This window comes from Saccharibacillus sp. CPCC 101409 (assembly GCF_030518235.1).
Classification (GTDB): Bacteria; Bacillota; Bacilli; order Paenibacillales; family Paenibacillaceae; genus Saccharibacillus.
This window is the reverse complement of record NZ_JAULSA010000015.1, coordinates 1-57,671: the sequence shown is the minus strand read 5'-3', so window position 1 is coordinate 57,671 and position 57,671 is coordinate 1. Positions and strand designations below refer to the sequence as shown.

42 protein-coding genes and 1 pseudogene (1 of these 43 running past the window's edge) are annotated in these 57,671 nt (G+C 58.1%); 9 read left to right on the top strand and 34 right to left on the bottom strand.

Annotated features, from left to right (window positions below):
• A protein-coding gene (locus QWJ34_RS22695) for an amino acid permease (RefSeq protein ID WP_302731383.1) crosses the window boundary here: on the bottom strand, positions 1–1,135 show its 5' portion. It extends 302 nt beyond the left edge of the window; 1,135 of the gene's 1,437 nt are visible here — the first part of the coding sequence; its start codon is at positions 1,133–1,135; its stop codon lies beyond the left edge, outside the window.
• Between the two features lie 483 nt (positions 1,136–1,618).
• Between QWJ34_RS22695 and QWJ34_RS22690 the strand changes: the two genes are divergently transcribed.
• A complete protein-coding gene (locus QWJ34_RS22690; RefSeq protein ID WP_302731382.1) occupies positions 1,619–2,479 on the top strand; it encodes a Cof-type HAD-IIB family hydrolase in 861 nt (286 codons plus the stop codon).
• Positions 2,480–2,767: 288 nt separating this feature from the next.
• Here the strand turns inward: QWJ34_RS22690 and QWJ34_RS22685 are convergent, their stop codons facing one another.
• The gene (locus QWJ34_RS22685; protein ID WP_302731381.1) at positions 2,768–3,190 is read right to left on the bottom strand and encodes a VOC family protein; all 423 of its coding nucleotides are present in this window, start codon (positions 3,188–3,190) and stop codon (positions 2,768–2,770) included.
• Positions 3,191–3,239: 49 nt separating this feature from the next.
• Positions 3,240–4,457, bottom strand: coding sequence for a Bcr/CflA family efflux MFS transporter (locus tag QWJ34_RS22680; RefSeq protein WP_302731380.1), 1,218 nt, complete (start codon positions 4,455–4,457; stop codon positions 3,240–3,242).
• Positions 4,458–4,711: 254 nt separating this feature from the next.
• On the opposite strand from QWJ34_RS22680, the gene QWJ34_RS22675 reads away from it, so the two are divergent.
• Positions 4,712–4,918, top strand: a complete 207-nt coding sequence (locus tag QWJ34_RS22675) for a DUF2536 family protein (RefSeq protein WP_302731379.1) — start codon at positions 4,712–4,714, stop codon at positions 4,916–4,918.
• A 14-nt stretch (positions 4,919–4,932) separates the two neighbouring features.
• Here the strand turns inward: QWJ34_RS22675 and QWJ34_RS22670 are convergent, their stop codons facing one another.
• The 4 genes from QWJ34_RS22670 to QWJ34_RS22655 form a co-directional block, all read right to left on the bottom strand.
• The gene (locus tag QWJ34_RS22670; protein ID WP_302731378.1) at positions 4,933–5,697 is read right to left on the bottom strand and encodes an ABC transporter permease subunit; all 765 of its coding nucleotides are present in this window, start codon (positions 5,695–5,697) and stop codon (positions 4,933–4,935) included.
• Positions 5,684–6,613: an ABC transporter ATP-binding protein gene (locus QWJ34_RS22665; protein WP_302731377.1), complete on the bottom strand. Its 930-nt coding sequence runs from the start codon at positions 6,611–6,613 to the stop codon at positions 5,684–5,686. Before QWJ34_RS22665 ends, QWJ34_RS22670 begins: the two co-directional genes overlap by 14 nt.
• Positions 6,610–7,263, bottom strand: a complete 654-nt coding sequence (locus QWJ34_RS22660) for an acyl-CoA-like ligand-binding transcription factor (RefSeq protein ID WP_302731376.1) — start codon at positions 7,261–7,263, stop codon at positions 6,610–6,612. Before QWJ34_RS22660 ends, QWJ34_RS22665 begins: the two co-directional genes overlap by 4 nt.
• A 186-nt stretch (positions 7,264–7,449) precedes the next feature.
• Positions 7,450–8,016 carry an SF0329 family protein gene (locus tag QWJ34_RS22655; protein ID WP_302731375.1) on the bottom strand — a complete coding sequence of 189 codons (567 nt, stop codon included), beginning with the start codon at positions 8,014–8,016 and terminating at the stop codon, positions 7,450–7,452.
• A 157-nt stretch (positions 8,017–8,173) separates the two neighbouring features.
• Here QWJ34_RS22655 and QWJ34_RS22650 point away from each other — a divergent pair, with 157 nt between their 5' ends.
• A complete protein-coding gene (locus QWJ34_RS22650) occupies positions 8,174–9,142 on the top strand; it encodes an RNA polymerase subunit sigma-70 (protein ID WP_302731374.1) in 969 nt (322 codons plus the stop codon).
• Positions 9,143–9,240: 98 nt separating this feature from the next.
• Positions 9,241–9,678 carry a VOC family protein gene (locus tag QWJ34_RS22645; protein WP_302731373.1) on the top strand — a complete coding sequence of 146 codons (438 nt, stop codon included), beginning with the start codon at positions 9,241–9,243 and terminating at the stop codon, positions 9,676–9,678.
• Between the two features lie 403 nt (positions 9,679–10,081).
• Here the strand turns inward: QWJ34_RS22645 and QWJ34_RS22640 are convergent, their stop codons facing one another.
• The 10 genes from QWJ34_RS22640 to corA all read right to left on the bottom strand — a co-directional run bounded on the left by QWJ34_RS22640 (position 10,082) and on the right by corA (position 20,589).
• Entirely contained in the window at positions 10,082–11,230 is a 1,149-nt protein-coding gene (locus QWJ34_RS22640) for a hypothetical protein (protein WP_302731372.1), read from the bottom strand.
• A gap of 72 nt (positions 11,231–11,302) precedes the next feature.
• Complete coding sequence (locus QWJ34_RS22635; RefSeq protein ID WP_302731371.1) at positions 11,303–12,409, bottom strand: FRG domain-containing protein; 1,107 nt, start codon at positions 12,407–12,409, stop codon at positions 11,303–11,305.
• A 102-nt stretch (positions 12,410–12,511) separates the two neighbouring features.
• Positions 12,512–14,125 carry a DUF2326 domain-containing protein gene (locus tag QWJ34_RS22630; protein ID WP_302731370.1) on the bottom strand — a complete coding sequence of 538 codons (1,614 nt, stop codon included), beginning with the start codon at positions 14,123–14,125 and terminating at the stop codon, positions 12,512–12,514.
• Positions 14,115–14,345 (bottom strand): ABC-three component system middle component 7, encoded by a 231-nt coding sequence (locus tag QWJ34_RS22625; protein WP_302731369.1) that lies wholly within the window; start codon positions 14,343–14,345, stop codon positions 14,115–14,117. Before QWJ34_RS22625 ends, QWJ34_RS22630 begins: the two co-directional genes overlap by 11 nt.
• Complete coding sequence (locus QWJ34_RS22620; RefSeq protein WP_302731368.1) at positions 14,329–15,126, bottom strand: ABC-three component system protein; 798 nt, start codon at positions 15,124–15,126, stop codon at positions 14,329–14,331. Before QWJ34_RS22620 ends, QWJ34_RS22625 begins: the two co-directional genes overlap by 17 nt.
• Positions 15,127–15,373: 247 nt before the next feature.
• A complete protein-coding gene (gene rlmD, locus QWJ34_RS22615; protein ID WP_302731367.1) occupies positions 15,374–17,251 on the bottom strand; it encodes a 23S rRNA (uracil(1939)-C(5))-methyltransferase RlmD in 1,878 nt (625 codons plus the stop codon).
• Positions 17,252–17,398: 147 nt separating this feature from the next.
• Entirely contained in the window at positions 17,399–18,280 is an 882-nt protein-coding gene (locus QWJ34_RS22610) for a diacylglycerol kinase (protein WP_302731366.1), read from the bottom strand.
• 49 nt (positions 18,281–18,329) lie between these two features.
• Positions 18,330–19,100: a sirohydrochlorin chelatase gene (locus tag QWJ34_RS22605; RefSeq protein WP_302731365.1), complete on the bottom strand. Its 771-nt coding sequence runs from the start codon at positions 19,098–19,100 to the stop codon at positions 18,330–18,332.
• 4 nt (positions 19,101–19,104) lie between these two features.
• Complete coding sequence (locus QWJ34_RS22600) at positions 19,105–19,395, bottom strand: YerC/YecD family TrpR-related protein (protein ID WP_302731364.1); 291 nt, start codon at positions 19,393–19,395, stop codon at positions 19,105–19,107.
• A gap of 231 nt (positions 19,396–19,626) precedes the next feature.
• Entirely contained in the window at positions 19,627–20,589 is a 963-nt protein-coding gene (gene corA / locus QWJ34_RS22595; RefSeq protein ID WP_302731363.1) for a magnesium/cobalt transporter CorA, read from the bottom strand.
• 298 nt (positions 20,590–20,887) lie between these two features.
• On the opposite strand from corA, the gene QWJ34_RS22590 reads away from it, so the two are divergent.
• Both QWJ34_RS22590 and QWJ34_RS22585 read left to right on the top strand, forming a co-directional pair.
• Positions 20,888–22,063, top strand: a complete 1,176-nt coding sequence (locus QWJ34_RS22590) for a LacI family DNA-binding transcriptional regulator (RefSeq protein WP_302731362.1) — start codon at positions 20,888–20,890, stop codon at positions 22,061–22,063.
• Entirely contained in the window at positions 22,035–22,349 is a 315-nt protein-coding gene (locus tag QWJ34_RS22585; protein ID WP_302731406.1) for a hypothetical protein, read from the top strand. The genes QWJ34_RS22590 and QWJ34_RS22585 overlap by 29 nt, the downstream gene beginning before the upstream one ends.
• Before the next feature lie 237 nt (positions 22,350–22,586).
• Here the strand turns inward: QWJ34_RS22585 and QWJ34_RS22580 are convergent, their stop codons facing one another.
• Positions 22,587–23,906 (bottom strand): AGE family epimerase/isomerase, encoded by a 1,320-nt coding sequence (locus QWJ34_RS22580; RefSeq protein WP_302731361.1) that lies wholly within the window; start codon positions 23,904–23,906, stop codon positions 22,587–22,589.
• A 305-nt stretch (positions 23,907–24,211) separates the two neighbouring features.
• Positions 24,212–25,153, bottom strand: coding sequence for a hypothetical protein (locus tag QWJ34_RS22575; RefSeq protein WP_302731360.1), 942 nt, complete (start codon positions 25,151–25,153; stop codon positions 24,212–24,214).
• A gap of 298 nt (positions 25,154–25,451) precedes the next feature.
• Here QWJ34_RS22575 and QWJ34_RS22570 point away from each other — a divergent pair, with 298 nt between their 5' ends.
• Entirely contained in the window at positions 25,452–26,537 is a 1,086-nt protein-coding gene (locus QWJ34_RS22570) for a hypothetical protein (RefSeq protein WP_302731359.1), read from the top strand.
• A 91-nt stretch (positions 26,538–26,628) separates the two neighbouring features.
• Here the strand turns inward: QWJ34_RS22570 and QWJ34_RS22565 are convergent, their stop codons facing one another.
• The 3 genes from QWJ34_RS22565 to QWJ34_RS22555 all read right to left on the bottom strand — a co-directional run bounded on the left by QWJ34_RS22565 (position 26,629) and on the right by QWJ34_RS22555 (position 29,810).
• Positions 26,629–27,618, bottom strand: coding sequence for an inorganic phosphate transporter (locus QWJ34_RS22565; RefSeq protein WP_302731358.1), 990 nt, complete (start codon positions 27,616–27,618; stop codon positions 26,629–26,631).
• A 118-nt stretch (positions 27,619–27,736) separates the two neighbouring features.
• Positions 27,737–28,351 carry a DUF47 domain-containing protein gene (locus QWJ34_RS22560; protein WP_302731357.1) on the bottom strand — a complete coding sequence of 205 codons (615 nt, stop codon included), beginning with the start codon at positions 28,349–28,351 and terminating at the stop codon, positions 27,737–27,739.
• Positions 28,352–28,997: 646 nt separating this feature from the next.
• Positions 28,998–29,810, bottom strand: coding sequence for an alpha/beta hydrolase (locus QWJ34_RS22555; protein ID WP_302731356.1), 813 nt, complete (start codon positions 29,808–29,810; stop codon positions 28,998–29,000).
• 263 nt (positions 29,811–30,073) lie between these two features.
• Between QWJ34_RS22555 and QWJ34_RS22550 the strand changes: the two genes are divergently transcribed.
• Both QWJ34_RS22550 and QWJ34_RS22545 read left to right on the top strand, forming a co-directional pair.
• Complete coding sequence (locus tag QWJ34_RS22550) at positions 30,074–30,721, top strand: YukJ family protein (protein ID WP_302731355.1); 648 nt, start codon at positions 30,074–30,076, stop codon at positions 30,719–30,721.
• A gap of 73 nt (positions 30,722–30,794) precedes the next feature.
• Positions 30,795–31,436, top strand: a complete 642-nt coding sequence (locus QWJ34_RS22545; protein ID WP_302731354.1) for a DUF1129 family protein — start codon at positions 30,795–30,797, stop codon at positions 31,434–31,436.
• Positions 31,437–31,651: 215 nt separating this feature from the next.
• Here QWJ34_RS22545 and QWJ34_RS22540 read toward each other — a convergent pair whose 3' ends face one another.
• The 12 genes and pseudogenes from QWJ34_RS22540 to QWJ34_RS22485 form a co-directional block, all read right to left on the bottom strand.
• Positions 31,652–34,294 carry a GH36-type glycosyl hydrolase domain-containing protein gene (locus tag QWJ34_RS22540; protein WP_302731353.1) on the bottom strand — a complete coding sequence of 881 codons (2,643 nt, stop codon included), beginning with the start codon at positions 34,292–34,294 and terminating at the stop codon, positions 31,652–31,654.
• 325 nt (positions 34,295–34,619) lie between these two features.
• The gene (locus QWJ34_RS22535; RefSeq protein ID WP_302731352.1) at positions 34,620–39,425 is read right to left on the bottom strand and encodes a glycoside hydrolase family 2 TIM barrel-domain containing protein; all 4,806 of its coding nucleotides are present in this window, start codon (positions 39,423–39,425) and stop codon (positions 34,620–34,622) included.
• A 4-nt stretch (positions 39,426–39,429) separates the two neighbouring features.
• Entirely contained in the window at positions 39,430–40,191 is a 762-nt protein-coding gene (locus tag QWJ34_RS22530) for a hypothetical protein (RefSeq protein ID WP_302731351.1), read from the bottom strand.
• Between the two features lie 6 nt (positions 40,192–40,197).
• Entirely contained in the window at positions 40,198–42,465 is a 2,268-nt protein-coding gene (locus QWJ34_RS22525) for a helix-turn-helix domain-containing protein (protein ID WP_302731350.1), read from the bottom strand.
• Between the two features lie 143 nt (positions 42,466–42,608).
• Positions 42,609–47,018, bottom strand: a complete 4,410-nt coding sequence (locus tag QWJ34_RS22520) for an Ig-like domain-containing protein (RefSeq protein ID WP_302731349.1) — start codon at positions 47,016–47,018, stop codon at positions 42,609–42,611.
• Between the two features lie 359 nt (positions 47,019–47,377).
• On the bottom strand, positions 47,378–49,552 hold the full coding sequence (locus QWJ34_RS22515) for a hypothetical protein (protein WP_302731348.1): 2,175 nt from the start codon (positions 49,550–49,552) through the stop codon (positions 47,378–47,380).
• Between the two features lie 99 nt (positions 49,553–49,651).
• A complete protein-coding gene (locus tag QWJ34_RS22510; protein WP_302731347.1) occupies positions 49,652–51,337 on the bottom strand; it encodes an extracellular solute-binding protein in 1,686 nt (561 codons plus the stop codon).
• Positions 51,338–51,430: 93 nt separating this feature from the next.
• Positions 51,431–52,306 carry a carbohydrate ABC transporter permease gene (locus QWJ34_RS22505; RefSeq protein WP_302731346.1) on the bottom strand — a complete coding sequence of 292 codons (876 nt, stop codon included), beginning with the start codon at positions 52,304–52,306 and terminating at the stop codon, positions 51,431–51,433.
• Between the two features lie 45 nt (positions 52,307–52,351).
• Entirely contained in the window at positions 52,352–53,311 is a 960-nt protein-coding gene (locus tag QWJ34_RS22500; protein WP_483314298.1) for an ABC transporter permease, read from the bottom strand.
• A gap of 218 nt (positions 53,312–53,529) precedes the next feature.
• Complete coding sequence (locus QWJ34_RS22495; protein ID WP_302731345.1) at positions 53,530–54,651, bottom strand: SGNH/GDSL hydrolase family protein; 1,122 nt, start codon at positions 54,649–54,651, stop codon at positions 53,530–53,532.
• A complete protein-coding gene (bglB, locus tag QWJ34_RS22490) occupies positions 54,644–55,780 on the bottom strand; it encodes a beta-galactosidase BglB (RefSeq protein WP_302731344.1) in 1,137 nt (378 codons plus the stop codon). Before bglB ends, QWJ34_RS22495 begins: the two co-directional genes overlap by 8 nt.
• A gap of 249 nt (positions 55,781–56,029) precedes the next feature.
• Positions 56,030–57,671, bottom strand: a pseudogene (locus QWJ34_RS22485) (DUF5704 domain-containing protein); the annotation flags it as partial.

Genomic DNA, 57,671 nt, shown 5'->3' with positions numbered 1-57,671 from the left:
GGCCGATCGCCATCGCGAACCACGGGATCATGCCGGGCAGGATGCTCGCGCTGTAGATGTACAGGAACAGTTTGGAGTCCGGCATCAGGTAGTTCAGCAGCACACCGAACAGCAGCAGCGCGATCGTGGTCATGATACTATTGCGCGGAACGCCGCTTGCGGACACTTTGCCGAAGAACTTCGGCGCTTGTCCGTTCTGTGCCAGCGTGAACAGCATCCGGCCCGCGCCGTAGATGCCGCTGTTGCAGCCGGACATGGCCGCAGTCAGCACGACGAAGTTGATAACGCCGGCCGCCGCGACGATGCCGACTTTGGCGAACGTCAGCACGAACGGGCTGCCCGTCACGCCGACTTCGTTCCACGGATAGATGGTCACGATCACGAAGATCGCGCCGACGTAGAACACGAGAATGCGCCAGACGATATTTTTGATCGCGCGCTTCAGCGTCACTTTCGGATTCTCCGCTTCGCCCGCCGTGATCCCGATCATCTCGATGCCCTGGTAAGCGGCGGTGACGATGCAGAGCGCGAACAGGAAGCCTTTGAGCCCGCCCGCGAAAAAACCTCCGTGACTGTACAGATTCGACAGGCCGAGCGGCACGCCGCCGTTGCCCCAGCCGAAGAAGATCAGCGCCGTGCCCATAATCAGCATCGCCACGATCGTGACGACTTTGATCATCGAGAACCAGAATTCGAACTCGCCGTAGAACTTGACCGCCGCCAGGTTCGCCGCCGCGATAATGCCCACGCCGACCAGCGCCGGAATCCACTGCGGAACGTCCGGGTACCAGTAGCCGAAGTAAATCCCGATCGCCGTCACTTCCGACATGCCGACCGTCAGCCACAGGAACCAGTAGCTCCAGGCCGTCAGATACCCCGCGACCGGATGAATATATTTATGCGCGATATTGGCGAACGAGCCCGTTACCGGTTCGGCAATCAGCATCTCGCCCATGATCCGCATGACCAGAAACATGACGATCCCCGCCAGCATATAGGCCAGCAGCACGGACGGTCCGGCCCACTTGATCGTGCTCGACGAGCCCATGAACAGTCCGACCCCGATCGTTCCCCCGAGCGCGATCAATTCGATATGCCGGGCTTTCAGCCCCCGGCTCAGCTGCTTCTCTTCCACACCCTACGCCCCCAAATCGTTTATCGATACTTATGCGTTAATGCGACACAGAATCGCACCAGCAAATTCTATGACAAGTATTTTCAAAAAACAACAGGAAATATCACCGCCGCGGCAGGACTGTGGTACGTGCAATATCGCGACGTCCACCTGTAGAGGACAAACGTTCATTCCGAAAGAACCGTTATCAGCGTAGACCGAAAAACGTTCAATCTGTTTGTCTTTGAAGAAAAGACAGAAAATTTTTGTTTTTTGTGTGAACTAAGCGCTTGTCTCAGTTTAAATGGTAGGCTTTCGTTCAGTTGAATTGCACACGGTTTAGGTGCGATTCAACTGAACGAAACCGAACCTCTACTTGAGACAAGTCGCGGATAGCCCGGCATTCGCTCAGAACCCGGCACAAAGCCGTTGACATGGAACGCGTTTCAGACCTTACACTGATTTCAGCGGAAACCGGGAGTTTCAGGCGGGAGGAGACAAGCAATGAACACGGATATTTCACGCAGAATCATTTTTCTGGATATCGACGGCACGCTGGTCGGCGACGACGGACGGGTGCCGGAATCGGCTCGAGCCGCCTGCCAGGAAGCGCGCCGAAACGGCCACCGCATCTATCTGTGCACCGGGCGCTCCAAAGCGGAAGTTTACGATGCGATCTGGACAATCGGCTTCGACGGACTGATCGGGGCGGGCGGCGGCTACGTGGAGTGCGGCGGCGAAACGCTTTATCACAAAAAGGTTCCGCCGGAAGACGTGCGGTTTATGGTCGATTTCTTCAACGAGCACGGCGTGGACTTTTACCTGGAATCGAATTCCGCGCTCTACGCCAGCCGCAATCTGCGTCCCCATCTGGAGCGGCGCATTTACGGCGATCCGGCGGTCGATCCGTACGCACGCGCGCGGTTGAAAGGCGAACCGCATCCGTTTATCGCGGGGCTGACCTACGGCGAACAAGATCTGTACAAAGACGATGTGAACAAGGTCTGCTTTCTGGAAAGCGAAGTGCCGTTCGAGCGTATCCGCGCGGAGTTCGGCAGCCGATTCCAGGCCATTCCCTGCACCGTGCCGATCTTCGGCGAACAAAGCGGCGAGCTGATGCTGCCCGGCATCCACAAAGCGATTGCGATCGCCGATCTGCTGGAGCATCTGGGCGAGCCGCGCGGGCGGACGATCGCCATCGGCGACGGCATGAACGACGCGGAGATGCTGGAATACTGCGCGGTCGGGATTGCGATGGGCAATGCCAAGGAAAGCTTGAAAAAGCTGGCGGACGACGTCACGGAAACGCTGGAAAACGACGGGGTGCGCCGGAGCTTTGTGAAGTACGGATTGATCGCGGAGTGATCGTGTAACGGCAGGCTAAGGACGGGCCGGTTGGGCCGATCCCGGACTAATCGAGAAACGATCCATAGGCTGATGGCGGCACGGTCGCGAAACGGACTGCAAAAATCCACTTTATGCGCCCGTCCGGACTCCGAATAGATCATTGAAATGCAGAAATCCACTTTATTTTCCGGTAACGGCCTCCAAACGAGACTTATACGGAATTAAAGTGGATTTCTGCGCTTTATGGCTTGTTTGACGGATGTGTACGTAGAATTAAGTGGATTATTGCATTTGAGTCAAGAGCCGTCACCTGGTCCGCAGCGAAATCGGGTGATCGTCGTTCATTTGCAGCAGATCCCACAGATTGCCGTACAGGTCTTTGAACACGGCGACCGTGCCGTACGGCTGCTCCTGCGGTTCGCGGACGAATTCGATGCCTTTCTCCTTCATCTCGCGGTAATCCCTCCAGAAATCGTCCGTGTTCAGGAAAAGAAACACGCGGCCTCCGGCCTGGTTGCCGACAAACGGCTGCTGCTCGGGACGCGAAGCTCTGGCAAGCAGCAGCGTCGTGCCGACCGAGCCGGGCGGCGATAACACGACCCAGCGCTTATCCTGCTCCGGCTGATACGTATCCTCCAGCAGCGTGAAATGCAGCTTCTCCGTGTAAAAAGCGATCGCTTCGTCGTAATCGTCGACGACCAGTGCGATATGGATAATCGATTGAAGCATAGGTGTACTCCTTCCTGAATCGGCAGATTGAAAAAGATATCGTTAACCCTCAGCCCTGCCCCGCGTCTTCCGGGCGCTCCGGCCGCGTCAGCCCGAAGAATGCCGCGCCTCCGAGCAGCGCGGTGACAAACAGGATCGCGCCCATCGGGACGGGCGTGGTCTCGTCGATGCCGACGAGCGGCGAGACGGCGGCGCCGATCAGCAGCGGGAACAGCCCCAGCACGGCGCTGGCGCTGCCGGCCCGGTGGCCCTGGCGCGCAATCGCCAGCGTGAACGTGCTGGTCGCGGTGATGCCGATCGTAATCATATAGACGAAGAGCGGCACAACGATGGTAAACAGCGGACCGCGGACGGCGGCCGCGATCAGCAGCAGAAGCGTGGCGCTGCCCGCCGTGATTACGCCGATGCGCAGCAGGCTGCGCTCCGGCACGAACGAGCTGAAGCGCCCGATGATAAAGCTGCCCGTAATAATCGCGATGCCGTTGATCCCGAACAGGATGCTGAATGCCTGCGGCGACACACCGTAGATCTGCTGGTAGACAAACGGCGTGCCGGCCACGTAAGCGAAGCTGCCGCCGTGGATAAAGCCCAGCGTCAGGGCGTAGCCCATAAACGAACGGTCGCGCAGCAGGCCGCCCATCGAGCGCAGCGAATGGCCGATGCTGCTCGGCATCCGGCGCTCCGGCGGCAGCGTTTCCGGAAGCTTGACCGCCACGGTCAGCAGGATCAGCACCCCGAGCAGGCCGAGGAAGTAGAAGATCGTGTGCCAGCTCGATCCCGACAGCAGCAGCGCCGCGCCGCCGGCGATCGGCGCCAGCAGCGGCGCGACGGCGTTGATGACCATCAGCAGCGAGAAGAACTGCGTCAGTTCCCGCCCGCTGAACACGTCGCGCACGACGGCGCGCGACAGCACGATGCCGCCGGAAGCGGTCAGCCCCTGGAGGAATCTTGCGGCGATCAGCATCTCGATGCTGCCCGCCAGCGCGCACATCACGGACGAAGCGGCGAACAGCAGCAGCGAGATCAGCAGCGGTCCGCGCCGGCCGCGCGCGTCGCTGATCGGCCCGACGATGATCTGGCCGATCGCCAGGCCGATCAGGCAGGAGGTCAGGCTGAGCTGGACCAGCGACGCCTGCGCGCCCAGATCGGCGGCGATGCCGGGAAAACTCGGCAGGTACATATCGATATTGAGCGGGCCGAGAATGCCGAGCGTGGACAGCAGCAGGGCCAGCCCGAGGCGTTCTTTACCCGTAGGGTTTTGCAGCATGATAATGAAGGTTCTCCTTTTCTGCGCAAACTGTGAATAATGATAAACAAAATTGTATAGAGCCTATATGCGGCTGTCAAAGACACATGTCCTTTCCCGTTCCGGCGGTGCGCCTTCCATCTAAGCTCCGCAATCGGGATGCACCCTGCCGATATGTTCTTGCCCGATGCCTCCCGCTCGTCTACAATAAAAAATTGCAGCGCATCGTTCGCGCCGCAATTCAATCGTTCATGATAGAGGAGGCCGAGATCAAGATGGACCTTATTCTCGATAGTATCAAAGACAAAGTGGAATGCCTGCAAGCCTACGACTTCGGCGAGCTGGAGCGCGCCATCGAAACGCGGATCGAAGTCAACAAAGCGCTGATGCTCCGCGTCAAGCAGGTGCAGCACCAGGTGACGTTCGATCCGATCCGCAGCAGGATGCTGTACAGCGCGGTGGTGCAGTTCGCGGGAAGCTGAGACGCTGCCGCGTTTCAGATCAGCAGATCCTTTTTCTTAAAAGTCACGATGCTGATTCCGTAAAACACAAGCAGATACGCCGCGATATTCAGCAGTCCGACACTCAGGTTCGAAGATCCGGCATCGCCGATCAGGCTGCGGTACAGATTCATCTGGTGCACGATCGAATACGGATTCAGGCTCCGCACATTTTCAAGCGCCGTCAGGATAAACATCACGCCCAGCGAGATCCCGATCGTGCCGCCCATGCTGGAAGACCGGATGGCGACCAGCGTAATGACCATGCCGAATCCCAGACAGGGCAGCGCGGTAAAAGCGTAAGATTGCAGCGTGATTCCGATCCCCCGCAGCGTCGAAAAAGCGGCATCGTCCGCCACCAGCCGGTCTCCCCATCCCCAGAACGCCGTGCCGACGATATACCCCTCCGCCATCACGACCAGCAGCAGGATCAGAACCGACACCGCGAGGGCGGCAAGCTTTGCGTTCAGAAGACCGATCCGCCCGACCGGACGCAGCAGAAACAGCTTGAGCGTACCGCTGCGGTATTCGTCGGAAATCATTTCGGCAAGCGTAAGCGCCATAAAGAAAATAAACAGCGGCATGATCCGGCTCAGCATCCACAGCGGAAAAGACTGCCCGTTCAGGACATTCGCGCCGGCGGAAGGGTTGGACAGTTCGGCCGCCGCCTGCACGATCATCAGCGCCGCCGAAATAACCATGAAGAAATATAATTTGTTCAGCTTAAATACTTTATACAGTTCGTTTTTAATCAGCCTCATGCCGTTCCCCCGCCTTCTGGATATCGAAAAAGAACTGCTCAAGCGTACGGCTCTGCGGAATCATCGCTTCGACCGCCACATGCTGCGCCACCAGCGCGCGGTTCAGCTCGGACGCGCCGGTTCCGGCCAGTTCCACCCGGATGCCTTTTGCCGCAGCCGATGCCGAGCGAACGCCCTGCATGCCGCGCGCAAGCTCCAGTGCCCGCCCGGCGTCGGGAGTATGCAGCTCGAATGTCTCGCTGTCCGATACCAGCAGCCGCTCGACGCGGTCTTCCACCAGCAGCCGGCCGTTTTTGACGATGCCTACCCGGGTACAAATTTGCTCGACTTCATGCAGCAGATGGCTGGAAATGAAGAAAGTGATGCCCCGCTCCGCGGCGAGGCGAACGATCGTGTCCCGAATCTCCGCGATCCCCTGCGGATCGAGTCCGTTGGTCGGCTCGTCGAGAATGACCAGCCCGGGATTATTGAGCAGCGCGCCGGCGATGCCGAGCCGCTGCTTCATGCCGAGCGAGTAAGTCTTCACTTTATCGCGCGCCCGATCCGACATCTGCACCAGATCGAGCGCTTCCCGAATACGGGCGTCGTCCAGACCGGGAGTTAGCTTTGCGATCAGCTTGAGATTCTCGTACCCCGACAGATAGCCGTAAAAAGACGGATCGAGCATCGCGCCCACGGTGGAGATCGCTTTTTTAAAATCGCGCCGCACATGGATTCCGTTCAGCTCGACGTCCCCGGAATCGGGAGCGATCAGCCCCAGCAGCATACGGATCGTGGTCGTTTTCCCCGCCCCGTTCGGACCCAGAAACCCGTAAATATCCCCGCGCTCCACATGGAGATTCAAATCGCCGACCGCCCGCCTTTTGCCGAAACTTTTGTTGAGCCCGCGCGTTTGCAAAGCCAATTCGCCGCTCATGGTTCAACCCTCTCAACGCTCAAAGGCAGTCCCGCTTCGAGATGCTCCAGGCCGGCGTCCAGCGTCCGGTAGTATCTGTCCATGAACCCGTCCGACAGGTCTTCTTCGGTCCGCGTCCAGGCCGCCATCCATACGCCGGCGATCGCGCCGGAGAAGTTCGACACCGCAAAGTCGTCCGCGCTGCTCCCCGCCCGCTCCGCTACCATTTCGTTAATCAGGCGCATCTTGTCGGCGGAATGGTTTAGTATGGCGCCCCGCAGCTCGGGAACCGTGCGCAGCAGCAGATGGCGGGCTTGAATTTGTTCGTTTTCCTCCTGCGGGCTTTCCAGGAACAATTTGGACAGCGCGCGCCGCAGAGCCTGGATCACGCTTTTGTCCCCGGATTCCGCCAGCGCGGCTTCCATCACCGTGCGGTCGATATAATCGAGATCCGCGAGCACGACATCGGCTTTGGTGGCAAAATAACGAAAAAAAGTCACGCGCGAAATCGCCGACGCTTCCGCAATCTGCTCGATCGTCGTCTCGTTGTAGCCCTGCTGCGTAAACAATTTCAGCGCTTCTTTTTGAATGACCGCTTTGGTCTTCGCTTTCTTCTGCTCCTGCCAGCTCGCAGCCGGCCGGCCGCCGCTTTGCGATTCGTTCGGATTCATGGGATCGTGCTCCTTAGGTTTATGGGATTCTTTTTAAAAGAGAGATTGAAATGATACTAATATCAAATGATACTAGTATCATATTAATTGCAAATAGACGCGGCGTCAAGCGTAGCCGCAAGGGGCGGACGACAAAAAGACGCCGGCCGCTTCGCCCGCGTCTTCGTGTTCGCTGCTTTGTAAAGCTTATGCCCTGCGCCGCAGCTCGTAAAAATACTGCACGATCGGATGCTTCAGCTTCACCGTCTCCGACATGTTCGAAATCCGCTTTTTCCCGACCCGTTTGTCCACCAGGGCCAGAATATTCAATAGAATATCCGGGCTGTCCAGACTTTCTTCGATCGAAGCGGCGAGGAATTTGTTGGCGGTGGCGACGAAGTTCGATTTGGTCAGCGCAGCCTGCGCGGCCAGCAGCTCTTTGGCGTGCTCCGTGCTTTTGCGGCTTCTCGCCATCACGACCAGCCGGTCTTCCGGGATCGGCCCTTTGGCGCTCTGACGGACCGCTTCGATCTCTGCTTCGCTGACCGGAATCTGGAGATTCGGATCGTTCTTGATCTCCTGATCGTTTTGATACCACCTGATCCGGTTCGATTTATCGCTCATGTTGAGGATATTTTTCTTGTCCACGGTAATGTGGCAGGTGCCGGCTTTATCGGGAACGTAGCGGTAGCTGGTGGAGCGATACTCGACTTTCCCTTTGAGCGAAGGCGCGAGAAAGCTGTCCAGCTGCTGCTGTAGTTTGCTCCAGGACATGGGACCCTCCTAACTGCAGATGCATTCCATCCGTTTTTAATGAGCGTATCACAGCGTTATAGCGAGCACAAGGAAACGGAACATGTGTTCTTGTCCGGCTTTTTTTGCTATACTTCAGAGAAGAAAGCCAAAACCGCCCGAAGGAGGAAGCGCGCCTATGAGCTTGACCCCTTATGGAGAGTTGGATCTGATCGAGGAGCTGCGGCCCGAGCTGCTCGGTTATTGTTACCGGATGACGGGCTCGCTGTTCGAAGCCGAAGACGCGCTGCAGGAAGCCCGGATTCGCGTGTGGCGGCATCGGGATCAGCTGCGCACAGAGGAGGCCCGCAGGGCCTGGATCTACCGCATCGTGACCAATATCTGTCTGGATCGCCTCCGAAGCGCGAAGCGGCGGGCGCTTCCGATGGACCTGTCGGAGTCGGCGGCGCAGATCGCGGAGCCGCGGGACACGCTCCCTGCGGAAGCCTGGATCTGGCCGGCGCCCGCTTCCCTCGGCGATCCGCTGAATATTGTGTTGGACAAGGAAACCCTCCGCCTCTCCTTCCTCGCGCTGCTGCAGCGGCTGCCGCCCCGGCAGCGCGCCGCCCTGATCCTGCAGGATGTGTTCCGCTGGCCGGCCGCGGAGGCGGCGGAAGCGCTGGGCATGACCAAGGCCGCCGTGGGCAGCGCTCTGCAGCGGGCGCGGGCCTCGCTTGCCGGGACGGAACTCCGCTCCGAATCGCTGCGGAATCTGGACAACGACGCGGATCGGGAACTGCTCGACCGTTACGTCGAGGCGTTCGAGGCTTACGACATCGACGCGCTGCTGACGCTGTTTCATGAGCAGGCCGGTCTGTCGATGCCGCCTTTTGTCATGTGGGTGAGCGGCAGGTCTTCGATCGCTTCGTTCTACGAGGCCGTGCGCCGCCATTGTACGGGCTCCCGGCTGCTCCGGATTCGGGCGAACGGAGGATGCCCCGCTTTTGCTCATTATGTACCGGCCGGAGAAGGCGGCCCCCTCACGCCTTGGTCGATTCAGATCCCCGAGATCCGGGAAAGACGAATCGTGCATCTGCATCATTTTATCGACGCCGCCTTATTCGAACGATTTGTTTTGCCCCGCACCGATGAATTCCCGGCGCCGTGATCGTCTGTACTGATGACGTTGCTTCCGGGGCGTGTCTTCAAAGTCGGGAGCTTGAAGACACATTCTGAGCGATCACGCCATTTGAGGAGGATTCATCAATGACCAAAGTTAAGCTTACCCCGTACATTACGCTGGAAGGACAGGCCAAAGAAGCCATTCAGTTCTATGAACAAACGCTCGGAGCCGAAGTTCTGGGAATCCTGACCTACGGAGACATGCCGAATATGCCGGATACGTTCACCGAGGAACTCAAAGTGCTGATCGCGCACGCGCAGCTGCGGATTGGCGAGTCCGAACTGATGCTGTCGGATAGCCCCGGCCCCTCCGCCGTCGAAGCCGGCAAGCGGATCACGATCTGTATAACGACCGACAGTATGCAGCAATCCAGACAAGTCTTTGAAGCTTTGCAGCAGGGCGGACAGGTCAATATCCCCTTCGGCGAAGAAGCGTTCAGCCCGGGATTCGGCGACGTGACGGACCGGTACGGGGTGACTTTTCAGGTTTATACGGAGGTTGAGTCGGGGATGGAGGGGTAGCTGTTCCGGCATCAAGAGATGGAAGTACGAACAGCGTCGGCGTAGGGAGCGCCGGCGCTGTTTGAGGTGATTTGTTGTCTTCATTTTGAGACTGGCGTGCGCTAAAGGAAATACAAATTCACTTATATCCCCATTTCACCCCTAACTCGCACGTTCCTTTACTCCAAACCCCGCCGCTCCAACAACGCCACAGCCTCCACATGCACCGTCTGCGGGAACATAGGCGGGTTGGTTGGGGTTTGAAATCGTAGTGAAGTGCCGGTGTTTATAGGGATTTGAAATTAGGTATTTGTTTCTTTTGGGTTCCTTTTGAATGCAGTTTGCTCGATTTCGTCCCCAATTCGTCCCCAGTTTTATAAATTTACAAATATGCTACCTGAGTGGCACGTAAGATTTTTTATCGTTAGTCCAGATGACCGATTATTGTTTCATACATTGAGATTATCTTGTCGATCACAACATTATAGATAACTTCATTATCTCTGCAGTTCTCATTCAATCCTATGCGCTTGCATACAGAAATTAACTTTTCTTCTCGACTCTCAGTGGAAGTTAAGTGAGCATATACGATTCGCAAATCGTATAAAACAAACAGCGGAAGCAAGAGCTGATCTACTGTTTCTTCCGTTAAATTTAGAAATTGAATCAACCAACAACGAAGAATCTTCATCCCTCTTAACTCAGCTAAATCTTTCTTTTCCAGATTGGAATTCTGAACTATAAAGGCCTTGATTTCCTTTACGTTCAGCGATTCAACAAAAATCTTGTTGATATCCTCATATGTATCACCAATTTCTTTGTCAGTAAACAGTATTGGCTTACTTATACGTTTAGCGATTACTTCAGCTTCCTCATCTAACATGAACAAATTCAAACCATATTCTTGTAAAATTAATTGAGATAATATTTTTCGCAGTGACTTAACATGATTGATCTTTGAAGGTCCTGTCCAGACAGCTTCGAATTGCCCCTCATAAAATTCAGAACCAACATCGTGATCAGAGGGAATATTTTTAGCTCTTAAGTAATATTGCTCTTCTTCTGGCAAATTAACGATATCTATCAACCACATTATCACTTTATTATTTCTGTTGATCCCAAAAGAAATACCAAATTCTTCAGATGTTATCTGCCCATAAGTTTCGCTACCAAGATGTACTGTATAGCGTGGATTATGTATATAGTTAATTAATACATCAAGTGAGAAAAAGACCGGCGAAAATTCTCCAAGTTTCCCGAGATTCAATGCTGGTATAAAAAAGCAGTCAGATTTTGAAATTTTAAAATCTACGCAGCCTTTCGGATACTGCAACTTCTCGAAAGGTTCATCACTATGCCCTTTAAGCTGAAATACTTTTCGGCCTGACTCTTTGTTATCTGTTATAAACTTTTGAATCTGTTTAGAGGTATGGTCGGGCAAATCAATATTCCCGCATGTAGGACAAATAAGTAAAGGTAATGAATCAAAAGCTATTATTATTTCATCTTGTTCATAAACGTATCGTTCAAAATGAAGAACTTTCCAGTCGTCGCAATTACACCGTAATTTCACTACTCTGCACCATCCCTAATTCAATGCTATTAAATAATTAAACTGATCCACTTTCAATTGCATATTTTATGATTATAAATACTTCTTTTTGATATAAGAGGCTACGTTATCGTAATCACCGTATATGAACTTTTGATGGAAACCTAAAAAATCAAGTTCTTTTCTAATAGTTTCTTTGTTCTCTATTACGATGATCTGACTTGGCCAGACACGTTGTTCAGCTAGTATTTCTGTATCGTACACATCTTCAACATAATGCAGATAAGATTGATAAATAAATAATCCTTGCTGATTTCGTCCTCTATCAAAACTTAGGATTGGTGAATACTTAAAAATAGGCATTACATTAAACCAAAAAATCGGTTCTTTACTATTAATAATTTTTTTTAAGAATTTCTGCAAATAGGAAGTGTATAAAAACACCGCAAATGAATAATCTAAACCATCTTTTATCTTTTCAGATAATTCTTTTGCCTCTTCTTCATCATCGAACAACAAAACCATTTTAAAAATTTCCTCTTTATACTTGCCCTCATTATATGGAATAAACTTTTTAGGAATTGAATTTTTTTCGAATATGGAGCTGCAATATTCGTAGTAATCTTCATTTAAATTTTTAAGATGTTTATAAAACATATAGGGATTTTTCTTTTCGAAATTTAAAAACAGCTTATACATGTCGAACAAAATTCCATTTTTATTATAAGCATACATTTCTAAAAAGTTTTCGTCTCCATACTTTGTAAGCACGCTGGTAATGTCAATCATATTGTCTTCAAAAAGGTAGACGAATCCCCTTTTCTCATCTAGTTTTTCATCTTTCAAATCTTTAAAATCTTGACAGGCAAAATACAAAGCAATCAATGGCGAAATGGTAATATCCACAAGGTTAGTCGGTATTCCATGGTGCTGTGAGAACGCATTGAAATGTAGCCGCTCATCCTCAGATAATTTATGCCAAACTTCTCTTTTGAATTCTTCTTTCATCTTTGTTAAAGAAGGTACTGTATTACCTCGCAAACCAGAAGAAGAAGTTTCAGAATAGTTTGTTGGCTCACCTCTAAACAAGAAGTTTTTATATTTCCCATTTGAAAAAAACTTTATATATCCTGCTAGGTCTTTTACTATAAATTCTTTGGGAAGTGGTAGTCCTTTTATTTTTCTATCAGAAAATCTCAAAAGATCGCCTACTTTTCTATATCTTTAAAAGAAACTGTTTAAAGATACAAAGTATTTTTAAGTAACCTTGGCTTCACGATTACACATTATATCTTTTATACACTATTTGTTATTCCACGAGCGACCAAATAGTTCATTTCCATTTGGTGATAATTCTAAAATACAAGTTCTTTTTAAGATCTCTTGACTCTTATTTGTATAGGCTGTCTTTTTATCAAAAGAAATAAAGATCTGTTTGCCTATACTTTCATACTTATTTAATATTTTCTCGATAGCTTCATCCGCTATTTGTTTTAAAACTACGGAATCATGTATCAATATAGGCAGCTCGGACAGTTCAAGAACACTTATATCGTAAACTACCATATTTTTATAAGAAGTACCTGTTCCCGTGTCATCTACCGTTTCAAAAGTATATGTAGTCCCATGAAAATTTATAGTAGGAGCTTTTTTCTTTCCGGAATATATATAGTCGTTCACTTCCTGCATTTTATCATTAAGCAAACATTCTAATTTTTTCAACTGTTCTTGCTTCATTTGGTCTCTTCTACTTTTAGTATCTTTTTTAGAAGTGATCAAATTGTCTAACTTTAAATAAGCTAAATTCTCACGCTCTATAGCTTCGCTTCTTTTTTGTAAATTCGAATACGTTGCTAGCACTGTCTTAGACAGCGTAGGAGTCTGAATAATATCCTTGATTTTGTTTTCAATAGTTTTAATTTCACTTTCTGATACAGTTAGCAAAGCGTTCAGACTCTCTTTTTTCTCTTTTAATTCTGATTTCAATATAGATTTTATTTCAAAATGGAAGTTTTCGATCTCTTCCAATCTTCTTGTATCGGCTTCCGGAAAAAACTTTAGTAGCTCTTCGAGTTGTTTGGATTTTATACTCGAGTTTTCTTTTAAGTTATTTTCTATAGAAGTGATTTGAGAGTAATATCTGCTTCTTTGTCTTCTTATAACTGAAAGTTGTTGCTTTAATTTTAAAACTTCTTCTGTTTTAACCGAATCCATATCCAATAAATTATTATCCAGTTGTGTCGCCATTTTTTCTTTGTCTTTTTCGAGTTGGCTAAGTTCTTTCTCATTAGCTCTATACGTTCTTACTCCTATACTTGAAATAAGATTGTACTTTTGAGCGTCTTTGTATGCCTTCAGTTCTGACTCTACCTTTTTAAAAAGATCCTCTAGCTCAGAAATTTCATTATATAAATTGAACAGCTTTAAAAGAGCATTTATTGGCGCACCTGCACGTTCTTTTTGAGATACATCAAGAGGTCTTTTTTCATTTAAGTTATCCTTACCATAAACTCTTGAGAACCTACCCACAACTTCACGAAAGCTTATACCAGGGATATTTATTTCATAATTTCTTTTCAAAAGTTCATAATATTCTAGAAGAGTAATAGTACGCACAGGTGCATAGCGCTCATTACATACATTTACCAATTCTAATTCAGTTGTATCTCTAGAAAAGAAGTATTTTTGCTCGTTAAATTCAAAGCAAAACTTAATTACATGGCTACCAATGTTCCTCTGAATTTCAGTGGATTTCAATACATAATCCTTTCCCCCAAAAACAAAATCAATGATCAGCAAAAAAGTTGATTTACCAATCGAATTACTTCCAACATCATCTCCCAAAACGGTATTCAAATAAGGTAAAAATTCAATTCGTTTTTCCTTGAATTTATTGCATATGATCTCATACAGCATTATGAATTCTCCTTAACTCAAAATCGTAGTCAATTTTTCTCAAAGCATATAAGCATGTTAAAGCTTCAATAAATTCAGCAATATCTTGAAAATCACTTTGAACTACTACATACAATTCATATAGACTAATATCTTTTTTCTTAACAACTATGCTCAATATTTTGGGCAACTTGCTTAAAGTGCTTTCTTGATAGGTATATAATTTATTGGGTAATTTCATTGAATACCTCGCAATTCTGCACAAAATATGAGATTACTGCTTCACATGCTTCATTAGAAGCACTAGTACACTTAGAATTCATCCATCTTACAAGCTGTTTAAAAATCTCGCTTTTGTCTTCAATTTCTTTTTCACATTGTAGAAAACTAGTTTTAATTTGAGATGAAATAATGTTGAAATTCACTTGCCCAGATGAATCTAAATCCTTAAAAGTTTCTTTAATAAGATTAAAATACATGTATACATTCATCTCGATCTTGTTCCTTAACATGCTGTATTTATCCTCTATTTTACTGGAAATTTTCAAGGCATGGTATTCTAACTTCATATCTTGCAAAGCAACAAAGTCAGCATTGGAAAGTGAGTCTATAATAAAGACTATTTCATTTTCTAAGATTTGATTAGAAATCGACACTTTGCTTTTAGAAGCAGCTAGAAACCTTTTTTTATATTTCAGTAAACGAAGGTATTCTTCTAAAGTTTTGTTATCGTCATACTCACCGTGACACTCTTTACATAATGCAATTTTATTCTCAAAATCCTCACAGTTTATTCCTAAACGTTCAACACCTAAAAGTATTTTTAATTCATTTACTGTTGGACTATTAGGATATATATGAGCTATCTCGTACTTTTTATGTGTACGTATGCCCTTTTCAACAATCAAGTACTTTCCGCAAAGAGGACATACACCATCTACTTCTAGTAAATGCTTGCTGTCTAAATTAGTTGTACTCTGAGTTCTTTTGATAAGATAAACATCACTACTCTCTCCTGCCATGCTTATTACATCCCTCCAAGATTTTATGGAGCCAAAAAACCAGTAACTCGATTTTTGAATTTAAGTAAAATCGAAATGATAATTCTCTTAAAATGAATTTCTATTCTATATTGCTTTCTCCTTCCAAACAAACGTTCTTTTTTTCAGTAATTATATTTTTGTAGTCATTATTACCAAGCAAACTAAAAGGGACACGAATAAATTCGTGTCCCTCCCTTTACTTGAACCACTATAGAAAAGCTAGCCACTACTTCCGCCGCACCAACAAAGCCACCGCCTCCACATGCACCGTCTGCGGGAACATATCCACCGGCTGCACCTTCACCGTCTTGAATCCGCCGTCTTCCAGCACCCGCAGATCGCGAGCCAGCGTCGCCGGGTTGCACGACACGTACACCACGCGCTCCGGCTTCATTTCCAGGATCGTTTCCAGCAAACGGATATCGCAGCCTTTGCGCGGAGGATCGACGACGATCACATCCGGGGTGATGCCCTGCTCTTTCCAGCGCGGGATGACGTCTTCGGACGCGCCAACTTCGAATTCCGCGTTCTCGATGCCGTTCAGCACGGCGTTCTTGCGCGCGTCTTCGATCGCTTCTTTGACGATCTCGACGCCGTAGACCCGCTTCGCTTTCTGCGCCAGGAACAGGGAGATGGTCCCGATGCCGCAGTAGGCGTCGATCACCGTTTCGCTGCCGGTCAGGCCGGCGTACTCCAGCGTTTTGCCGTACAGCACTTCCGTCTGCGCCGGATTGACCTGGTAAAAAGAACGGGCGGAGATCGCGAATTTCACGTCGCCGATATAGTCGTGGATGACTTCTTCGCCCCACAGAACGCGGGTCACGTCGCCGAAGATCACATTCGTCTGCCGCGTATTCACATTCTGACAGATACTTTTTACGTCCGGAATCCTGCTCCAAATCTCTTCGACCCAATCGTCCACGCGCGGCAGGCGGTCGCCGTTGGTAACGAGCACAACCATTTTCTCGCCGGTTGCAAAAGCGACCTTCACGACCACATGCCGCAGCAGGCCGCGGCCGGTCTCTTCGTCGTAGGCGCTGATACCCAATTCACGACCGATCTGCTTCACCGTCTCGACCATCTCGTCGTTGGCTTCGTGCTGGATGATGCACGTCTCCATATCGACGATGCGATGGCTGCCGCGCGCGTAGAAACCGCCGATCAGGCGGCCGTTGTCCTGGCCCATCGGGACCTGCGCTTTGTTGCGGTAGCGCCACGGCTCGCTCATGCCGAGCGTCGGCGGCACGAGGATGCCGGCGGCGCCGGGGGCGTGAGCAGCCTCGGACCCGCCGACAGTTGCCGAGCCGCCGAAATCCGGCGCGGCGGCCTCGGAAGCCGGACCCGCCTCGCTATCCGGCAGGAATGCTTCCGAGACCGCTCCGCCGCCTTGCGCAGTGCCCGAATTCTCGTAGCCTTCTCCTCCGCCGAACGCGGTTGCCGCCTCTTCCGGCGTGACTACGGTCTGCGCGGCAGTTTCGCCTTCCGAATCCGCGCCTCCGCTATCGCGGCCCGCTTCGCCCGGTCCCGCCGCTTGAGCCCCGGCCTCGGCCGTTGCCGCCGAAGCCTTCGTCCCGTCCGCTCCTATCGCGCCGCCGGTCCGCAGCGCTTCGCCCGCACCTTCGCCTACTGCCGACTCCGCCCCAAAAGGCCGCACATTCAGCTTCCCGATCCGCTCCAGGCTGTCCGCGACCTGCCGCCGCTTCCATTCCAGCTGCGCCGCATAGTCCATATGCTGGATCTGGCAGCCGCCGCAGCGGTCGAAGATCTCGCACGGCGGCTCTACGCGCGCTGGGCTGGCCTCCAGCAGCGTCTGCATTTTGGCGTAGCCGTACTGCTTTTTGGTCTTGAGCACTCTGGCCGAGATCCGCTCTCCCGGCAGCGCGCCCGCGACAAACAGGGTATATCCGTCGGCGCGGCCGACGCCTTCGCCGTCGTGGTTCATACCGACGATGTCGATCGTCACGTCGTCGTTCTTCGCCACCGGCAGTCCGGCGATCTCCGCCGTCTGGCGGTTCGACGCCGATCCTTTCTCTCCGCCGCCTCGCCCTCTGCCGCCCCGGCTTTGTCCGCCGCTTCTTCCGCCGCGGCCGCTGTTGTTCTTCATCTATGTCACTTCTTTCGCTTGTATTCGTCGTCTTGATCGCCTTTGCGCACGCTATCTATAGACACGCCAAAAAGGAGGACCGGCGTTCCGCCCGGCCCTGTAAGCCCAGCGGAACTTCTCGCCCTCCCGTATTGTACCACGTTATCCTTACGCAAACACCCGCAGATGCTGCGGCAGCACTTCGAACAGCCCCGGCAGTCTGCCGCCGAGCTCGCCGTCGAGGTTGAGCAGCACATCGTTGGGCGACGTCACTTCGAGCCGCTGCGTGCGGAAATAAACCACGTTGGGATCGTTGAAATGATCGCCGCGCTGCGCCATCGAGACCACGCGGATAAACTCGGCCAGATTGCATTTCTTGAGCGCGATCACGTCGAGCAGGCCGTCGTCGATCACCGCGCCCGGCATCAGCTTCTCGAAGCCGCCGACCGAGTTTGTGTTGCCGATCAGGAAGATCATGAACTCGCCTTCGAGCTCCGGCTGTCCTTCGGCCTGGATCTTGAGCTGCATCGGCGTCAGGTTGACCATCTTCTCCACGCCTTTGAAATAATAAGCGAGCTGCCCGATCATCGTCTTGAGCCGGCTCGGCACTTCGTAAGTCAGTTCGGTCAGCGAGCCGCCGCCGGCGATATTGATAAAATAGCGGTCGTTCGCGCGGCCGACGTCGATCGGCCTCGACTCGCCGCGCAGCACCAGATCGCAGTAGTCTTCCCACTGGCGGGAGATGCCGAGCGCGCGCGACAGATCGTTGGTCGTGCCGAGCGGAAACACGCCGAGATCCGGCCGGTGTTCCTGGTTCGCCAGGCCGTTGACCACTTCGTAGATCGTGCCGTCGCCGCCCGCGGCGATGACGATATCGTAGCCGCGCTGCGCCGCGTCGGCGGCGGCGCGCGTCGCGTCGCCTTCGCCGGTCGTGGCGTGCACCGTCGTCTCGATGCCGCCTTCGTCGAGGCGCTGCAAAATATCCGGCAGCCGGCGCCGCATTTCTTCGCGTCCAGACGTCGGATTATAAATGAGCCTCGCTCTTCTCATACGCCAAACTCCACCGTTCCTCTAAATTGGTTCCGTTCCGGCAGCCCTTCTAATCGCGCTTGCCGCCCAGGCCGTCCAGCAGTCCTTCGATCTGCCGTTCGATCCAGACCGGCAGCAGCGGATGAGGCAGCAGAGCCTGACCGGTATATTCATAGCTTAACCCCTGCAGTTTACGCGGAATCACCGTTTGCAGGAAATAGCCCGTACTCAAAAAGATCGGCGCCGCAAGCACGGTATACCCGTCCTCGATCCACCGCCGCGCCGTTTGTTTCAAGCCGTCCGGATTGAGCAGCGCAAAGTCGCAGGCGAGGCCGCTGACTTCGCCGACCCGTTTCGCAAGCTTCCGCGCGCCGTCTTCCCAGCGTTCGCGGAACCCGTCGTGCACGCTGCCGTGCCCGATAAGCAGCACCATTTCCCGCTCCGGATTCTTCGAAGCCGGCGCGATCTTGTCCCAGACCATGCGCGCCACGTCTTCGTCGTCTCCCATCGCGCGCCCGACATGGACGCGCGCGCGGATGCGAAACGGCTCCAGGTCCGTTTCCTTGTCCGGCTCGGGCTTGGCGCCCAGCGCGTAGTGGATCTCGTCGATATGCGTGCTTCCTTCCGACACGAACAGCATCACGGCCAGAATGTCCGTGACGCCCTCCGCTTCCAGCGCGTCGATCCCGTCCTGGATCGACGCGCCCTCCACATTGCCCAGAAACGACACCGCGACCGGCATCTCTTCCTTGATTCGAACTTCGCCGGCCGCTTCCTCCACCGCCGCCACCCATTCGGGCTGCGGCGAACCGTGGCTGATAATCAGCGCGCCCGCTCTCATCGTCTTAGCGTCCCAGACGATCGAGCGTCATTTTGTAGCCGTCGTTGCCGTAGTTGAGGCAGCGCTTGACCCGCGAAATGGTCGCCGTGCTGGCGCCCGTTTCCGCTTCGATCTGGTTGTATGTGCTGCCCTTGCCGAGCATGCGCGCCACCTCGAGCCGCTGCGACAACGACTGGATCTCGTTGACCGTGCACAGATCGTCGAAGAATACGTAGCACTCTTCGAGATTCTTCAGCGTCAGAACGGCTTCGAATAATTGGTCGAACGTTTTATCATTTAACTTTTTCAGCTGCACTGAAAGATCATCCCCTACCGTTTACTGGTGAACTGCATAAAGCGGTCGACCGCCGGAACACCGCCAGGCCGGGAAATTCTTTCTTCGCCGCCTGCGAAAGTCCGGTATGCTTATCTTTTTTCGCTTACTTTATCATTGTAGCGGTCCAAGTTACGTTTTTCAAGCGTTACCGATTTCACGCGACGCAGAGGCGAACGAAGTGTCCGCGCAGCCGCTTCTTTCGGCCCGCTTCTATTTGAACCAGCCTCTGCGCCAGAACCAGCCCATCATCGCCCCGCCGAGAAACACCATCGCGCCGAGCACGATAAAATAGCCGTATTTCAAATGAAGCTCCGGCATATTGTCGAAATTCATTCCGTAAATCCCGGCGATCAGCGTCAGCGGCATAAACACGGTCGTGATCACGGTGAGCGTCTTCATGATGCCGTTCATCCGGTTGGAGTTGAGCGAGATGTAGCTGTCGCGCAGGTCGGCCGTCATTTCGCGGTTGGATTCGATCATCTCGGACAGCTTGAGCAGGTGGTCGTAAATATCGGTAAAATAGACCCGGTACTCTTTTTCCTGACTGCTCTCGATATGCTGCGAATTGATGATCCGGTACAGCAGATCGCGCATCGGCACAATCGTATGATGCAGCTTCAGCAGCCGGCTGCGCAGCTCGAACACCTGGGACAGCAGCAGATCCACCGACTCGCGGCCGCCTTTTTCCTCCAGGTCCGCCAGCTCGTCCTCGATGCCGAACACGCACGGGAAATACTCGTCCACCAGCGCGTCCAGCACCAGGTAAGCCGCCGTGACCGGGCCCGTATCCATCGATTCGCGCACCGTCCGCGTCTGGATGCGTTCCCACGCTTCGTCGATCTCCCTCATCCGGTTGAAATGGAAAGTGACCAGAAACGTTCCGCTGAGGAACAGATCGACTTCGCCCGTTTCCTTGCCGCCTTTTTCAAGCGCGTGCGTCACCAGAAAAACGTATTTGTCGTGCGGGTCCATCTTCGGGCGCTGCACGTCGTTCAGACAATCCTCGATCTCCAGCGGGTGAAAATGAAAATACGTATCGAGCAGGTCGGTTTCCCGCTGCGTCGGCGCCTGAAAATCGGCCCAGAACCATTTGTAATTCGCCGGGTCCAGTTCCGTCAGCGGAATATCGAGGCGAACTTCCTGATCGTGCGTTACCGCAAGCGTCCGGATCAATGCGGTCTTCCTCCTTCGTGTCGGCTTGGAATGTTGGTGCGAATCTTTTTTTGTAAAAAGTTTCGTTCCCGCCGGTGCGGGTCATGCGCCTCGCCGGCGGAAAAACGGGAAGATCGGAAAGCGGCGCGGATGCGCCCGCTTGCCTTTATCGTACAGCGCCCCGCGGCGGGTCCGCAACCTTTCCCGGCGGAAAGCTTCATTAATATGGACGCGCAAAACCGGATTTTGTTATACTCTTGTTATGTAAAATCCGGCAGCGTGTGAACCGGATCGATTACGCGGGCGGAGGAACGCATTCATGGCCAAAAAAGTAACGATGCAGCAAATCGCCGATCAGCTCGGCGTATCCAAATTCGTCGTCTCCAAAGCCCTGTCGGGCAAAGGAGGGGTCAGCGAAGCGACGCGCGAACGGGTGATCCGGGCGGCATCGCAGCTCGGTTACTTCACGCAGCCCCGGGGATACGGGCAGGCGGCGCGGCGCATACCCGATCCGGCCCGGACCCGCGATCCCGGCCGCCAGTCGGTACTCGTGCTGATGCCGAACGTGCGCTTCCAGACGCCGGAATCGCTGTACTGGGGACGCATCCTGAACGGCGTCACGGAGGCGCTCGAAGAGCAGGGACTCGGCATCGTGATCGTGTCCGAGCAGCGGATCGACGCCGTGACGAGCGTCCTGAATCCGGACGGCATCCTCGGCCTGATCGGGATCGGCGAGATCTCGACGCCGCTGCTGCTCGATGTGCACCGGCTCGGCCTGCCGACGGTCCTGATCGACCACGAAGATCCGCTGGTTCCCGCGGATACCGTCTTCGCCGGCAACGTCGACGCCAGCATGCGTCTGACGAACCATCTGATCGGCTGCGGGCACCGCCGACTGCACTTCCTCGGCAGCGCCGGCTTCTCGCGCAGCTTCCGCGACCGCTGGAGCGGCTTCCGCGCGGCGCTCGAAAGCCGCGGCCTCCGGGTCCAGGGCGGCTCGGACCCGATGAACCATCTCGCCGGCATCGACGGCGCGGCGTACGAGCCCGAGCTTCGCCAGTGGCTGGCGAAGCGCCGCAGACAGCACGCGCTGCCGACGGCGCTCGTCTGCGCCAACGACGACGTGGCGCTCGTCGCCGCCCGCTCGCTGGCCTCGCTGGGCCTCCGCGTGCCCGAAGACGTCTCGCTGACCGGCTTCGACAATATCGACGCCGCCGGCGGCACCGCCGATTCGCCCGCCCTGACCACCGTGCACGTGCCCAAAGAAGCGATGGGCCGCCGCGCCGCCCTCCGCCTGCTCGAACGCATCCGCGATCCCAAGGCTCCGCTGGAGAAGATCCTGCTGTCTTCGGACCTGGTGCTCCGAAGCTCCGTGGCGGAACTGCCGCCGGAGCGTATCTCCGCCGAGCAGAGCGGCTATGCCGAAGCGGACGGCGAAGACGAAGCCGGGAGTCCAGCCGAGTCCCGTGGCGATACCGGAACGCGCGGGGTATAACAAGATGCAGGCAGGGCATGCCTGCCCCAAGCAGGCCTCGCCGCGCGAAGTGCCGATCGGCGCGAGGCCCGTCTTGTGCCGATTCTCGCCTTATGCTTCGCTTTATTCGGCTTTCGCCCGAGCGGCGGCCGCGGAATTTCGGCCGCTGGAATCAAATGATGTATTCGCGCAACATTATCCGCTATACCGTCTCTTTTCGGGCGAAAATGATGCATATCCGCAGCATTCCTCTATTTTCTTCTCCACATTCCGGATTCGTTTCGGCTTTATGTCAACCGAAGGATAAGAACGCCAAAAAGGACCGTCCCGCCTGTTTTCGGCTTGCGGGACGGCCTCGTTTCCAATACGCTGAAAAACTCCGTTCAATCCGGGTTCAAGCCGGATTAAATTCGGATTAAAGCCGGGTCCAATCAAGCCTTCCCGACTTTCTGCAGACGGCCGCAGCGAATATTCTCGCGGCTTTTAAAACTTTTTCCGTGAACAGCGAGCGAACATAAACGTTCTTCCGAATACTCTTCTACTCCTACGCCCGCTCAATCCGCCCCAACATCTCCAAACACGCCCGCCCGTTATGATACGGACATTTCCACGCGCCGAGCTTGGGGTCTTTTACATTCGGCATCCGGTCGTTCGATACGCTCCAGTACCACTCGCCGTGCTCGCGGTCCACGATATACTCGCGGATAAAGTTCCAGGAGCGCTCGGCCGCCGTGCGGTAAGCCTCGTCGCCGGTCGCCCGGTAGGCGTTATAGAAACCGACCATCGCTTCGGCCTGCGGCCACCAGTCTTTGCCGTCGTCGACCAGCCTGCCGTGCTCCGCTTCGTTCCACAATCCGCCGTCCGTATCGACGCCCCGCTCCAGCACGGCCCGCGCCATCTTCAGCGCCGTTTCGCGCACCCGATGCTCCAGCTCCCCGTCGCCGAGTACTTCGGCCGCTTCCATCAGCAGCCAGCTGCCTTCGATATCGTGCCCGTACGAGACATGCGCCGATTTGGAAGTCCAGGCTTCGTCGAAGAACAGCAGGAAATGCCCGGTCTCCGCGTCCACGATATGATCCAGCATCGTTTCCAGCAGCGTCGACAGCCGGCTTTTCAATTCTTCCGACGGCCAGATCCGGTACAGGTTCGTATACCCTTCGAGCACATGCAGATGCGTGTTCATCGACTTTTTCTCGTTCAGGTCTTTCCCGCTCAGGCTGAGATCGTCGGTCGCCGACCAGTCCCGCGCGTGCGCTTCGATATAGCCTTCGTAATGCGCGTCGCGGCTGTGGGTTTCCAGCAGCCGGAACAGCTCCCGCGCTTCCATCAGCAGCTCGGCGCGCAATTCCGCTTCCGCGACGGAAGAGAGCGCCGGATCGCCGTTTTCCGCCCGGCCGTTTTCCGCAGCGTCTCCTGCTCGATCCGCATGGTTTCCTTCCGACCTCGCCTGCCGCGCATCCAGCGCCAGCACGTACTCGCTCAGCGCGTAGATTACGAAAGCCTGGCCGTAAACCTGCTTTTTGTCCTCGGACGCTTCGCCTTTGGATGTGAGCATCCAGTAGTAACCGCCCTGCTCGACATCGCGAAAATGCGCCCGCAAATACCGGTACGCCCGCGAAGCCATATCCAAATACCGGTTGTCCGCATAACGGCGGTAGGCCGCGGCGAACGTCCACAGTATGCGCGCGTTCAGCACCAGGCTGCGGTCCGCGTCTTCCCGCACGCTCAGGTCGGCGCCGATCTCCCCGACAAATCCTTCGTCTTCCGCCGCCGGAGCATGTTCCATCCAAAACTCCAGTATATTGTGCTTCAGTTCCTGCTCCAATTGCTCCGACCATGCGCGTGCTGTCAGCGTTTCGCTCAACGATAGCGCCTCCGATTCTATTTTGTTAGATTTTTGTTATCAAAACAGGCAATCTCTTTATGAGTCAGTTATACCGTTTTTTTCGAATGAATTCAAGCGAATAGCGGTGTTTCCGTTCGGCAAGAAACGTCTTGTCTTTCATTTTGTTAGCAGGCTGTCGCAAGAATGCAGGCCGGTCCGGGGCGGTCCCCTTCACCCTGATCGTTTTGCGCGTAAAAAGCCCCGATTCCCGCTGAATCAACGGGAACCGGGGCGGCTGCCGGACGCCGCATCCAATCGGCGCCGACGTCAAATCGCAAGCTTCGTTATTTGCTTGGATCTTTCATGATCGTCGCAAGCGAAGTGGTGACCGGAATATAGAACGGCTGACCTTCTTCTTCCTCCGGTATACTCAGGTGGAAAATGTAGCCGCTGGCGTCCTGCGCTTCCCACACGATATAATCGCGGACCAGCTTGTCGGTGCTTGCCTGAAGGAACAGGCTCGCGTTGACCATCGGGCTTTCGACCAGCGTATCGCTGTCGAATTCTTTGACCGTGGCGCCGTCTTTCTCCAGTTCCGCGGTCGCGTCCGCGCGTATGGCGTCCACGTTGAAGTCCGACGGCAGAGGCTCGATCTCGGCAAAATAGTCCGGGTTGGCGTCCAGCGTCAGCTTGCTGCCGGCGGCATCGAATGTGTAGCCTTCCATGACGTACAGCGAGTAGCCGTCTCCCTGTTCCAGCGTGCCGGTCAGTTCTCCGGACTCGCCGTCGCCCGCCGGGAACGTTTCGGTAGCCGGACGGTCGGAAGCTCCTTCGCCGCCGGACGATTCCGAATCGCCTCCGGCGCCGCTGGTCGCTTCGCCCGTCTTGGTCAGCGACTGGATCTCAAGCTGCGGCGTATCGCTGCCTTCGACCGGATGCTCTACATATTGGAACTCGATCGTATCGCCTTCGTTCAGGTCGCCGATCTGCGCTTCCGCGGCGGTGGTAAGCTGGAACGAAGTCGGGGTACCGTCCACGTTGATCTCGATCGTGTGCGGATCGGCCTGGCCGTTGTATTCGCCGGTCGCGGTAATCACTTCGTGCTCCTCCGTCTCTTCCGTGTCGGTCTCGCCCGTATCGGTCTCCGCCGGCGGCTGTTCTTCCGTAATGTTCTCCGGCACGTCGCCCAGCTCGGGCGCGGGCGCTTTCGCTTGTCCGCAGGCTGTCAGAGCGATCGTCAGCAGCAGCGCGGAACCGAGCGTCATCATTTTCTTGGATTTTGTCATCGTCAACACCTCCATATTTATTAGACGGGCGCGGTCCGGCATATGTTACAGATTATCCCGAAAGAACAGCTCAAGTTTTAATATATAAAAATCGATAATTTGACAATTCCAGGATCGGAATATATTATATCACTGGTTATATTTCCTATTTTCCTCCGATATGAACGGCCGGCCAGCTTTCATACCTATTTACACCACGAAATTTGCAGTTTTAAACAAAGAATCGGCGGCCTGTCCAGCCCTGATCCGTAAACCAAAGTTTTCTTCTTTAAAAATAAATATAAAGGAGGAATCATCGATGAAATCCCCGATTTCCAAAATGGCAATTGCGTTTGTTCTCGGCACCAGCCTGGTAATGGGTCCAAGAATTTCTTTTGCGGCCGACCCGAGTTCCAATGCTTTTTCGGATAATAGTTTAACCAGTTCGATCGGAAACAGTAAAAGTCTTTTACAAGAAAAAGAGCGCGCCAAAATGGTTGATCTAAATAGCGGCACTTTGCAGACTTTGATTAAAGACCGGAAGGTATTGGATGCCCATGTCCTTTCCAATCCCTCCAAAATCGTGCTATTAACGGAGGGAACATCGCATCGGATTGAAAAGCATGTTTACGATCAAAACGGAAAACAGCTTAGCCGGACTATTTACAAAGTGTCGCTCCCCGATCAAGGCGAAGCAAGATGGGCAGCTCCTTCGGGTAAAGTCAAAGAACGCATTATGACTCGCCATGCGAATCGGTTTACCCTTTACGAAGCTGCCGGCAAAGCAGTCTCTAGTTACAGCGTTCCGGCAAAAAGCAAACTGTACGAGCATATCGGCATAGACGACTGGGACTTTTCCGCCTATCCTTATCTGGCTGTCGAACAAGTGGGCCAGAGAACGATGGCGGAAGATTACAACGTGCAGATTATCAATCTCTATAATAAATCCGTTACAGAATTAAAAACCCTTCCAATCAATAAGAAGTTAGACATCGATTCTCGAGGGCATCTGAACGTTTGGAGTTCTTACCGGTACGAAGAAGTCATTCCAGCCAACGCAGCCCATGCGGACCCTGCCGAGAAACAGTCTTTTCACACGTTATACAGCATCAGCACAGGCAAAGCTTTAAACAATCACAAACTTGTATTTCCAGCAGGTACGGCAGGTCGGACAGGAGGATGGGAAACTCAGGTTGTCGGAGACACCGTCTATGTAAGAGACCTATCAACCGGCAAATGGAGTCTTTATCCTTCAAATCGCTCAACCCCTATCGTCAGCGACCGGACAGACGCAACGCAGGACGCGCGATTCGTCGGATATGTTTCCGAAAGCAAGACCGTTTATTTTCTTTTGCAAGAAGGAACGGCAGCGGCAAAAATCCAGAAAATCATTTTGAAATCATAATCCCGCGCATCTTCTCATCGTAAAAAAGCCTTCCGGTTTCCCGGAAGGCTTTGCGCTTTTTTAAGAATCAGACGTATGCTGAGCGCTATGCTCAGAAGAAGATCTTGAAGATCAGCCCGGACAGGACGGCCACGATCGGAATCGTGATAAACCAGGCGACGATGATGCGTCCGGCCAGCCCCCACTTCACTTCGCGGAAGCGCTTGGCGGCGCCGACGCCGAGAATCGACGAAGTAACGGCGTGCGTCGTGCTGATCGGGAGATGGAACAAAGTCGCGGTGAAGATAACCGATGCGGACGACAGGTCGGCCGCGAAACCGTTGATCGGCTCGATCTTGAAAATCTTTGTGCCGAGCGTTTTGATGATCTTCCAGCCGCCGATCGACGTGCCGAGCGCCATTGCGGTCGCCGCGGCCAACTTGACCCACAGAGGAGGTTCCAGCGTGCTCCAACGACCGGCCGAGATCAGCGCGAACGTCATGATGCCCATCGCTTTTTGCGCGTCGTTCGTGCCGTGCGTAAACGATTGAAGCGCCGCCGTCAGAATCTGCATCGTCCGGAAGCCTTTGTTGACCGTATGCGGACTGTAGCGGCCGAAGATCCACTTGAGCACCGTCATCACGACGTAGCCGATCGCAAACGCGATCAAAGGCGAGAAGATCAGCGCTTCGACGATCTCGAGAAACCCTTTCCAGTTGACGCTGTCCGAACCCGCGCCGACGAAGACCGCGCCGGCCAGCGCGCCGATCATGGCGTGCGAGGACGAAGACGGAATCCCGAACCACCAGGTGGCGAGGTTCCAGATGATCGCCGCGATCAGGGTCGCGATAACGATCTCGATCCCGTTATCGAGCTTGGTCGGATCGGCGATACTGCCCCCGATCGTCTTGGCGACGCCGGTGAACGTCACCGCGCCGAGGAAGTTCATGCCGGCCGCCATCAAGATCGCGGTCCGCGGCTTCAGCGCGCGGGTCGAGATCGATGTGGCGATTGCGTTTGCGGTATCGTGAAATCCGTTGATAAAGTCGAAGGCCAGCGCCAAAAGAATCACAATGGCAAGTACAAAAAAAGTGGTTTCCATAATATTTCGACCGCACGAAGAGAAGCGGCGCCGCCGCATCCGCGGATTGCGAATGCCGGGCCGCATTTCGAACCAAGCGGTCCAGACCTCCTTTAGCCCTTAAAATGGCTGGCTCCGCTTAGGAGTTGCTCATAATGATCGTTTCCAAAATGTCGGCGACGTCTTCGCAGTTGTCGGTCGTCGTTTCGAGGCGCTCGTAAATTTCCTTTTTCTTGATCAGTTCGATCGGGTCGGTAACGGTGGCGAACAGTTCCTTAATACAGATGCGCAGCAGTTCGTCGCCCTGATTCTCCAGATCGTTCAGACGAATCGTGTATTCGCGAATCGCCAGCAGTTTTTTCTGGGACAGCAGGTGGATCGCTTTCTGGATCTCGTACGCGGATTCGCGCAGGATCTCGCCGAACTGGATCATATATTCATCGGGTTGTCCGAGATTGTACATATAGAAACGGGAAGCCGTCGCTTCAAGCCCGTCCAGCACGTCGTCCAGCGTCGTGGCCAGGGCCATGATATCGTCGCGCTCGAGCGGAGTGATAAACGTTTTGTTGAGTTCGGTAATAATGGTATGCGTAAAACCGTCACACTTGGATTCGTATTCTTTCATGTCCTTGGCGAAGACGGAAACGTCTTTCAGATCCGCGACATGCTTGGAAAAGTAGTCCGCGGCCTGCACGATCGTATCGGCCATATCCTCCAGTGTTTGAAAGAAAATATCCTTCTTTTTTACACGCATTTTAAAACCCCTTTTCAAATTTTCAAAAACCGGTACACTCCGGCATTCGAATCCGCTTCTGCGGCCTTCATCATTTTATCACAACCATGTAAGGGATTAAAGAAAACTTCGTTCGATTTTCACGCCATTTTTACAAAAACAGTCGAAAAAGCTCGATTAATGCCCTGGATTCGGCTCTGCGCCCGCCTTCGGAGCTCCGGAACCCCGCCTGGCTTGTTTTCATTTTACACAGCATTTATGAATGGGAAATGAACAAGAGATTTAGGAAAGATAAGTATCGGGGGAGTTAAGAAAGATCGGAATCGGAAAATGCGGCAAAGGACGGCTGCGCGGAAAAACTGGGCCGGGCGGAATGCTAAAATCCACTTTATCTTCAATAAAATCGCGCTTTCCGGCAAAAGAAATGCGAAAATCCACTTGATTTGCGAATCGGAGCCCGAAATCGGCCCGTTTTGGCAAATAAGATGGATTTTCGCATTTGATGGGGACAAATAGAGGCCGGACGAGCCGTCGGAGTGGATCACGGCACTTCGCGGCTCCTACGGCTCGCGGGCAGCAGTTCTAGATTGTCCAGTGCCGCCAGTACGCTGCGCAGCGCTGAGCAAAGTTTTAAATTGTCCAGTGCTGCGCAGCACTGAGCAACTTTCTAAATCGTCCAGTGCTGCCAGTCGATCTCGTTCTTGTGCCGGTCCTGGAGCCAGCGCTTGGTGATATCGAGCAGCTGGCGGCGGTGCGGGCCGGACGAATACGTATGGTCGGCCTGGAAAATGATTTCTTTGTCGCAGCGCGCGTCTTCGCGCGTCCAGAACAGCTTCTGGTACAAGAAAGCGTAATCGACCGGAATCACGTCGTCGGAAGTGCCGTGCACGACCAGGACGTCGCCGTAGAATTTGTTCGCTTCCTGGAACGGCTGGAACGCGCCGAGCGATTCGAAGAACACCGGCGTAAACGAATAGCCCAGATAGTCCGCGCTGCCGGTGCGCACCGATTCGTCGTAAGTCTCCCGGCCGGTGATCTTCACGATATCGCTGAACGGATAGCCGACCGACGACCACAGCGCCAGGCTTTTGACGCGGCGGTCGCGCGCCGCGGTCAGCAGCGCCACCGCGCCGCCGAGGCTGTGCCCGATCAGCGTCACGCGGCTCGGGTCGATGTCCGCGCACGTCATCGCGTAATCGATCACGGTCCGCGTCTGCCGGATCATCGATTCGATCCCTTCCTCGCCGTATACGCCGCCGCTCTCGCCGCAGCCCGCGTAGTCGAACCGGACGACGAGCTGGCCTTCGGCCGCAAGCTCGCGCGCCGTCACGACGAACAGGCGGTCCACGCCGATCCGGCTGCCGACAAAGCCGTGGCAGATCACGGTCATCGGCAGACGCCCCTCGGAGCCCGAGGTCGGATAGTGGAGCGTGGCGGTTAATTCAAGCTTCTCGTGGCGGATTACAATCTGGCGTTCCATGGCAGCAGCCTCCCTGGTCGATTAAAAACTTCGGAATCCGGAATATAAAAATATAGAATATACCAATATAATAGAAACGAGATGAAGAAACTAAGCAGATCAAGCGGGCTTTTAATCCCCAGTTAAATAGTATGAATTATACTTTATCTTACCGTTTTGCCCCCTCTCTTGTCAATCGCCGCGCGCAGCCCCGCTCTTTCGCCGCTTCGGGGATTGCGCTATGCTTAGAGTTGAAACGATCAATCCGCTTGGAGGGAAGCCTTTTGGAACGTTACCGATACGGCGTGCTGAAAGCCAGAGCGCTGCGTTATATCCACGGCTTCGGCAGCCAGCCGCATTTTCATATCGCGCTGCAGGACGATCGGGGAACCCAATACCGGACGTCGATCAATATCAAATCCAAAGCGTATCCGTCCGAACTGCTGTACCGGATCGGTCCGTGCAAGCCGGACGACGCGTCGAAGCTGCAGGCGCTGCCTTCCGGCTTTACGCCGATCGAGCGCGGCCTGCCCGTCCACGGACTGGACTTCGTGCGCCGCCCGCTGTTTGGCCGAAGCGACATGGTTCCGCTGCCCGCCAGTCTGCCGGGGCCGGATAACGACCTGAACGAGAAGATCGTCGCCCGGGTCGATGAGGCGATCGCCGCCGAAGCGGAACTCTATATCTTTGGCGACTGCTGGGGACCGGAACCGGAAACGCCGGATTATTTCTTCGGTTTCAAACCGGGCCGCGGCATTCACAATATTCATATGAACCAGGGCAATGCCGGTCCCTGGCACGGCGACAACGGCGCGTTTCAGGACGGCGGAGTGCTTGTTCATTTTAAGCAGGAAGACCGCTGGATCGGGCTGTTTCTCGCTTTTCAATCGCAGTCCTGGAACACCGACGAACGCGGACATGCGGCGGACTGAACAGCGGCGGCAGGTCTGCGCGCAGGCCTGCCGCCAGTAACTTTATTTTCGATTTTCAGGAGGGATTTACAGTTTGAGCGCCAGAACGAATATCCGCGAGATCAACAAGATCCGCGATCAATTGAACAAGAAAAACGCCGCCTATTTCGACGACGTAATCGTCCATGTCCGTTCCGCCGGAGTGCGCGAAGACAGCGGAGAAGAATGGCTGCTGGCGCGCGGGCGCGAGCTGTTGGAAGCCCAGTCCAAGAACAAAACCGCTTCGAAGCTGTACGGCGAAGACCCGATCGCTTTCGCCGAGCGCGGAATCGCGGAGCTGCCGGCAGGCCGCCCGATGGGACGCGCCCGCTACTATCTGATGATTCCCTGGGTCGCGCTGAGCTGGACGTTCCTGCTGCTCGGCCTGACCGCGCTGATCGCGCCCGAAGCGGAAAAGATCAATATCGGCACGCTGCTGATTATTGCGCTCGGCGCGATCGTCATCGTCGAAGGACTGACCCGCCTGGTGCGGCGCGAGCCGGAGCCCGGCGTGCCCGCGCCTCCGAAGCTGAACGCCCGCTCGATCGGCACGTATCTGATCCTGCTGATTGCGGTCGGAGCCGTCGGCGTGTTCGTACTGCGTTTTACGCCGGTCGTTACGATTCCGTACTGGGTCAGCTTCGCGATCGCGGCGGCCGGCTTTATCGGGCAGCGGCTGCTGCTTCGCCGGCGCTGAGCGTGACAGCCGCAGCATCGGAGCAAACGCGGCGGTCAAGCGGATTTCCGGCTTGGCCGGACCGCGTACGGCTGCCGCTCGGCCGCGTTAAGCCGGCGCGATCCCTTCGCTGCCTGGCCGGCACTTTTTATCCGCACGCCCAAAAGCCGCGCAAACCGGAAACTCTCCGGCTGCGCGGCTTTTTGGGTCGAGCACTTTTTTAGGCAAAGAAGTCTCTACGCTCCGCTTCCCCCGCCTGCTTGCAGCGTCACTCGCACATTCACCGCCTCGCCCGCTGGGAACACCGGCACGATGCACCCCTGCACCGTTTCCCCGTTTACCGTAATCTGTCGCACGCCTTTGCATACCCGGTCGGGATTGACCGCCTCGATCTCGTAGCGGCAGCCGCGAAACACGCGGACGACTTCGAACCCTTCCCACTCCGACGGGATGCAGGGGTCGATCGACAGTCCGTCCCTCGTCGCTTGGATCCCGAGGATATGCTGCGTCGCGGCGACGTACATCCAGGCGGCCGTTCCGGTCAGCCAGGACACGTTCGCCAGGCCGAATTTGTCGGATTCCGGACCGAACAGATTCGACGCGTACACGTAAGGCTCGGCGCGGTAGCGCTCGATGCCGGCCCGCTCCATCGCGACGCTCGGGATCAGCTGCCGGTAGTATTTGTACGCCAGATCGCCCCGACCCAGCATACATTCCGCGATAATCGCCCAGGTATTGGCATGGCAGAACACCGCGCCGTTCTCGCCCGTGCCGGGATTATAGTTGGTCAGCGGATCGGCCGGATCGGGAAAATCGGTAATCGACGGATGCAGCTTTTTGATGCCCAGTTCCGTATCGAGCAGCTCCCGCACACTGTCCATCGCCGCGATCCCTTTGCCGTCCTCCGCCATGCCCGACAGCGTCGCCCACGTCTGCGCGTTCAGCCAGATCTTCGCCTGGTCGTGCTCGTCCGTGCCGAGGAAGCGCCCGTCGTCCATCACCGCCCGCCGGTACCATCTGCCGTCCCAGCCCGCGCCGTTCACCCGTCCTTGCTGCTCGTCGTACAACCTGCGGTAACGTTCGCCGTCTTCGCCGCGTCCCGCGGCTTCCGCCAGTTCGATCATGCCCAGCAGCGCCGCGCCGAACTGCATCGCCGTCCAGATACTTTCGCCTCTCCCTTCGCGGCACACGCGAAACAGCTGGTCGTTCCAGTCGGAGCGCAGCATCAGCGGGAAGCCGTTCGCGCCCAGATGATCTTCCGTAAAGCCGATCGCCCGCCGCAGATGTTCGTACACGCTGCTTTCGCCGCCGTCGTAGTACGGAACGTTTTCCTGCAAAAAGGACGCGTCCCCGCTTTCGGCGATCAGGTCGCGCACCGCCAGCGCCGTCCACAGATGATCGTCCGAATGGACGCTCGTCACCGGCTCCCAGCCTTCGTGCGGGAAAAAGTAATGGTTCACGTGTCCGTCGCCGTACTGCTGCCCGAGCAGCAGGCGCAGCTTGTCCTTCGCGGCTTCGATATCGTGCGGGATCACCGCCAGAATATCCTGCGCCGTATCGCGGAAGCCCACGCCCCGGAACGTGCCCGTCGCATAGAACGAAATATTGCGCGAAAACAGGAAGTTGCGCTGCGCCTGGTACGGATTCCAGATATTCAGCATGCGCTCGGCTTCGGGATCGGGCAGTTTGCAGTTCCATGCGCCGAGATAGTCGTCCCAGTCCTTGTTCAATCCGGCAAAAGAACGCTTGACGAACCCCGCCTGCCGCGAGCGCTCCACCGCCAGCAGCGCTTCCGCTTCGTCCGGCGCGGCGCCGAGAAATACGTTCAATTCGCGCGTTTCGCCGGGAGCGAGCGTCAGCGTCATTTGCAGCGCGCCGCACGGATCGCCGCCGAGCAGCGTCGAACCCGTGCAGCCTCCTCGCTCGATCGCCCGCGGATTCGACTCGCTGCGGTAGCTGCCGATAAAAGCGTCGCGGTCGCCGTCGTAGCCCGTCAGCGGAACGTCGGCGGCGAAGTAGACCAGCGGCGTCTCGTCCGGCTTGGGCCGGTTCTCGACGCCGTAGCGGTACAGCAGCACGTCGCCTTCCGCATGCGTCACCGACACCTGGTGCTTGTTGTAGCACTGCCACTGGAGCTCGCGCATAAACTCCATCATGCCGAATTCGGCGTAGGCGTAGACATGCAGCTTTTTGACAGCCGGGGTATCGTTGGTCAGCGTCAGGTTCCAGATAAGCGAGTTTTCTTCGGGACCGACGAAATAGACCGTCCGGGCGCGGATGCCGCCGCGGGACGCTTCGAAGCGCGTGTAGCCCATGCCGTGCGCGCTGCGCCAATCGTCGGGACGGTTGAACGCCGGCTCGTGGGTCGGGCACCAGTAGTCGGTCGGATCGGCGTCCGGGGCGGCGTCCTGAATGTACACATACGGCCCGGAGCGGTCGGTCGGCAGATGGAAGAAACGGTAGCGCGTGATTCTCCAGATCTGCGGCGATTTGTAAAAAGCGACCCCGCCGCCCGCGTGCGACAGCATCGTGTGGAATGTGCCGTTGGACAGGTAGTTCATCCACGGCGTCGGCAGATCGCGGCGGTAGAATTCGACTTCGCGCGCTTCGTCGAGAAAAGCGTAAGCGCCGTCCGCGCGGCGCTCGGGCGAAGACGGCCCGGACGCCGGAGCGGAGCCGGAGCCGCGTTCGGAAGGCCGGGCGGCAGACGGAGCGGACGCGGACGCCGCGTCTTGAGCCGGGTGCTCGAACGCGGCCTGCCCGGAAGACTCTGCGGTCTGCGCAGAGTAAGAAGCGTGCGCCGCTCCGGCCGCCGGTAATGTCCCGGCCGGGCCGGACAAAGCGGACTTGCTTGCGGGATCGGTGATGGGATCGGTCATGGTTGATCGACTCCTTTTCGGAAGTTGGGATATTGGAGAGGCAAAGCGGCAGCATCGGTTACGTTGACTTTTTGTCAGCGTAGAAGCCGATTTTCGTCACGCAGCGCGGCTGCGTTGACAAAAAAGCAATCTGAGCGGCCGATTTAAGCTGAAATTTCCGTTTATCGGCTTCTACGCTGCTTAATTGTCAACGTGGCTGCGGGAAAAAGCCGATCTTTGCCTGTACGCTGCTTTTTCGGCAATGCAGCTTGTATGAATGGGTTGAGACAAGAAGCTGGCTGTGAAGACTTGAGCAGAAGAGAACGCGCGGCCGAAAAAACGGCTGCTATTTCGGTTCGACTTCGTCGATCGTCATCCGATAGCGCAGATCGTCCATATACGTGCCGTCGGGATGCAGGAATACCAGGCCGAAGCGGATATCTTCCGCGCCTCCGCGCAGCACGGCAATCAGCCGGTTGACGCCCGGCTTCAATGCGGCGCCGTGCTCGGGCCGCTCGCCGTTCAGCCAGATCTCCGGGTCGGCGATATTGCCGAGCAGGCGGAGACGGGCGGGACGAATAAGTTGAGCGGTGTTCGGACGAACCGGGGTTTGCCCGGCGGGAGCGGCAGCTTCGCCCGGCGCGGAAACGGATGCCGGGCGAAGCTCCCCGTTTGCCCCGACGCGGCCCGGCAGAGCATCGGCGAGCGGCGAGGCTTCGTGCGGACCCGCAGCCGCCGAAAACTCCGGCACATGCACAAAAGCGCTCATGAACCAGAGGCCGCCGGCCGAGTCCCGGATCGACATCGCTCCGTCCTCGAAACTGCGCTCTTTTTTCTTCATCCAGCCGTACAAGCCTTCGCCGAGATTGTTCAGCGAGAACTCCGGGTCGGTGTAATAGGCGCGCATCGCCTGCTCGTCCTGGTAAGGCCGGCACGGCAGCGCCATCATCGCTTCGATCGCGTACTGGGCGTCGCTTTTGACATCGCTCCACAGGTCGTCTTCGAACGATGCGCCGAGATTGGCCAGCAGTCTCGAATAAATGCGCAGGCACTTGTCCAGCTCCGGCCGGACGGCAATCTGCGAGCAGACGACGCGCCCCGCGCCGGCCGCCGCTTCGATCAGGAAAGCGCCCGGCTCCCTCGCGCGGTCGCGGTTCAGCTCGACCAGCGCCAGGCGGCTGTGCTCGGCCGTATATTTGTGCACGAAGTAGTCTTTCCACGCCGTGCCCTCGACGCTGACGCAGACGGGCCGGACGCCGTCGGCTTCGATGCGGTGCAGGCCCAACGGCAGATTCTCCACGTCGCGCGGAGAATGATGCACTTTGTCCAGGCCGAACAGGTCGGCCGGACTCAGGCCGCAGGCGAGCGGACGGGCATCGTCCGCTTCAAGCTGGTAAGCCTCGTGGGCCGCCACCCGCACGGGGCGGTCCAGCAATCGCGCCAGCGCCCCGGCGTGCGCTTCGCCGCACGGCAAAACCAGCACCGCGCCGCCGGCTTCGGCGAAGGCGCGGGCGGCCTCGGCCGCGCCCGGCTCGCGCAGCCGGGCGGGGTCCAGCACGAGCAGGCCCGGCGCGGCGGCCATGCTCGGGAGCGCAGCGCCGGAAGGCGCGGCTGTATCCGCGCCGCCGGCTGTGCCGGGCGCTTCGGCGTCCGAGGCCGAAAGCTCGGGTTGTTCCGCGCCGGGCGCGGCGGCCGGAACCGGCTGTTCGCCGGCGGCCTGCGCGCGCAGCAGCGCTTGCAGGTCGGCGGCGCCGCGCAGCGGCGTATGCGGCAGGCGCAGCGCCGAGAGCAGGCGTTCGGCCGCGCTGCCCGGCGCGGTCAGGGCGTAGGCCGGCGCGGCGTGCGAAGCCGCGCGGCCGGCCCGGGCCGCGGCGGAGGAAGCGCCGCCGAACCCGGCCGTATTCGAATCGGCCCCACCCGATTCGGAGGCGATCGCGGCTTCGTTTGCCGCTTCGGCCGAAGATGCGCGCGAATCTTCGGGCCGCTGCGCTTCATCCGCAAAGCGGTCAACCGCACGTCCGCTGCCCGGAGCGGACGCCGCTTCTTCGCCGGCGGCTTCGCCCGCCCCCGCTGCGTGCTCCAGCAAGCGGCGCAGCAGCAGGCACGCCTGCGGAACGCGCTCGAACCGGCTCATGAGATCGAGCTGGTTCGCGAGCAGATAGCCCCGGCCGCCGCGATACTCCAGCAGCGGCGTCCACAGATCCCCGCCGTCGCCGAAGTCGCCGGCGCTGCATTCCAGCAGCAGACGGAAGTCCCCCGTCCGCGGCTTCTCGAAAGCGGCGGCGCAGATCGGCGCCGGCCCGTCTTCGCGCAGCTCCGCGTCCCAGAACATCAGGTCGTCGTCGCCGAAGCCGGCGAGCACCGGATGCGCATAGCTTCCGGCATGGGCGCGGATAAAGTCCCTCCGGCTGAGCGTCAGCCGCCCGATGGCAAAGCTTTCCTGCTCCAGCACGAGCAGGCGGCCTCCCCGCGCGGCAAATTCCCGCGCCGCGCGTTCGATCCCGCCGCCTTCGGCCTGGATACGGCTGCCGACGATCAGCAGCGACCCCGCGGGCAGGCGCTCCAGCCCGCCCGCCTCTACGCGGCGGCAGTCCGGCAGCAGTCCGCCGATTATGCCGTAATCGCGGTCCCCGCCGATATAGAAGCATGCTCCGCGCGCTTCGACCGGCCGCCGCCTCAAAGAAGCGGAGAACACGCGGTACGTCTTCTTCACCTCGTGCACGACCTCGCCGCCGTGCAGCAGCACGGCGGTCAGTTCCGCCGTTTCTTCATCGGCGAAGCCGCTGCTTGAAGCCGGCGGAATATCAACCCTTGAAGCAGCAGCCTCTGCTTGGATTCCGCTGCGCTTCACGCCCCGTACGGACGCGCCGCCCGATCGAACTCCCGATTCGGATACTTGCTCCTTTCCGGCCGCTTCTCCGCTTTCCGGTCGGCTTTCTTCGCCGCTTCCGCTTGCCGGCGCCGCAGCGGTTCCGGCCCATCCGGCCCATCCGGCCCCTGCCGGACGCCCGATCCGATCCGGCGTCCAGACAAACTCCACCCGGCGCCGCTCCGCCGGCTGCTGCCGGAATTGCAGCGTCTGCCGCCGCAGCTCGCGGCCTCCCTGCGACACGCGGAACTCGACCCGGACTTCCCGGGCCGCAAGGGTGTCGTTGTACACATCGAAGCCGCGCCCGATCGCCGCGTCGTCGAAAAAGCAGCGGTCGTATTCGGAAGCGATCAGCGCCGCCGGTCGAAACGCTTCTTTCATAACCTTGAACGCCGGGTTCGGCCGGTAAGCCGGATATTCCGGCGGCAGCAGGCCGTTATTCAAGGTCAGCGAATACGCCGGAATATACGCCGGCTTGACGCCCGGAGCTTCGGGGTCCGGCCATTCCAGCGGAATGTCCCGTTCGGGCATCGCCCGCATGAAATAATGCGCGAAGTTGAACGTCGAGATGCCCGACACCTCCTGCCTGCGCGCATATTCGGCGAACAGCCGCTCTTTTTCCGCCAGTCCCGCGACGCTTTCGTCGGTATGCCGGTAGGCTTTCAACCCCGCGTACACACTGGCGTTCTGCGGGCAGATATACCACCAGCTTCCGTGTTCGCCGAACGTCAGCGGCACACTCCGGTCCCACTGTCCGATCGTGCCGTCGATATTGTAGTGCCGGCTCTCCACTTCGGTCCGTTCTTTCGGCAGCAGCCGGTTGTCGCCTTCGGCGCAGATCGGCCGCGTGGGATCGAGCAAGCGCATCGCGTCCGTCAAAGCCGGTATATGCCGCTTGAATTCGTCCCGCCCGTCGACCCAGCGCATCTCGTTCTCCACGCTCCACATCACGACGGACGGATGATTGCGGTCGCGCAGCACCAGGCGCCGAACATGATCGAGCGCGTTCAGGATATAATCGGGATGATCCGCCGCCATCGATTTGCCCGAACCGTAGATCGCCGTTTCGCCGACGATCAGCATGCCTTCTTCGTCCGCGATACGCAGAAAATACTCCGGGTAAGGCTCGGCATGCAGCCGGATACAGTTGACGCCGACTTCCCGGCACATGCGGTACCAGGTTCGCACATATTCTTCCGTCTGCTGCGTCGGTCCCTGAAAGTGCCACGAGTCCCCGCGCAGCCGCAGCGGAATTTCGTTCAGCATAAACAGCGGGCCTTCGCTCCGGAATTCGCGGAAGCCGAAGATTTCTTCGATCCGGTCCACGACGGCGCCGTTCTCCAGCAGCTCCAGTTCCGCGGCGTACAGCGACGGCGAATCGGGACTCCACAGTTCGGCGTCCCTCCAATCCAGTTCGAACCGTGCCCTGCCCAGCGCCGGCAGCCGCGTGTTCTCGCACAGGCGGTCTTCGACGGACATCCCGCCGCCGGACGTTCCCCCGCCCGCGTACGTCTCTCCCCCGTCCAGCTTCGCCGAAGCCGCGAGCACGACCGGGCGGCTCGCCCGTCCGTCGCGGTCCGCCTTTTCCGCGCGCCGCACCGTCAGCCTGACCGCCAGCTCGCCCGAAGGCGCGAAGCGTCCGCCCGCGCCGACCAGCGCTTGCACCTCCAGTGTGCCGCGCCTGACGGATGTACGGATCGAAGTCCGCTCGATCGTCAGCGGCGGCAGACTTTCCAGCCAGACGTCCTGCCACAATCCGCGGGCCAGATAGCCGAACCACGAGCCGGTCAGCCCGGTGACTTTGAGCGCGCCGGACGGCAGCTCCGTTTTGTCGAAATTGGCGCAGACCACCTGAAGCTCATGCGTTTCTCCCGGCCGCGTCCGGTCCGTAATATCGAGCCGCAGCGGCAGATAGCCGTCGCGCCAGACCGCCAGACGCTCGCCGTCCAGATACACCGCCGCCTGCTGCATGACTCCGTCCAGCCGCAGCACGATCCGCCCGCCCGCGTACTCTTCCGGCACGGCGAAGCTCCGGCGCAGCACGCCCGCTTCCGCGCGATCCCACTCCGGCGGATAACCGAAAGGGGCGAACAGTTCGAAGCCGTACTCCGGGATTTTTCCGAATATGCGTCCCGGCTCCGGCTCGTACGAACCGCGCCAGCTCGACGGCACAAGCACCTTTCGCTCTTCGTATCGCGGATTCTCCGGCAGCGACAGCTCCTGCGGGCGGTCGTACAATGGCATGAAATCCCACTCGCCGTTCAAACAGATCCTGCTTCGCATTCCTTTACTCATCCTTTCCGCTTTCCGTTTGATCCGGCAGCCGAACTTCGAGTACGCGGTCCAGGTTCAGCCAGACCCGCTCGCTTTCCGGCATGTCCGCCCATTCGATAAAATGCGGCCGCATCGCCGCTCCCCAGTCTTCGGGCGTGTTCGATGTGTTCAGCGTTCCCGCGTAAGGCGCGGGTTCGAGTACGGCCGGGCGCTCCGCATAGAAAAACAGCAAATTCTCGTGCAGGCCGATGACGCCGTATTTATTGCCGTCGCCCGGCTTTTCCTCCTGGTACTGATGATGATAATAAACGTAGCTCGCCGTCATGTCCGGCTTCAGCCGCGCGATTCGCCCGTAAGCTTCGGCCGGCGCTTTGCGCCGCCAGTGCTCCCGTCCGTGCGGCCGCTGGTAATGAAAAATATCCGTCATCGGCGCAAAAACCTTCGGCTCGGACGCTCCCGGCCAGGCCGCCAGCACATCCCGCGCGCCCGGCAGCAGCCGGCGCAGCGCGGCGTCGGCTTCAACGTCTTCGCCGCCGCCCGGCGCCGGGCTGCGTCCAGGCTCCGCGGAACTTCCCGGCCGCGGCGGCCGCGCTTCCTTTTCCAGATAAACGAACCAGTGTCCGTTTCCGCCGAATGCGCCGAGCAGCCGCACGCTTTCCTTATCCATGCCGAGGCGCAGCGCCCGCAAGTCCGCCTCGTTCTCCCGCAGCCGCCGAAAATACCGCTCCGCCGCCTCCGCGTCCGGGCTCCAGGCCCGGTATACCGCTCTGTGCATATGCGTTTATCCTCCTTGCTGACGCCGCCGCTCCGTTTGCGACGCTTTGCGGTACTCGCCCGGCGTCAGTCCTTCCAGCTTCTTGAACATGCGGATAAAAGACATCGGGTACACATAACCGACCCGTTCGGCAATATCCTGCACCGACTCTTCGGTCCCGGCCAGCATCCGCTTGGCTTCTTCGATCCGCAGCTTCGCCAGGTAATCGACGAACTTCTCTCCGGTTTCTTCTTTGAAAATACGGCTGATCGTCTTGGCGCTGCCGCCCAGCGCTTCGCCGATCTGCGTCAGCGAAAAATCGGGATTGCGGTAATGTTCGGCGACGTACTGCCGCATCCGGTTCGCCAGTTCGTAATGTTCGCGGTTCATGCGTTCTTCGCCGAGCCTGCGCTGCGCTTCGCGCAGCGATTCCAGCAGCGGTCCGCGCAGCTCCCCGATCCATTCGAAGCCTTCCGGCTCTTCCGGGATGCCGCGCAGCTCGCATTCGCTCCAGATATCCTGCATCGGCTGCGGCAGCTCCTGCATCTCCCGCCGGAACTGCGCCCGAAGCAGCGTCATCAGCCGGACGATATCTTCTTTCGAATACCCGCCGCCCGCGGTCTGGGCGAAGAAACGCTCGACCAGTTCCTCCCACTCGCCGCCGAGACGGAACGCCAGCGCCGCTTCGCGTCCCGTCTGCACCAGGGCGTCCATGCCGCCGCCCGCTCCGTCGTCCCCGGCGCGGCCGAAGATATAGGCCCGGTCCGGCCCTTCCGATACTTTGCGGTCGAGCGCCGCCAGCGCCATGCGATACGACCCCGTAATGCCGCGCAGTTCTTCGGCGGCTCCCCCGAAGCCGAATGTCGCGGTGAACTTGGCGTTCTGCCTCAGCCACGCGCCCGCCTGCTCCGCCATCGCGGCCAGCCGGGCCGGTTCGATTCCCCGGTCCGAATCCCGCTGCGAACGATACAGCAGTCCGAGCCGGTCGGGACCGATCCACTCCGCCCACAGCCGGTCGCCGCATTCGTCCGCGATCTCCTGCACGACGCTGCGCAGCATGAATTTGAACAGCGCGCGGTCGCGCGCCGAGTAATTTTCCGCAAACTGCTCGTAGGCGTCGATCTCCGCCACCCCGACCGCGCATACCTCGAATTCGCCGGTCACGCCGATATTTTGCGCTTCCCGGTTCCAGCGTTCGGGCGGCATATCCACGCCGTTTTCGAGCAGTTCTTTGAACAGAAAAGCCCGGCGGTACGGCAGACCTTCCGCCTGCTGGCGTTCATAATCGTTGGCCTGCTCGATCAGCTTCTCCAGCGACCGCTCGATCAGCGCGAATTCGTCGCCGCTCTGCGCCGGCGCGAGCGGTCCGCCGCCTCGCTGCTGCTCCGCGAACGCGGCGATGCGGTTGATGACCTGCGCCAGCGGCCGGTAATGCCGGTGGCTGATATACGTCATCGCCGCGATTCCGCCGACGATCGCCGCAAAGCCGAGCAGCGCCCATAGATTGGAGAACGCCGACAGCAGCGAGAACGAGCTCGACGCCGCCAGCCGCACCTCCACCTGCCAGCCGGTATAAGGAGAAACGAGCCCGATCGCTTCCCGGCCTCCCTCGTCCGAACAGCTCTGCTCCGATCCGCCGATAATGCCGCCCTCCGTATCCCGGATGCAGACGTCCACATCGCTGCGCCCCGTTTCCTGCAGCAGCGACTGAATCGATTCTTTGCGCACGTTGACCACGATCAATCCCTGCTCCCCGGAAAAATACGGTACCGGCTTGCCGAGCGACACCACCGCGCGCGGTTCCCGGTCGCCCACGAACAAACTCATCCGCCGCAGCCCGCTCCACGCCGGAGCCAGCGGATCGTCCAACGCCCGCTCGATAAAAGGCCGGTCGCCGAAATCCGCCAGCGTGGAAGAAAACGACTGCATCAGCACTTTGTCGTCGGCCGCCCGGTACAGATAGACCGAATCGATCATCGGCAGCGGCGACATAAAGTCGAGCAGCGTCTCGGTCACCCCGTAATCGCGGTAAGGCGTGGAGCCCTCCGTTTCGCCGAAATACCCGCTGACCCGATCGCTGAGCAGCAGCCCTTTGATCGTCGGCGTTTCGATGCTTTTCAGCGCCGTGTCGACGACCTGGAGCACATTTTGCGCATAGATCCCGTTGGCCTGGAGCGTTTGTTTGCGCACCGTTTCGCTTAGCGTCATAAAAAACACGATCACCAGGCACGACACCACCGCGAACAGGATCGGCAGATACGACAGGATCAGCCGGTACAGCCACTTTTTATGCATGTTTCCCCTCCTTTTGCGCGGCGGCGCCGGCTGTTTGTCATAGGCGAAGCTTTGTCTTAAGCCCCGAGCGGACGATGAAGCGATAAACGGAAGGCGGACCGTCTCCGCCGAAGCGTTACGGTCCTTCTTCGTTCATTTCAGTTTCAATACGACAATTCCGTGATGCGCTGGCGTGAGATAAAGCCGATATGGCCGGCTTCGCCGATCGCGTCCGCGGACGGATCGAGATAATTGAATACTTCCGTTCCGTCCGACGTCAGCACGACGCGCACGCCGCCGGATTCCTTGAACACCCCGGTCTGGATCTCATGTTCCGCGCCGAAGCCCAGCATCGTGTTCGGAATCGAAAGGCCCTCGAGACCCGGAGCCTGGGAGGTCCCGCCGTAAATGGTGGTCCGCTTACCGGCGTTGAACCGGTGCAGCTCGATGCCGCCGCTGCCGATTACGCTCATATACATCGTGCCCGTGCTGTAGTTCTGCTCGATGTCCTGATTGTTCAGCATCAGCGCGTACCAGTTGCCGGAACCCGGCACATCGTCGATTTTCAGGTTGAAATTCAGCATTTCGTTCTGGAATTTGCGATCCTTGTAAACGGCGTAGCCGCTCGGCGCCCGCAGCGACAGCGTACCGCCGGCCAGTTCGCTCAGCGCGTTGGCCTGCGTATTCACATACCAGCCGGACGGATTCTCGATCTCCGGCTGAAGCGAATGAGTATAGACCGTGCCGTCTTTCCACACTTTGACTTCGTATTCGACGTCCAGAGCTTCGCCGTCCGGCCCGGCCGCCGTGATCGTCAGCGCCGCGGCGCCTTCCGCGACCGCCGTCAGCTTGCCCGCGGCATTTACGGTAAAGACCGAATCGTCGCCGCTGTCGTAGCCGACCGAAGTCAGCGCGGTACGGTCGCCGAAGCGGCTGACGCCGTAAGCTTCAAGATCCAGCGTTTGCCCTTCTTTCGCATAAGCGACATGCCCCGGCCGGCCTTCCAGCCCGATATCCGTCGTTTCGTCGTCCACCTGGACCTGCGCGTGCAGGATGCGCAGCACGGAGCCTTCGATCACCGCGATCTCGATCGTGGCAGCGCCCGTCGATACGCCGGTCGCCACGCCCTGACTGTTCACCTGCGCGATCTGCGGATCCAGGCTCCGGTAATAGATCGACGCGCCCGCGGCGCTGTTGGATTCGTCTTTGCCGCCGATGCTCGTCAGTTGGAGCGTCCCGCTTTGCCCGCTCTCAAGTTCCAGCACCGCCGTGCTCCAGCGGCCGATTTCGCCGTCGTTCAAAGCGGCGTATGCCGATTGAAGCCCGGCGTTTGCGATGATAGCCTGCGCTTCCTGCGGCCAGTTCGCGTCCGGCACGACCGTATTGTCGGCGAATACGACTCTATCGCTGTTGTTGGTAAACGTCGCCGTCGTCGTGTAATTGTGCACGTACTCCACATCGTGGATCGACGGCACGTAAGCCATTGCCCAGCGGACGGAAGTGCTCCACGGCGGCGTGTCTTTCAAGTCGATCACGTTGTGCTCGAATTTCCAGAACGCCGTGCCTTCGTCGGTGTACAGCGCCGCGTTCGCTTCGAGCTGGTTGCGGATATAGTTGCCGCCGACAAAGTTTTTGTCGTCCGCCGTCGCTCCGGTCGCGCCCATCGTGTAGATCGCTCCGCCGTCGCGCAGCCCTTTGCCCATCAGGTCGTAGATCAGGTTGTCTTCGACTTTGACGTTGCGCGTAACCGGATCGAACGCTTTGGCCCAGCCGTAGCCGATATGCACGCCGCTGTAAGGCAGCTCGTACATTTCGTTATGGCTGATGTCCATATCGAGCGGATAGCCCGCCGATACGGCCGCCGCCGACTTGAAGTCCACCCCGATATCGTGGATCACATTGTTGACGATATCGTCGTTCTTCATAATGAGGCGATGGTCGTCCGGGTTGAAGATGTCGCGGTCGCTTGAGATCGGCTGGCCGACGTTGACCGCGCCCCCGGAGATATCGTAGAAGCGGCTGCCTTCGATCAGGCTGTTCTGCACGCCGTTTTGCAGCCGGATGCCGGTGATGCCGAGCTTCGCGAAAGTGCTGCCGGTAAAGTTGACGCCGTTCGACAGCTCCGCCATGATCGCCGCCGGCGGAAGCTGGTCGGGCGATCCGGCGTAGCGCAGGTGGTTGTTCTGCGCGTCGGAATGACCGGCGTCCGTGCTCGGACGCATCCAGGTCGAATACATAAACGCGATGTCTTCGAAATTCAGATTGCGCACGGGATTGTCGGCCGATTCGCCCATGATCGTCGCCAGCGTCTCCAGAACGGGAGCGACGACTGTCGCGGTGCCCAGGTCTTCCCACGCGCGCGGCTTGTAGTACATAACGCCCGCCGCTTTGTCGTAATACCACTCGCCCGGCCGATCGAGCAGTTCGCGCGCGTTCTCGTAATACACCGGCAGCGTGGCCGAAGTCTGGCTGCGGTTCGAGACCGCGGTCCAGCCCGGCTGCCGCAGCGTAATCTGCGCCAGTCCGTTCGCCTGCGTCACCGACTGCACGCGGACCCGGGAATTGGTCCATTCGTCTTCGAATACCAGTTCAAGCTCCGGCGCGTCGCTCCACGACGCGATCGCGGTATCTTCCGACGTGTAACCGGTCGCCGTCTTGACCGGGCGGGTCAGTCCGCCTTCGCTGCGGGCTCGCACCGCCCGCACGCCGTCGACGAACAGCTGGCGCGTCTCCAGGCCGGTTCCGACGTTCGAGCGGTAAACGCCGCTGCCGGCCGCCGTCTCCGTCCAGCCGGCAATCGTCCGCCCGCCGCTGACGACGGTGTCTTCGCCGCCCGCGCCGCGGTACGTCACAAAGTACCCGTTCGTGCCGGAATCTTCCGGCGTAAACGCCAGCGGCGCATTCAGCGCGAAAGTACCCGCCGCGAGATTCACCACGATATCGCCCGTCATATTGTCGTTCAGCAGCCGCACTTCCTGCTGCGCGCGCCCGATCGTCGCGAACGGCGAAGCCGCTGCGCCGCTGCCGCCGTCGCTGCCCTGCGGCGAGACGAACAGTTCGCGCATCACGGTGCGAGCCGCCACCGTAACGGCCGCTTCGCCTTCCGCGCCCGACACGGCCGCTGCCGTGATCGTCGTTTGTCCCGGCGCGACGGCGGTCACTTCGCCGTAGCCGTCGACCGTGGCGACCGATTCGTCGGCCGAGGTCCAGGTCAGATCGGTCTCGGACGCGCCTTCCGGCTCGAACGAGGCGTCCAGCAGCGTGTGCGAACCGACCGGCAGCGGTCCCGCCGGCGCTTCCACCGTCACGCCGGACACCGGAACGTCCGCGACGGTTACCGTTGTCTGGGCGGCCGCGATCGGCTCGTCCGGCTGCGCCGTAATCACGGCCGTGCCTTCCGATACGCCGTGCACCCGGCCATTGGCGTCGACCGTCGCCACCGACTCGTCGCTGGACGAGAAAGTCGCGCTGCGGTCGGTCGCGTCCGCCGGATCGAATACAAGTTCCAGATCGATGTCGCGTCCAGGCGGCACCTGAACCTGCGGCTCGGCGAACGAAGCGGAAACCGCCGCGATGTATCCGTTTACATAAAAGTCGTCGAACGAAGCGGAGCCGCTGTGTTCTTTGTACACGGCGACCGAGAACGAGTTCATCGGACCGCTGTTTTTCATCGGTTTTTTCGTCAGCAGCCTGCGGCCGTCGACTTCGAGGTCGAACGTTCCGGTCCCACTGTTCATCGCGACGCGCACATCGTACCAGACGTTGGGCTCTACCGGCATCAGCTTGGTCCAGGTGCTAACGCCCTGACCCATATAGCTGATCGAGCCGCCGTATACGGCGAACTGTGCCAGAGCGGCCGTGTCTTTGCCCGGTGTCGGCAAATAAATCACCGTATCGGTCTGCGGCACGCTGAAGCTGTAGGACAGCGAGCTTTTGGCGCTCGTCACCGCAGCCGGACGGCGGAAATTATACGTATTCGCGACCGGCGCGGCCTGCGAGACCGTCAGCACTTTGCCGCCGCGATCCGCCGAGGCGGTTACTTTGGCCGTTACGCCGGCCGGCGGCGAACCGATCGTCCAGCCGGGAGGATTCGCGCCGGCGGCCGCGGATTCGAACGTATCCGCGACGATCGGCGCCGCGGACGCCTGCGTGAGCGCGGAAGCTTCGGCGGCTTCCGCTTTGTCCGCGGCCGGATCGGAATCCGGCGCGGCTTGGCGTTCCGGCCCGGCTGCGCCGGAGCTGTCTGTGGCGGAGCCGCCGGCGGCGGGGGAATCGCCGCCCGCATCCGGCCCGGCGGGTTCGGCGGGCGCGGCTTCGGGATCGCCGGACGGCCCGGCGGCCGGTTCTTGCGCGGCGGGAGCCTGCGCGGCCGCTCCGCTTGGCGGCGCAGCGGCAGCCGCATCGTCGGCGGCGGCCGGAGCCGCCGAAGCCGGCGGCGCGGCTTCGACCATCAAGCCGGACGGAGCGGCGGCGGCCGAGACAGCCGGACGGCCGATCCCCGCCGGCGCCAGACCGGCCGTCAATACCGCAATCATAACGCAGCGATTCAAGCGCTTCCAGACTTTCTTGTTCATGTTTCATCTCCTTCCGTGCTGTGCACGGGAATGTAAGCCTCGGTCTGAATTTCGATGAATCGCAATCAACCGTTTGCTGCTTCGACACAAGCCCGGCTGTAGAATGCTGACGATAGGACAACATTTATCGGAAAAATCCGGAGAACCAGCTAAAATGTTGACTCCGTGCGCACATTCGGACGTCAAAATCGCTAATCATGCCGGTTTGCTTATAAAATGTGTTCCAAAAGTCAACATTTTGCCGTAAAGCATCTTTTTTCGCCGAAAATGTTGACCGAATGCGCACATTTCCAGCAGGCCGCCGCTGTGAACAAGCAGCCGCCCGGGCCCGGGCTTGCAAACCGCTGTCCGGCGGCGGCTCAAGTCGCCGCTTCGTGCGGATCGAGGCGCAGGCGGACCAGCTCCTCCCCGTCTTGCAGCAGTCTTATGCTGCGAATCAGTTCGTGCGAAGCCCGCGGCACTTCGCGGTCGTCTTCCAGAACGTCTTCGATCGCGAGGCGCCGCAGTTCGGCCCGGATCGTTTCTTCGTCCGGCGCCTCGTCGAGACACACGACCGCCCAGCCGGTTTCCAGTCTCGGCGCGATGAGCGTCCGCTCCGCGCCGGCGTACAGGACCTGGCGCAGCTTGAGCAGCTCGCCTGTCCGCCGAACCTCAAGCACGCCCGGCCTGCGGGCCGCGTCGTCAAGCGGCAGCTCCGGCGCAGCCGGCCGTGCGGCAGCCTCGGCCTTTTTCGCCGCGCCGGCTTGAACGGCGTCTTCGCCGCCCGCCCGCCGAAGACCTTCGGGCCGCGGGGCCGCCGATTCTTCGCCCGGCGGCGCGCCGCCGCCGAACCGAATACCGAGCAGCGGCGATATGGCGATCGCCGCTCCCTCATAGCGCAGCACCCGCCACAGCCGGCCGTCCCCGCCGGCTATTTCTTCCGCATCGCCGTCATAGCGATGCACGATCCATTCGTCGGCGATCTCCGCCGCCGGCTGGCGCACATTCTCCAGCACGCGCAGCGCCAGCAGCGCGGGCCCGTTCTGCGCGGCGAACGCGCGCACTTCCGGATAAGGGCGCTGCGGGAACAGCGCCGGCATCAGGTACGCGGTCTTGTAGCTTTCCGCCGGATGCGTGCGGACGATCTTCCCGTCGTCCGCGTACCAGCGGGCGTAAGACACCTGTCCTCCCGCCGCCGAAGCCGACAGCGGAAAGCTCTGCCAGCCGAGTCCCCACGTCTCGTGCTGGTAGCTGCCCGGCATCACCGGAAAGCGGTTCAGGCTGCCGAGCCGGAGGCGCCGGCCGACCCAACTGCAGGCATACGCATCGTCGAACACGCGCTGCCTGAGAATACGCGGAACCTCGGGCTGCCGGGCCGGGCCGGCGCGGCCCGTTCCGACCGCCGCTTCTGCTGCCGCTTCCGCCGCGCGATCCGCTTCAAGCAGTCCGTTTCCGGGACGTCCCCCGTCCCCGTCGTCTCCGCCCGGCTGCGCCGCGCGGCGAAATTCCGGTTCGAACAGCAGCAGCGCCGGCAGGTCGTTGACGTGAAACGAAGCCGTCTCCGCCCTACCCGCGCCGGTTACGCCGGCGATCAGCCAGGCCGGGCTCGGCCGCCGCACTTCGCCGCCGAAGTTGTAACTGCGGATCGACGGCACAAACTCTTCGCCGTCGTAAAAGCGCAGAATCGCCAGCAGTTCTTCTTTCCGGCTTTCCAGCCGCCTTACAAGTTCCGCGTCCGCTTCGCGCAGCAGCTCCGCCGCAATCTCCAGCGCGTTCAGCATCACGCCCTGGTAGACGAGGCTCATATTCTCGCCCCAGCCCCAGCCGCGGCGGCCGGTGTAATCGTCCCAGCGGCGGAAAAACCCGGCCGCCGTTTCCAAGCGTTCTCCGTCGCCGGTCAGATCGGCGATCGCCAGCAGCATCGCGCCGTCGCTCAGGGTCTTGTTCGGATAATTCAGCTCGGGTTCGCGGCATTCCCGTTCGAACCAGACCGCCGCCCGGCGCAGCATCCCGTCGATGACCGCCGCATGCCCGTCCGGCACGGCCTGCGGCGCGCGCAGCCTCAACGCGACCAGCGGCATCAGGATAAAGAACGCCGCGTTCGAATCCTGCACGCTTTCTTCTTCGGCGTACCAGCGAAACGCGCCGTCGAACGGCCCGCCCGGCTGCGATACCTGAAGCCGCTCCAGCGCCCGGAGCGTCGCCAGTCCCCGGTCCGCCGTCAAGACCACAGCTTCGGCCCCGCCGCGCCCGGACCGCGCGCCCGCATCCGGGCCTCCCCCGTCCGCATTCCCGCCGCTCCGGACCGCTCCCCTTCCCGCTCCGTCGTTCGCGCTTTTTTCGCGTCCGATTTCGTATTCGCCTTCCAGCCAAGCCAGCAGCGTACCCAGCGCGTAATAGCCGGCCGAATACCGCCCTTCGTGGCAGTACGGCAGATGCGCGACCTGCCGGGTATGGCCGGGCCGATCGTAGCGGACAAGCCCGTCTTCGATTGCGATGCCCTGCGACGCTTCCGCATACATCCTCCGCATCGTCCGAACGGTCCAATCGTTCAATGCGCTGCCTCCTTTTGCTGCGTGCGCGCCGCGGTTCCCCGCTTTCCGCGGCCTCGCCCGTTCGCGTTTTATTTGCGCCCTATCGCGCTTTGCGCCCTGCTACTCTTCTTTTTTCATCTGCTCGCCGATCTCGTAAATGTCTTCCATCAGAATAGCGTCGTCTTTGCTTTCGGCGTACCAGTTCGCGTAGAATTCGTCCACCTGCGCGCCGCCCGCTTTGTCCCACACCGCCTGCGCGTCCGTAATAAATTTGTCCACCGCCGCCTGTCCGCCCCCTCCGACGATCGTTTGCATCGCCAGGTCGAGGATCGTTTTGTTGGCGTTGGTGTTGATCGTGGTCAGATTCTGCGGCAGCAGAGGCAGGTAAGCTCGCTGGGTGATGCCGACCATCGGGCGGGACGGGTCCATATAAGCTTTCTCCGCCTGCTCGTAAATCTTGATAAAATCTTTTTCCGCGGCGGTCGGATTCACTTTGTTTTTGATTCCGTAATTTTTGCCGATCAGCGGAGTCAGCATGCTCATATCGCGGTTGTATTCCAGTTCGGTTTTGTTTTTCTCCGGATCGATCGCTTTGGCGCGGCCGTCCTCGGTCTTCTCGTAATGCTCGCCTTCAATGCCGTTCTGGATCGTGTTCGTGTATTCGTCGCCGACCATAAAGTCGATCATCTTCATCACCGATTCCGGGTCTTTGGCCGCCGCGTTCACCATGCCGGTCATCTGCACCGGACTGCTGAGCGTCGGGCTGTAGCTTCCGAACTGCGTCGCCGGCAGCTGCATCGCGATCACCTCGGCTTCCGGCACGTTCTGCTTGAGCGCTTCGTACGAGCCGACGTCCGCGCCGTTGCTGCCGTATATGCCGAGCTTGCCGGAAATCCACATCTGCTTCTGCTTCTCGCCGTTCTTGTCGGTCACGAAGTCTTTGTCGGCGACGCCCGCGTCGTAAAGCTGCTGCTGAAACGAGACCGCCGCGCGAATCCGTTCCCAGTCGTGCACCACTTTGCCGTTTTCGAGCACCCACGGAATCTGGTCTTCGCCGAACAGGGTGAAGCCGGTGCCGTACATATGGTTCAAAATAATGCCGGCCACAAAACTCAGTCCCGTGCCTTCCGTATCCGCTTTGCCGTCGCCGTCCGGGTCCTGCTGCGTAAACGCTTCGGCGACTTTCAGATACTCTTCCGGCGTTGTCGGGACTTCGAGTCCCAGCTTGTCCAGCCAGTCTTTGCGGATCAGCAGGTAATGCTGCGGCGCGAGCTGCATCGGACGTCCGACCAGATACAACTTGCCGTCTTCCATCGTGCCCGCTTTTCGCAGCGCCGGATATTTGTCCAAAATGGCTTTGTAACCCGTGCTGCTTGTCTCGATCAGATCGTCCAGCGGCAGCAGCTGCTTCTGGTTGTAGAGCTGGCCCTGGTACGCGGTGTCGAATTCGAAGATCAGGTCGGGCGCCGAGCGGGACGCGAACAGCACGTTGAATTTTTGCAGCGATTCGAATCTCGGCACGGTGACGTATTTGACGTCCACCGGGCCGTTCTCGTTCACCCACTTGGTCCAGCGGTTGTTGTCCATCGTGCCTTCGGAAGCCGGAACGGTGCCGCGGTCGTACAGCGAAACGGTGATGGAACCGCGTTTGTCGCCCGACGTTCCTCCGCCCGCTTCGGCGCTGCTGTTGTTCGGGCTGCTGCTGCAGCCGGCGGCCGTCAGGGCGAACGTCGCGGCAAGAATCGCGTATACGGCTTTTTGGGCGGTTTTGGCGGACAGGGCCGCGGACAGTCTTTTTCTGGTCATGGGCATAACCCTCCTTTTGAATAGAAACCCGGACGTAAGAACGCTTACAAATTCGTTTTCCCAAAAAAGTTCACCGATGATCGGGACCGGGAACTATCCTTTGATCGCGCCGATCGTCACTCCTTTGACAAAGTATCGCTGCAGCAGCGGGTACACGACCAGCATCGGAACGATCATGATCATAATGCCCGCGGCTTTGATGCCTTCCGGCGTAATATTGTTCACCTGCTGCGTATCCATCGTGTTGATCTCCTGAAGCACCGACTGGCTGCGCACCATCTGCTGGATGAGCACGGTCAGGTTGAGCTTCTCGGGGCTGTTGATGTAGATCATCACGTTGAAGAACGAATTCCAGTAATACACCGCGTAAAAAAGGCCGATCGTCGCCAGCATGGGCAGCGACAGCGGCAGCACGATCCGCAGCAGCAGCCTCCATTCCCCGGAACCGTCGATGCGCGCGGCTTCGGCCAGTTCTTCGGGAATATTTTCGAAAAAGGAGCGCATGATCATCATATTGTACGTGCTGACGAGCGCCGGCAGCCAGAGCGCGCCGTACGAGTTCACCAGCCCGAGATAGTTGACCACGAGATACGTCGGGATCAGCCCGCCGGTGAACAGCATCGTAAACACGATCGCAAGCGTCAGCCAGCGGCGGCCGTAGAACTCGCGGCGCGACAGCGGGTAGGCGGCGCAGATCGTCACGACCATGCTCATGACTACGCCGACGACCGTAATCAGCACGCTGTTGGTCAACGAGCGCAGCACCGGCGTGCCCGCGAACAGCAGTTTATACGACTCGAACGTAATCTCCTGCGGCCACAGCGTCACAAAGCCCGACAGCACGGCGTTCTTGCCGCTGAGCGACAGCGACGCCAGATGCAGCAGTGGCAGCAAACACAGAATGCCGGCGAGCGTCAGCAGCACATAGTTAAAAGCGTAGAAAATGCGTTCTTCCCTGGTGGTTCCCATCGTTTGACCTCCTTGTTGAAAGCCGGATTCGGGTCGCGGGAAAACTTACCACAGCCCTTTGCCGAATCGGCGGGCGACGGCGTTGGTGAGCAGCACGAGAATAAACGCCACCAGCGATTCGAACATGCCGAGCGCCGCCGTCAGGCTGAACTGCCCGCCCTGCAAACCGATCGCGTAAATATACGTGCTGATGACTTCGGAAATGCCGGATACGATCGAATTTTGCAGCACATACACCTGGTCGAAGCCCACTTCCATCACGCGGCCCATCGCCAGGATCAGCATGATGACGATCGTCGGGCTGATGCCCGGCAGCGTGATATGGCGGATCTGCTTCCATTTGCCCGCTCCGTCCATCGACGCCGCTTCGTACAGACTCGGGTCGATCGAGGTGAGCGCGGCCAGATAGATAATGGCGCTGAAACCGGCGTCTTTCCAGATGCCGGAACCGAGGAAGATCGCGACCCACGAGCCTTCGTGGAACAGGAATGCGAACGAGTGCCCGGTCAGCTTTTCCATCACGACGTTGACGACGCCCGATTGGGCGAAGATGGTGACCACGAGGCCGCCGACGATGACCCACGAGAAAAAGTGCGGCAGGTACACCAGCGTCTGGACCGATTTCTGGAACCACTTGCGGCGCACCTCGTTCAGCATGACCGCGAGCATAATCGGAAAAGGAAACCCGATCAGCACGCTGAGGACGCTGAGCAGCAGCGTGTTGCGGATAATTTGCAGCGACTGCGCCTGGGTGAACAGCGTCCGGAAGTTGTCGAATCCCACCCACTGGCTGCCCCAGACCCCTTCGAAAAACGTATAGTTTTTGAACGCGATCACCAGGCCCGCCATCGGCGCGTACTTGAATACCAGATAGAAAACAACGACCGGAACGAACATGATCCACAGCGGCATATTCGTTTTGAAGCGCTGCGTCTGCCAGAAACGCCGCGCCCGTACAGACGACCGGGTCTGCAAGCGGACTTCTTTGGCCGGATTGGCTTTCATGATCGAAACCTCCTTTCGGTAAATCTCACTTGGCGAATCCTATTCGGTAAGCGTTATCATTTTGCGGGTGATACCGGTTTGAAATGGCCGTTTCTGTTTGTCACGATACCTGCCGCAGCCGCGAATCGCAATATTCAGTTTTCGCGTTTATTGCGCGTAAACCGCGCGGTTATGCGGTTTAGCGCTGAAAGCAGGAGATTATCCATTTGAAAATCCGATTATCGGATGCAGCCGGCGCCCAAGTCTTCGCCCAGATCTTCGCGCATCCGCCGGGCGAGGTTCTCGCCCATGCGGACATGCCCTTCGTCGCCGGGATGGATCAGGTCGCAGGACAGGCCGTCGGCTTCGGTCAGGATCGTATCGCCTTCGAGCAGACGCAGCGGCGGATATTCCAGGCGCTGTGCTTCTTCGCGCAGGATCTGATTGAACCGCCGATCCTGCTGCCCCGCCCGCGGCGACGCCGAAGTCAGCGTAGAGAAATTCGGATAGATCGTGGTCAGGAAGATCGGGCTGCCGGGATGCGCCGAAGAGATGCGTTCGAGCGCGTACCTGACCCGGCTGCGAAATTGGTCTCCGTCCATGCCGTCTCTCATATTGACGCCCGGCTCAAGAAAAAGGATGTCCCAATCGCGCCGCGCGGCGATCCAGTCGATCAACTCCGGCTCGCACAGGCACGAGCCGCTCATGCCCAGATTGTGCAGATCGCAGCCCAGCAGCCGGGCTGTGCGGTCGATATACGCCGAGCGGCTCATTTCGCCGCCGTGCGTGATCGACGAGCCGTAGGCGAGCAGCGCCGCCTTCGGCACTTCGCCCGGCTCCGGCGGCCGGACGGCTGCGCCGAAGGCGTCGAGGCCGTGATATACGGCCTCGGAGCGCCCGAAGCGGATGCGCCAGACTTCGGGCGCGAAGCCGGAAGCCCTCAGCCGCCCGCGGTCGGCCGACTCCAGGCGCTGCGGCTCGCTCAGCCGCAGCGTGCGGACTTCGCCGGCTTCCAGCCGGTGCTCCGAATGGAACAGCCCGCCCTTGTACACGGCGACGGTACCGCCGTGTACCGGCAGGGAAAGCGTCGCGTCCACGGTCTGCGAGGACGTGACGAAGCGCAGCTCGCAGCCGGTCGCCTCGGCTGCGATAAAGCGCCCGCGAGCGCCGAGCCGCTCGCGCACGCTGCGCGGGATGCGGCGGATGTACACGCCGCCGTTCGGGGCGGCCTCCAGCTCGGCCGCCCCGTGAAAAGCGACGCCGTCCTTGACCGTGACGGCGGAAACCGGGCCTCCGGCGGCTGCCGCGCCGCCGTGCGGCTCCGCCGCTTTCCCGCTTCCCGTGTCTTCTTTTTCAAGCATATGCCGCTCCTCCCGTCTCTCCGCCGCGCGCACCTTCCCCGTCAGCCGCATCCGGCGCTTCCCCGCCATGCTTCAGGGCTTCGACCAGCAGCAGCAGCGCCATCGACTGTCCGTACGGCATCGGGCAAACGGGAACCTCCCGGTAATCCTGAAGACTCCGGCCCATGCCGGTTCCGTACGATACGCCCCGCACCACGCCGTCTTCGCCGATCTGCGACAATACGTAATCAAGCGCCCGCAGCGCGCCGTCGCGATGTTTGCCGTCCAGATGTCCGCGCCGGTACGCTTTCAGCATCCCGTAAGCGAAAGCGGCGGTCGCCGACGTTTCCAAATACGAATCGGAATCGTCCAGCAGCGTATGCCAGGCGCCTTCCGGCGACTGCAAATCCAGCAGCTTGTCCGCCTGCCGCCGCAGCGACGACAGCAAGAAGCTCCGCACTCCGTCCGGCTGCTCCGTCATATCCAGGTAGTCGACAAGCCCGGCCGTATACCAGGAATTGCCCCGAGCCCACAACGCTTTTGCAAAGTGATGACCGCCTTCCTGAAACGTCCAGCCGTGAAAAAACAGCCCCGTCGCCGGGTCCGTCAAATACTTCAAATGCACGAGAAACTGCCGCATGCTTTCCTGGATATAGGCGTCGTCTCGCAGCAGCACGCCCATCCGCGCCACAAACAGCACCGTCATATACAACGTATCGTCCCAGAGCTGGCCTTCGTTGGCGCTGCCCGTCACCTCGTGCTGGATACCGCATTCTTCCGTTCTCGGCATATCGTTCAGCACGTAATCCAGCCATTCGCGGCACAGATCGAGATAATCCGGGCGGCCCGTTTCTTCGGCGAGATAAGTGAGCGTCAGCATGGGACACATGGTGTTTACGTTTTTGCTTGGCAGCCCTTCGGCGATTCGGGCATCGAACCAATCGGTCAGAAAACGCAGGACCGCCCCATCCCCCGTTTCCCGGTAATAGCCGTAAAGCGCAAACAGCCCCACGCCCTGCGGCCATTCCCAGTTCTCCATCGAGATGATGCCGATCGGCGCCGTTTCCTCGATCGATCCCCGCATACCTTTCATTCGTTCAATGACATCGAAGATCGTTTGCTCCAGTTTTTCTTTTGTAAGCGCACTCATAAATCTGCTCCTTTCGCGTGCTTGTCGTGCTTGTACCGAAAGAGTCCGATGACGATGTTTTATATTCAACTCTGCGGCACCTTTGCCCCGTCAGTGTAGGCTTGAGCGAATCTTTTCGTAAATAGACAAGAATCCTGCTTATGCGGAATATTCGATCCGGGAAAGCCGGACACAATAAAAAAAGACCTGCTCCGAAGAGACAGGTCCGTTCCTGCGGCTTTGCCGGCGAAGCTCGATTCCCGGCCTATATTAATGCGGCACTTCCACCTGGAAATCGTCTTTATACGATTTATCGGCGTTGAAGAATACGATATCCCCGTCATGCAGCGAAAACGCGTTGCCCCACGAATCTTTGACGCTGCGCTTGAAGCCTTCCAGGCTCCACTGGTTCATCAGCGGCGCGTTGATGTACTGCAAATGCGGATCTGCGAGGTCGCCGTTTTGGATGCTTTCGATATTGAAGTTCAAAATAATATAGCCGTCGCGCAGGAAAATCGGGTCGCGCTTGGTCAGTCCGCGGTGCGTCCGGCCGTATTCGGCCAGGTCGGCGCCTTTGACGACCACATACGGATCGCCGGGCAGGCTGTATTCGCCGTACCATTTCTGCACCGCCGCGTTCGCCCGGGCGTAATCCACCGAAGCCGGCAGATGGCTTTTGGGCCCGATCAGCGTGCGGATCTGCTCGGGGAGCAGCAGCAGGTCGAAACCGCCGACCGGCGTTTTGAGCTTGGTAAAGCGGCGGATATAGTCGCTGATGTACATCTCCCGGCTCACGCCGTTCATTTCCGCAAAGCCGTAGTAATGATCGTATTTGTACCGCGCCGTATCGGTCATTTCCTCTTCCGGCACATTGCGCAGCCGATCGTTCAAGATCACGTAGCGCTCCTGGGTATCTTCCGGCGAACCGACCCGGATAAACGTCCGATGATCGTCGTTGTAATACAGATCGACCGGGGTTTTCGTTTTTCCGTCCCTACTGACGAAAGTGAAGCTCGGCGTGACGCGGATTCCGTCCTGTTTGCCGAACATATTGCCTTTCGTTTTCAGGTCGAACTTGATGTGGTAGCCGGTCTTGACCGCGATATTCTTCATGCCCTGGAGCGGATTGCTGCCGGGCAGGATCGGGAGCGTGAACGGAGCGGCGCTGCCGCGCGCATCGCCGTCGACGCCGAGCAGCCCGGTCCAGTAGGTACTGCCGGTGTGCGTCGCGCTGCCTTCCATCGTGCGGAAAACACGTTCCCAATTGTAATCGGCGATATCGGTAATATGGAAATCGTACAGCCGGCCGATCACTTCGACGTCTACGGTATCGACTGCCACATGGTTGTTCAGATCCAGGTTGGCATCCTGCTGATACGGCAGATTGTCCGGCGCGTTTTCCGCGATATTGCGGAAGTACACCGTATAGTCGCCTTCGTCCACCCAGACGGGCAGGAAGAACGTTGTGTCGAGCTGGTTCACCGGGATATCGATCCAGGTGTCTTTGGGATAGAACGTCGATCGATCGGCGGTATAGACGTCGAACGGGAAGCGCACCTGCTTGGACCGGAAGTATTTCGCGTAATCCCGGTTGCCGTAGCCCGGGTAGTTCGTATGCTGCCCGCCGGTCGGGATGGTAACGGTAAACGGCCGGTCCAGGATAAACGCCATGCGGCCGGCATTCGGCTGCGTTTTCTGATTGTGCGCCCGGTCGTCGGTAGCCGATGAGTAGTTGACGACCGGGGTGTGGACGGTGACGGGATTCAAGTTGTTGATCGGGTAGGTTTCCCCTTCATCCGCATTGACATTGCTGCTTGAAGCACTGTAAGTAATCGTTCCGCTGCTTGGCGCGCTCTGCCGATTGGTTTTGGTATTCGAGATCCTGTTGTTCGGACTGTAAAGGACATCCCGG

Coding starts and splice junctions, on each gene's coding strand:
- QWJ34_RS22650 (WP_302731374.1), top strand. CDS start 8,174: ATGAGCTTGACCCCTTATGGAGAGTTGGATCTGATCGAGGAGCTGCGG.
- QWJ34_RS22625 (WP_302731369.1), bottom strand. CDS start 14,345: ATGAAATTACCCAATAAATTATATACCTATCAAGAAAGCACTTTAAGC.
- QWJ34_RS22565 (WP_302731358.1), bottom strand. CDS start 27,618: ATGGAAACCACTTTTTTTGTACTTGCCATTGTGATTCTTTTGGCGCTG.
- QWJ34_RS22575 (WP_302731360.1), bottom strand. CDS start 25,153: ATGACAAAATCCAAGAAAATGATGACGCTCGGTTCCGCGCTGCTGCTG.
- QWJ34_RS22655 (WP_302731375.1), bottom strand. CDS start 8,016: ATGTCCTGGAGCAAACTACAGCAGCAGCTGGACAGCTTTCTCGCGCCT.
- QWJ34_RS22665 (WP_302731377.1), bottom strand. CDS start 6,613: ATGAGCGGCGAATTGGCTTTGCAAACGCGCGGGCTCAACAAAAGTTTC.
- QWJ34_RS22520 (WP_302731349.1), bottom strand. CDS start 47,018: ATGAACAAGAAAGTCTGGAAGCGCTTGAATCGCTGCGTTATGATTGCG.
- QWJ34_RS22530 (WP_302731351.1), bottom strand. CDS start 40,191: ATGCACAGAGCGGTATACCGGGCCTGGAGCCCGGACGCGGAGGCGGCG.
- QWJ34_RS22510 (WP_302731347.1), bottom strand. CDS start 51,337: ATGACCAGAAAAAGACTGTCCGCGGCCCTGTCCGCCAAAACCGCCCAA.
- QWJ34_RS22570 (WP_302731359.1), top strand. CDS start 25,452: ATGAAATCCCCGATTTCCAAAATGGCAATTGCGTTTGTTCTCGGCACC.
- QWJ34_RS22495 (WP_302731345.1), bottom strand. CDS start 54,651: ATGCTTGAAAAAGAAGACACGGGAAGCGGGAAAGCGGCGGAGCCGCAC.
- QWJ34_RS22670 (WP_302731378.1), bottom strand. CDS start 5,697: ATGAGGCTGATTAAAAACGAACTGTATAAAGTATTTAAGCTGAACAAA.
- QWJ34_RS22690 (WP_302731382.1), top strand. CDS start 1,619: ATGAACACGGATATTTCACGCAGAATCATTTTTCTGGATATCGACGGC.
- QWJ34_RS22500 (WP_483314298.1), bottom strand. CDS start 53,311: ATGAAAGCCAATCCGGCCAAAGAAGTCCGCTTGCAGACCCGGTCGTCT.
- bglB (WP_302731344.1), bottom strand. CDS start 55,780: ATGAGTGCGCTTACAAAAGAAAAACTGGAGCAAACGATCTTCGATGTC.
- QWJ34_RS22525 (WP_302731350.1), bottom strand. CDS start 42,465: ATGCATAAAAAGTGGCTGTACCGGCTGATCCTGTCGTATCTGCCGATC.
- QWJ34_RS22685 (WP_302731381.1), bottom strand. CDS start 3,190: ATGCTTCAATCGATTATCCATATCGCACTGGTCGTCGACGATTACGAC.
- QWJ34_RS22610 (WP_302731366.1), bottom strand. CDS start 18,280: ATGAGAAGAGCGAGGCTCATTTATAATCCGACGTCTGGACGCGAAGAA.
- rlmD (WP_302731367.1), bottom strand. CDS start 17,251: ATGAAGAACAACAGCGGCCGCGGCGGAAGAAGCGGCGGACAAAGCCGG.
- QWJ34_RS22680 (WP_302731380.1), bottom strand. CDS start 4,457: ATGCTGCAAAACCCTACGGGTAAAGAACGCCTCGGGCTGGCCCTGCTG.
- QWJ34_RS22660 (WP_302731376.1), bottom strand. CDS start 7,263: ATGAATCCGAACGAATCGCAAAGCGGCGGCCGGCCGGCTGCGAGCTGG.
- QWJ34_RS22675 (WP_302731379.1), top strand. CDS start 4,712: ATGGACCTTATTCTCGATAGTATCAAAGACAAAGTGGAATGCCTGCAA.
- QWJ34_RS22590 (WP_302731362.1), top strand. CDS start 20,888: ATGGCCAAAAAAGTAACGATGCAGCAAATCGCCGATCAGCTCGGCGTA.
- QWJ34_RS22605 (WP_302731365.1), bottom strand. CDS start 19,100: ATGAGAGCGGGCGCGCTGATTATCAGCCACGGTTCGCCGCAGCCCGAA.
- QWJ34_RS22535 (WP_302731352.1), bottom strand. CDS start 39,425: ATGCGAAGCAGGATCTGTTTGAACGGCGAGTGGGATTTCATGCCATTG.
- QWJ34_RS22540 (WP_302731353.1), bottom strand. CDS start 34,294: ATGACCGATCCCATCACCGATCCCGCAAGCAAGTCCGCTTTGTCCGGC.
- QWJ34_RS22560 (WP_302731357.1), bottom strand. CDS start 28,351: ATGCGTGTAAAAAAGAAGGATATTTTCTTTCAAACACTGGAGGATATG.
- QWJ34_RS22620 (WP_302731368.1), bottom strand. CDS start 15,126: ATGGCAGGAGAGAGTAGTGATGTTTATCTTATCAAAAGAACTCAGAGT.
- QWJ34_RS22505 (WP_302731346.1), bottom strand. CDS start 52,306: ATGGGAACCACCAGGGAAGAACGCATTTTCTACGCTTTTAACTATGTG.
- QWJ34_RS22645 (WP_302731373.1), top strand. CDS start 9,241: ATGACCAAAGTTAAGCTTACCCCGTACATTACGCTGGAAGGACAGGCC.
- QWJ34_RS22555 (WP_302731356.1), bottom strand. CDS start 29,810: ATGGAACGCCAGATTGTAATCCGCCACGAGAAGCTTGAATTAACCGCC.
- QWJ34_RS22630 (WP_302731370.1), bottom strand. CDS start 14,125: ATGCTGTATGAGATCATATGCAATAAATTCAAGGAAAAACGAATTGAA.